The sequence below is a fragment of the Azospirillum formosense genome (assembly GCF_013340925.1).
GTDB classification, from domain to species: domain Bacteria; phylum Pseudomonadota; class Alphaproteobacteria; order Azospirillales; family Azospirillaceae; genus Azospirillum; species Azospirillum formosense.
In genome coordinates, this window is record NZ_WHOR01000004.1 from 1 (window position 1) to 56,693 (window position 56,693).

The following is a 56,693-nucleotide window of genomic DNA, read 5'->3' on the forward strand; positions in this document are numbered from 1 at the left end:
GGCGGAGGACGGCAGCGACCCGCGCCTGCAGATCAACGCGCAGAACTGCGTGCACTGCAAGACCTGCGACATCAAGGACCCCACCCAGAACATCAACTGGGTCGTCCCGGAGGGCGGCGGAGGCCCCAACTATCCGGGCGGGATGTAAAACTCAAACGGCAGCAAACCGACATCAGGGAGAGAGCGCGATGCAGATCAACGGTCAGGCCGCCATCGTCACCGGTGGCGCCTCCGGCATGGGGGCGGAAACCGCGCGCCATCTGGCGAAGCTGGGCGCCAAGGTCACCGTGCTCGACATGAACGAGGCGGCCGTCAAGCAGGTGGCCGAGGAGATCGGCGGGCTCGGCCTGCTGTGTGACGTGTCGAGTGCCGAATCGGCCGAAAAGGCCGTGGCCGAGGCTCGCGCCGCCCATGGCCCGGCCCGCATTGCGGTCAACTGCGCAGGCGTCGCTCCGGCTAAGCGCATCGTCGGGCGCGACGGTCCGATGGCGCTGGACGACTTCCGCAAGGTGATCGAAGTCAACCTGATCGGCACCTTCAACATTCTGCGCCTCGCCGCCGCGGACATGGGCACGCTCGCCCCGCTGGAGTCGGGAGAGCGGGGTGTGATCGTCAACACCGCCTCCGTCGCCGCCTATGAGGGGCAGATCGGGCAGGCCGCCTACGCCTCCTCGAAGGGCGGCATCGTCGCCCTGACCATCTGCGCTGCCCGCGATCTGGCGCGCAGCGGCGTGCGCGTGATGACCATCGCGCCGGGCCTGATCGGCACGCCGATGCTGTTGAACATGCCGCAGGAGGTGCAGGACAGCCTTGCCGCCACGGTGCCCTTCCCGAAGCGCTTCGGCCAGCCCTCCGAATACGCTCGCCTCGTGCAGCATATCCTGGAAAACGAAATGCTCAACGGCGAGGTGATCCGCCTGGACGGCGCCATCCGCATGGCGCCGCAGTAAGATCACCTTGGGCTCTTCTCCGCGCCGCGGAACGGCGCGGAGAAGAACAGGGGAGGCGAGCATCCTCCAGTCGGACCGCCCAGCTGCAAGGCGTGGCTTGCAGCTAGGCGCCCAATCAATCGTCCCAGATCGGCAGGGTGCCGAGCTGCGCGTTCGTCAGCGCGGTCGTCAGGGCCCGCCCATCGTCGCGAAGCTGGTCCAGCCCGACGATGACTTCCTTGTCGCCGATCCCCACCCCATGCTCCACGTCCACCACCACGGCGACCGGCTGACCGGAGGCGTCCATCAATACCTCCTCCACCTCGCCGATCTTCGTGCCGTCCGGCCCCATGACATCCATGTCGTCCAGCTGCCCGACCGTCCGCTTGAGGGACGGCACCATGACGTTGTCGTCCTTCACCTCCCGATAGGCGTTGGCCGGGTTGGCGATGGCGGCGCTCTGCTGGGCGAGCGACGGCCCGGCCGCGACCATGACGAGGGCGACCGCCGTTGCGGAAAGGAGCTTTCTCATCGCATTGCTCTCCTGCTGCTGACCGTGCAACAACATGGAGTTGCCGGCACGGTTCCATCCGGTGCGCCGGTGCACACCGTCCGATTGCGCAGGAACCGCCAATGCTCCGATTCGCCACGACCGTGCTGCTGGTCGTCTTGTCCGGCTTCGGCGTTCCATCCGCGCAGGCGGAAACCCTGACGGCCGAGACCGTGAAGGAGGCACGCAAGGTGGAATCTTTCGATCTGCGCGCCGACCGGACGGGCATGGAATACCGGGTCTTTCTCGTCCGCCCCGCGGAACCGCCGCCACCGGGCGGCTATCCGGTCATCTACCTGCTGGACGGCAACGCGACCGTGCCGATGATGGAGACGGTCATCGGTCCGAACCCGACGGAGCCCTACGGTTCTGCGGTGATCGTCGGAATCGGTTATCCGATCGACGGACCGTTCGACATCCTCCGCCGCTACCGCGACCTGACCCCAGCGACCCCGCCGGAGTTCATTCCACCGTCGCGGGATGGCGCCTCCGTCATCGAAACCGGCGGGCGCGACGATTTCCTGGCCTTTCTTGAGACGCAGGTGATCCCCACGGTCGAAGCGCGCCTGCCCGTCGACCGGCAGCGCCGGACCCTGTTCGGCCATTCGCTGGGCGGGCTGTTCTCCCTCTACGTTCTCTACACCCGGGGAGACCTGTTCCAGACCTATGTCGCGGCCGACCCGGCGATCTGGTGGAGCGGGCAGGCCATCCTGGGAGAGCAGGCGGCGTTCCTCGTGCGGTCGAAGGGCGAGGGCGTAGCGCGCGGCACGGCGCTGCTGATCGAGACGTCCGGCAAGCTGGTGGAACGTCCGTTGCCGCCGGCGGACGCCGAGCGGTTGAAGCGCCTCCGTTCCGGACAGACGGGGAGGGAGGTCGCGGCCACCCTTGCGACGGTTCCGGGTTTGCGCCTCGCCTTCCATGAGTTCGTCGAGGAAAGCCACGGCTCGATGCTGCCGCTGGCCGTGGCCGACGCTCTGCGCTTCGCTTTCGGACGGAATCCCGACTGACAGGGTGCGGGTGCGATCATCGGAGACACGGGGAAAACCTTTCGGAATCGCCGAGGCTCCCCACATGTGAACGGATGTCCGCAAGAAGCGGGCGGCCAGAGTGGGGGCGGATTCCTTGACCGTGCAGTCGATCTTCATGCCCGAGGTCATTTACCGGTACATGCTCGACGCTTCCCTGCGCGAGACCGCCATCCAGGCGAAGCTGCGCACCGAGACGGCCAAAATGACCGAGGCCCACTATCAGATCGCGCCGGAGGAAGGCCAGCTTCTGGCTTTCCTCGTCGAGATGATCGGCGCGCGCCGGACCTTGGATATCGGCACCTTCACCGGATACAGCGCGCTGACCGTGGCGCAGGCGCTGCCGGACGATGGGCGCGTCATCAGTTTCGACATCAACGAGCAGTGGACCTCCCAAGCCCGCGCGATCTGGTCCGAGGCCGGAGTGGCGGACAGGATCGATCTGCGCATCGGGCCGGCGCTCGACAGCCTCGACAAACTCCTCGCCGACAGTGGGAACGAGGCGTTCGACTTCGCCTTCATCGACGCCGACAAGGAGAATTACGGCGCCTATTACGAGCGGTGCCTGAACCTCGTGAGGCGCGGCGGCCTGATCGTGGTCGACAACACCTTGTGGCGCGGGCGAGTCGCCGATCCCAACGATCGCAAGCACAAGACCGAGGCTATCCGTGCCTTCAACGCGGCCCGCCTGGACGATGAGAGGGTGGCCCTGTGCATGCTGCCCGTGGGCGACGGTGTGACCCTGCTGCGGCGACGCTGATGGGGGGATTGCGCAGGTCGCCCCTCTGGCGCGGATAGCAGAAGCGGGAAGCCGGTGATGGGAGTGTCCCGATTGGCCTTCACGGTTGCGGGCGCAAAAATCCCATAAGGTACATTATGGCAAATGCGCCGAGGAAATCCGTGACAACTCTCCTTTGGCGACGATCCCTATGGAGACGTGAGGAATTTTGCTCTATCTCATAAGGGGTATCGCCCACGCCTGATCTCACTGCGGCGATGTTGATGGTCGATCGCACATGAATTCAGGTTCGGGCCTCTCCACCTCGCACATGTTCGGCCCCGCCACGGCGCGGAGGCGGCCTCGTTTCCGGTTCCTGATCGCGGGCCTGATGGCGTCCATGGTCGCCGGCACGGTCGCTTCTCCGGTCCAGGCGGCGGATTCGCCGCACCTGGCAACCGTGACAACAGTGCGCAAGGACGCGGACGGACATCCGGCCAAGATGCTGCAATTCGGCGTCTACCGGACGGAGGCCGACGCCTGGGTTGCCTGGAAGGCGGTCGTCCGGCGCCAGCCGGACATGGTTGCCGATCTCGTTCCCCGTGTCTCCCTGCAAAGGCCTGAGATTCCCGATTCCGGGTTCGTCCTGCGGGCCGCTCCCCTGCCCGATCTGGACCCCAACTTCGTCTGCCGCCGAATCGTCGGCGGTGGAGGCAGTTGCCTCGTGGTGGAGGCCGACGCAGAGAAGGCGGCCACGCCGGCGACCGCCGTTGCGGAGGACAACGACCACAACGGCGTCGTCACCTACAGCCCGGACCAGAGCCGGGAAATGCAGGAGATCGAACGGCAAGCCGCCCGCCTGTCGCGGATCGCCGCCATCGTGCCAGGCAACGAAGCCAGGGTGGACATCGGGGCGCTGAAGGCCAGCCGATGGAATCTCTGTTCCTTGACCTTCGACGATGGGCCGCACCCGGCTGTAACCCCGCGCATTCTCGACATCCTGCGCAGCGAAGGGGTGCGGGCGACCTTCTTTCCCATCGGCAACGTCGCGGTCCGCCATCCGCGAATCATCAGGCGAATCGTCCAGGAAGGGCACGAGGTCGGCAACCACAGCCTGACCCACCCGAACATGCGCACCCTGACCACCGAGGCCCAACGCGCGCAGATCGCGGAAACGAACCGCATCCTGGCCGAGGCGGGTGCCGACCCGGTGCTGTTCCGCCCGCCCGCCGGCCGCTGGAACAGCGACACGCTGAAAGCTGTGGAACAGGAGAAGATGAGTCCGGCGCTGTGGAACGTCGACACGCGCGACTGGTTCACCCGCGACCCCGGCAAGATCATGGCGCAGATCGACGCAACCGGCACCATCGGCAGCGTCGTACTGATGCACACCACTTACAACGCGACGGCGGAAGCCCTTCCCCAGGCCATCGGCCTGCTGCGCACGCGTGGCTGCCGCTTCGTCACCCTGTCGGAATGGATCACCAGCCTGAACAGCCTCGCCACGCCGCGCATCGCGCAACGCTGAGGCCGACGGACAAGGCGCTCAGCCTCACCCGCCACCCCTTTCCCAACGCGCGGGAAAGGGGCGGTTCGGAGCGGAGCCTGATCAGGCGACGTTCTTGGCGCGACCACGGCGGGCCGGCTTGACCGGCGCGGCGGCCTTCTTGCCAAGACCGATCGACTTGGCGAAGGCAGAGCGCTGCTCCGCATAGTTCGGGGCGGTCATCGGATAATCCGCGGGCAGGCCCCACTTCCGGCGGTATTCATCCGGCGTCATGCCATAAGCCGTGCGCAGATAGCGCTTCAGCATCTTCAGCTTCTTGCCGTCCTCAAGGCAAACGATGTAGTCCGGCATCACAGACTTCTTCACCGGTACGGCAGGGCGCAGTTCAACCGCTTCCGGCTCCACCGGGCGGCTCGTGCCCGACAGACTTTGATGGACGATCCGGATGAGGTTCGGAAGATCATTCACCGCGATCTGGTTCGAGCGGACATAAGACGCAACGATCTTACCCGTCATGGCAACCAGATCGGTGGCCGAATTCTCAGAACCGTCGGTGTCGCTGCTTTGCATGTCAGTTTCCTTCGAGAACGAATGATCCAAGATGGAGGATGGGCAAAGTGATGCGCAAAGCGCAAGCCTGTGCATCAGGTTTAACATGCAAATGTGTAATGTGTTTCATGCAGGACACGCGGACAGGCGGGCCAGTCGAATGGAAATAGTAGGCTTTGGTGATGAAATCGCCGCCCGTTCAGGCGGCGGAACGCGCACGCTTTATCAGGTCCGCGTACCAGCGGGCAGAGGCTTTCGGCGTGCGTTTCTGCGATTCGAAGTCGACGTGGACGATGCCGAAACGGTTGCCGTAACCGCTTCCCCACTCGAAATTATCCAGAAGCGACCAGACGAAGTAACCGCGCACGTCCGCGCCGCCGCGAATCGCCTCGTGCATTGAAGCGTTATAGAGTTGCAGATAATTGATTCGGTGCTGGTCGTCGATGGCACCCGATTCGTCCGGCGAATCGCTGCCGCCACAGCCGTTTTCCGTAATGACGATGGGCAGGCGGTAGCGGCGGGTGATCTCCAGCAGTTCGTCGCGGAAGGCGTCGGGGAAAACAGCCCATCCGACACCGTATGTCGGCGAATCGGGCGGGGCATCACCCCAGCCATAGCCCCAGGTGGTGTCCGGATTCGCGCGGGCGAAGATCGGGCCGTAATGGTTCAGCCCGAACCAGTCCATGGGGCGGGAGATCCGCGCCATGTCGCCGGCCTTCACGTAAGGCTCGATGGCGCGGGCGACGCGCGGCGGGTAGTGGCCGAGAAGCTGCGGGTCGCAGAAGGTCAGGTTCCAATGCTCGTCCAGCAGGGCGGCGGCCTCCGCATTCTCCGGCCGCCCCCCCTCCGGCAGCACCCGCTGACGGTTGTGCACCGCCCCGATCGAGGCACCGGAAACCAAGGCGCGGATCGCGTCCACCCCGGCGCCGTGGGCAAGGTTCACGTGGTGGATGGCCCGCAGATGCTGGTCCCGGTCGGTGATGCCGGGGGCCGCCCAGGGAATGGCGTAGCCGAAGAGGGTGAAAACGGAGAACTCGTTGAACGTGATCCAGCGCTTCACCCGGTCGCCGTAGCGCCGCGCCAGCAGAGCCGCGTAGTCGGCGTACCATCCGGCGCAATCCCGGTTCGCCCAGCCGCCGCGATCCTGCAGCGCCTGCGGCAGGTCCCAGTGATAGACGCACAGCCAGGGCTCGATCCCGGCCTCCAGCACCGTGTCGATCAGGCGGTCGTAAAAATCAAGACCCGGCTGGTTTACCTCCCCCCGCCCCCGCGGCAGTACTCTGGGCCACGCCACGGAGAAGCGGTAGGCATCCACCCCCAACTGGCGCATCAACGCCACATCCTCGGCGTAGCGGTGGTAATGGTCGCAGGCGACGTCGCCGGTGTCGCCGTTCACCACCCCACCCGCCGTGCGGCAGCGTGTGTCCCAGATGCTGGGGCCGCGTCCGTCCGCCGCCGCGGCCCCCTCGATCTGATAAGCGGAGGTGGAGACGCCCCAAACAAAATCCTTCGGCAGGTCCATCATCGCCGTCTCCATCCGCATCGATCGCCCACACCCATACTACCTTTGGCGGAATGGTCAAGAAACCGGCATGATGACGAGCGAACGGTTCGGCGGAGCGGTCTCCCTTGGAACCCAAAGCCGTGGAATGGCAAGCGATGCCCCTTTTAACCTCCGATTTTCCCAACAGCTTCCTGTGGGGAACGTCGACGTCGGCGTTCCAGGTCGAGGGGGGCGCGGCCGAGGACGGGCGGGCGCCCAGCATCTGGGACAGCTTCTGCCGCCTGAAGGGCCGGGTGGACAACGGCGACACCGGCGACGTCGCCTGCGACCATTACCACCGCTACGCCGAGGACGTAGCGCTGATGCGGGACATCGGGGTCGGCGCCTACCGCTTCTCCATCTCCTGGCCGCGCGTCCTGCCCCGCGGGCGCGGGGTGGTCAATGAGGCCGGGCTCGACTTCTACGACCGCCTGATCGACCGCCTTCTGGAAGCGGGCATCGAACCCTGGGCCTGCCTCTATCACTGGGACCTGCCGCAGGCGCTGCAGGATCGCGGCGGCTGGGCGAACCGGGACAGCGCCGGATGGTACGCCGATTACGCCGTCCTCTGCGCCCGCCGGTTCGGCGACCGGGTGACCCGTTGGGCGACCTTCAACGAGTTCTCCGTCTTCACCCTGTTCGGCTACGCGCTCGGCTGGGGCGCTCCCAGCGTGTCGGACCGCGGCGAGCATCTGAAGGTCATCCACCACACCAACCTTGCCCACGGCGCCGGGGTGGACGTGCTGCGCGATCTGGTGCCGCGGGCCTCGATCGGGGCGGTGCACAGCTTTCAGCCCTGCCGCCCCGCCGACCCGTCGCCCGAAAACGTCGAGGCGGCGGCCCTGTTCGACGAGCTGTGGAACCTGTGTTTCCCCGACGCGCAGATTCTGGGCCGCTACCCGCTGCGCATCGCCCGCGCCATCGAGCCTTACGTGAAGGCCGGCGACATGGCGCGGATCTGCCGGCCGGTGGATTGGTTCGGCATGAATCACTATGCGCCCCTCTTCGCCCAGGCCGAACCGGGCGCCGTCTGGGGCTGCGGCTTCGGCGCGCCGCCGGAGGGCATGCCGCGCACCGACATCGGCTGGCCGCTCCAGCCCAGCGCCTTCCACGAGGCTCTGCTGCACGCCACCGCGCGCTACCGCCTGCCGATCTACGTGACGGAGAACGGCTACGGCACCAAGACGCCGGAATCCCCGGACGCGCAGGGGATCGTGATGGACCGGGAGCGGCTGGACTATCTGCAAGCCTGCATCGGCGAGATGGCGAGGGCGGTGAAGGACGGAGCCGACGTGCGCGGCTATTTCGTGTGGTCCCTGCTCGACAACTTCGAATGGGGGGGCGGCTACAGCACGCGGTTCGGCATCGTCCATGTGGACTTCGAAACGCAGAGACGCACGCCGAAGGAATCCGCCAAATGGTATTCGGCGCTGATCGGCGGGCCGCTGGGCCGCTACACCGCCACTACGCCGGGAACGGGAATGGGCACGCTCGCCGGCCGTTCCTGAATCTCCTCGCCCGTGTAGACCGGACAATTCCGGCACACGCCGGGCAGAGCCGCCTCGTCGCCGGCGATCATGGCGAGCCTCACCGCCCGGTAGCGCTCTCCGTTCCAGATGTCCGCCAGGGAGCCCTGGCTCAGGTTACCCATCACCTCGATGCCGGAGATGTCGTAGCAGCAAAGCGTCACGTCACCGTTGGGTCGGATCACCGACTCCGTGAAAGGCGCGCCGCAGTTTCCATGACGCCGGCCCGGATTGATGTCGACCACCAGCGCCGGGTCCTCTCCCGTCTGCGTCCAGCCCGGCCATTTGTAGGCGTAGTTTGTGGCGATCGGCAGACCGGGGAAATCCTCGATCAGGAAGGCCGGCACCACCGGGGTCGGCGGGTCCCCCGGGCGGCGCAGGACGTTGTTGGAGATGATCAACTGCACGCCGGCGGGTTCAAGGTATCGGCGCATCAGGTTCAGGTTCCGGCGCACCGTCGGATAGTGGGAGCCTCGGCGGATGGCGTCGTTCTCCTCCGGCGAGCGGCCGTCGATCGACACGTAGATTTTTTCCACGCCGCAGTCCGCCAGGGCGCGGCACCGCTCTTCGGTTGCCAGCATGGCGTTGGTGACGAAATGGATTTGATCGATCGAGGTTTCGTCCCTCAAACGCCGAATCATGGATTCCAGCTGAGGATTCATCAGCGGCTCCCCTCCCAGATACATGACGCCGCTGACCAGCCCCTCAATCCCCTTGAGCTCCCGAAGGATGCGCTCGAACATCTCCGCCTTCAGCAGACGGCGTTCGGTGCTGTGGTACGCCACGCCGGTGGTGCAGTGACGGCAACGCAGGTTGCATGCACTGGAGGATTCGATGCGGACCCTCATCGGCAGCATGGCCGTTCCATCGCTCACCTGCCCGTCCCAGGTGTTCAGAACGACGGCCGCGGCTCGCCGGTAATCATTGCCATCGGTACAACGGATCACCAGCCGGTGCAGAGCCAGTTTGGCCCCCAGCCTCACGGTGGCGTTGGTGGAGCGGGCCAGCGTGTGCAGGAGGGGTCCCGCCTCCTCAATTCGACCGACCGCCGACAAAGCAAGACCGTGCTCATAGGCAAGAGACTCCTGCCGGGGGTACAATCGGAAGGCGCGACCATGTGTCCGTTCGGCGATGGCGGCGTTCCCCAGACCCGTCTCAGCACGGCCAAGCGCCGTCAGCATCGCGGGTTGCTGGGGTTCCAAGGCGACCGCAGCCCGAGCCTGGAGCGCCGCCCCGGCGGGATCTCCGATGCGGTTGAGCACCCCTGCCAGATTGAGACGGCTGTTCGCCGCCAGCGGCTGCTGGATGACCGCCATGCGGTAGGCCACCGCGGCCTCCAGCGGCCGCTCCGCCTGGATCAAGGCATTGCCGTGGTTGAAGTGGCACTCGGGGAAGACCGGCCGCAGCACCGTCGCGCGGCGATAGGATCCGAGCGCCTTTTCAAGATCGCCGGCTTGCCGGAACGCACCGCCGAGCACATGCAGCGCTTCCGCCGAACCGGGGTTGACCGCGATTGCGCGGGACAGGCGCGCGCAGGCGGCCTCGGCAGCACCCGACTGCAAGGCGACCAGCCCCCACAGCCGCAGCGTGTCCGCATGGTCCGGCATGATGTCGAGCACGGCGCGATAAGCCGCATCGGCCTCCGCCAGACGCCCTTGCTGATGCAGCGCTACCGCCTGCCGGAGGCTTATGGAAAGATCCTGCATGACCGCCGCTTCTCACTCCTGCGCCTTGCCACCAGGGCACCGCGATCTAAGGAAACCCCTTCACAACGGGAAAGGCAATCGTGAGAATTCTCTTTTCGGTGTGATCGTTGAGCCGAAGGCGACCCTGAGGTAGAAACTCCCGCCACCCCCCTCAAACCAGGGACGTTCTCCATGAATGCGCCAGTTCCATCAGAGACGCTTCTGGCGAACGCTGTGGCCCGGCACCGGATCGGCAACCTTGCCGAGGCCGAGCCGCTTTATCGCACCCTCTTGGAGCGGCAGCCCGGTCATCCCGATGTCCTGCACCTCCTCGGGGTGCTGCGAAGCCAGGCCGGCGATCCGGCGGAGGGGGTGTCGCTGATCACCGAGGCCATCGCCCGTCGCGGCAACGTCGCCGCCTATCACTCCAACCTCGCGCTCGCCTTGAAGGCGCTGGGACGCTTCGATGACGCGGAGACAGCCCTGCGGAGCGCCATCGCCCTGGCACCGGGGGCGGGGGCGCTCGTCGCGCTGGGGGGCGTCCGGCGAGCCGCCGGTCGCGCGGCGGACGCGCTGGCCGTCTATTGGGCCGCCCAGATCATTGATCCGGCCGACGGAGCCGCGCAGGAGGGGATCGCCCATGCGACCGCCGAACTCGACGCCGCCGGGTGCGCAACAGGAAAGCCCAAGCCATCGGAAGCCACCCTTGCAGCCTACCGCCGGGCCTTCCGGCTCCGCCCAGCAGCCCCTTTCGCGGCCCAGAATCTGGCCTTGACCCTTCAGAAGGCCGGCGAATCCGCGGTTGCCATTCCCACCTTCCACGTGGCGGCGGCGCTCGATCCATCGGAACCGGCGGTGCTGTGCGGCCTGGGATTGGCTTTGCTGTCGGCCCGACAGGCGGACCGGGCCACCACCTTGCTCGCACGGGTGGTCCGGCTGCGTCCCGGCGACGCGCAGGACCGCTTCCATCTGGCCGAAGCGGCGCAGGCGGCCGGCGATGCCGGCCGAGCCGCAACCGCCTACAAGGATTCGGCGGCCCTGCAGCCCGCAAGCTATACGGCTTGGGAAAATGCCGCCCTTATCGATGCACGCGGAGACAACGGCTCCGCCCTCGTCACCCATGCCCGCGGGCTGATGGCCGCGGCGCGGGCGGAGCATCTGTTCTGGAAAGCCCCGGTCTACATCGCCATGCATGTGGCGAACGATCGGATCGGGGCGGGACTCCCGGACGCCGCGAAGCGGGCGCTGGACGGCTTCCGCCAGGCGGCAGCGATCGAAAACCGGGAACTGCTGCCCTGGATCGACTTCCTGCGCGGCTCGCTGCTCCTGCGGGTGCCGGGGCAGGAGGCGGCGGGACGGGCCGTGCTGAAGGCCCAGGTCCCCGCCCTGCCCTTCCTGCGCCATGTCACCTTCGACGACGAGTTCGACACCCTCTGCCGGTCGGTTTCGTCGGAGGAACTTGCGGACTTCCGGGCCGGCTTCCAATCGGAACCAGCCGCCGAGGGCGTGGGACCTTTGCTGTTCGCGGCTTGCGACGACCGTTACCTGCGGCTGTTCGCGGCTCCCCTTCTGCTGACGGTGGACGCCTTCTGCGGCGAGGGGCAGCGGATGCACATCCACATCGCGGACCCCGGCCCCGACATCGCGGAGGTGGTTGCCGGTCTGCGGGCGTTGCTGCGGCGCGGCCGCCTCACCGTCAGCACCGAACGGACGCCGCCGGATCTCGATCCGGCGAGCCGGCGCACCCTCTACACCTGCCTGCGCCTGATGAGGGCGCCGGACGTGCTGGACCTCCATGGGCACCCGCCGCTGGTGATGATCGACATCGACGCCCTGCTGCCGATCGACCCGCGGCGCCTCGTCGACGCCATGGCGCCGGACGAGGAGGCAATGCTCATCCATCGCCCGGACAGCCTGGACCATCTCTACAACACCATCAGCAACGGGCTGATCGTGCTGCGCCCGAGCTGTTCCACGCGTGAGGTTCTGGAGCGCACGGCCACCGTCCTCCTGCACTGGTTGCGACAGCGCAACATGGCTTACTTCCTCGACCAGATCGCGCTGATCCAGGGATTCTCGGATGTGGAGCGCCGACACGGCGCGGTCGGAATACTGCCCATCGAGGAGTTGAGCCGCCGGCTCGGCGTCTCCGACGTCTTCCTCCCCTTCTTCGACGAGAAGCACCGCGCCGGCTTCGCGGACCGGCTGTCCGCGCTGACGACGCGCATCCATGAGGAAACGCTGACCGACAGCCGGCCCGAGGAGGAGCGCCGCGCCGCGCTGACCGCTCTGGTGCGCCGACTTCAAGCCGCCCCCGCTGCTGCGACGTAAAGCGGCCCCCTACTCCGCGACCGCCGCGACCCTCCGGTCCCCGCAAGTTTCCTCGCGCATGCGGACGGTGTCGTCCACCCGTTCGAGCACCAGCTTGCGGCGATGGTGCGCCTCCAGGCCGGGGTGGCTGCCGATGGTGATCAGCGTGGCGTCGGGGAACTCGCGGTCGATCAGGCGCAGCATCGCCTCCTCGGTCCGCGGGTCCAGGCTGTCGGTGGCGTCTTCCAGGAAGATCCAGTCGGGGCGGCGGATCAGCAGCCGGGCGAAGCCCAGCAACTGCTGCTCCGACACCGCCAGAACCTCGTCCCAGCTGTCGGACTCGTCCAGCCGCGCCCGCAGATGGCCGAGCCCGACGCGCTCCAACGCCTCGGCCGCGGCGGCGTCGCCCACCGTCTCCGCCCCCAGGGGGTAGCTGAGAGCGGCGCGCAAAGTGTCGTGCGGCAGATAGGGGCGTTCGGCCATGAAGAACACACGGGTGAGCGACGGCAGGACGATGCTTCCCCTGCCCCAGGGCCAGACCCGCGCGACAGCCCGGAACAGCCGCACCGCCGCCGCAGGGTCGCCGACGATCAGCACGCGCTCGCCGGGACGGATCTCCAAATCGAAGGGCTCCACCGCCCGGCGCCCGTCCGGTTCCGCAATGGACAGCCCATGGAAGCTCAGGCAGTGTTCGCCGTCGCTGCGCTCCACGGTGATGCGCTCCGTCCCCTCCCCGTCGATCTCACGGTCCAGGCGCTGGAGCGCCTCGTGCAGGCCCAGCACGCGCTCCACCGACGCCTTCCATTCCGCCGCGCGGGCGAGGTTGTCGATCGGCCAGGACAGGGCGCCGACCGTCTGCTGGAACGCCTGCGCCGTCTGCATCAGCACGCCGAGCGAGATGGCCCCGGCGATGTAGCTGGGGGACGCCACCAGGATCGGAAACACGGCGGACAGCACCGAATAGGCGGCGCTGAAGACCATCATGTTGGACAGCGCGTGCGTCTGGCCGTTCCAGCCCCGCTGCACCCCGCCGAACAGCACGCCCAACCGGTCGCGTTCGCCCGACTCCCCATGCAGGAGCGCGACGTCCTGCGCGTTCTCCCGCACGCGGGCGAGGCCGAAGCGGAAGGACGCCTCGTGCCCCTGCCGGCGATTCACCGCCTTCACCAGCGGCTTTCCCATCAGCAGGGCGATGCTCGTCCCGACGGCCGCGTAGACCAGCGCGATGTAGAGCAGATAGCCCGGCACATGGACGGTGCTGCCGGCCAGCGTCACCTCCGGCGCGCCGGACAGCCGCCACAGGATGTTGGTGAAGCTGATCAGCAGCAGCGCGCAGTAGGACAGCGACAAGGCGAGATCGATCGCCGCCTCGGTCGCGATGCGGATGTCCTCGGCGATGCGTCCGTCCGGATTGTCGTGGTCGCCGGGCAGATAGGTCACCTGATGCTGCCGGCCGCGCGTCAGCCAGTCGCCCAGCAGCTTCCGCGTCAGCCATGTGCGCCAGCCCAACTGCAGACGGCGCTTCACCCGCAGATGCAGGATGGTGTTGGCGATGTTGAACAGGATGATCCCGCCGGCCGCCGCGATCATCAGCAGGAAGCGGTCCATCGAGCGCTGCTCCAGCGCGTCGAACAGATGCTGGCTCCACAGATTCAGCAGGATGGGAACCACCACCTGCCCGACCGTCAGAAGCCCCAGCGCTCCCGCGAGAAGCCACACCGTCCAGTTCCGCCGGCCTGACGACGAGTCACCGGACCAGTAGCCTCCGGCAAGATGAAGGAAACGGCGGGTGAAGCCGGACCGGACCGGCGTCCTGGACGCGATCGACATGGCCCTTTCACCCCCTGGGTTTGAAGCAAGACCTCCTTTACCCTAACGAACAGTTTATTACCAACAGCTTGCCCCGCAGTGCACCAAAGGATTGGTGCGCTGCCACAAAGTCATAGCTTGTCACGGCATTGCCGCGATTTCCTCCGACACCGGCAGAGCGGGCGGGTGGGCCCAGGCCGTTCGGGCGTCGATCTCCAGCTCGAAATCGAAAAAGATCGTGCGTCCGTACAGGCCGTGCCCGCGATCCGGGATGTCGGTGAAGAGGTGAAGCGTCATTGGCCCCGACCACGGCGTCGCCAGCACCGCCGACAGGTCGAGCGGGCGGCGCGGCTCCTCCAGCACCATCCAGCCGCTGGAGGCGAGGACGCCCTCTTCCCGCTCCGCCTCGTCCACTGTCAGCGACGGCGGGGCGGCGACCAGCTTGCAGGCGATGGCGCTGCGGCAGCGCGGATCGTCGATCACCGCCCGCGCCCGCACGGCCACGGCGCCCGGAACCTCGTCCAGCGGGATGTGGGCCGCCGTGACGACGCCGTGGAGCGGATGCAGCAGGACGCGCCCGCCGCGCAGCAGGCCGAACCAGGGGAAGGTCGCCTCGAAGTCGCGGCCCTTGCGCAGTTGCGCCAGCACCGGCTCGGTCAGTGGCCAGACCATGCGATCGGGCACCGGACGCGGCGCCGGATGCGTCGCCGGGCCATACTCCAGCCCCGGCAGCCCACCCCACAGACGCAGCGCCAGCATGGCCGGCTGCCCGATGGCGCGCGCCGGCGGCGCGACGGTGTACTCGTCGAGCAGACCGGCCTGGGCCAGCGACAGGCGCGGCGCCTCCGTCACCACCCCGATGGCGCCGATCCGCAGGTCGAGAAGACGATCCATCCGGGTGGAGGCGGCGGACAGGCGCAGCGGCAGCCAACCGGATCGCAGATCGCCGAAGGACACCGCCCATTCCGCAAGGGTCTCGCCGGTCTCCACTCCGGTCAGGGCAACGGCGAGCACGCCGCTTCCCCTCGGCGCCCGGTCCAGATGCAGATCGAGTCCCGCCAGCCCCCGCGCGCCCGCCGGCAGGCGCTGCACGATCTCAGCCGCCCCCGCGGGATTCCGCCCATGGCGCAATGGCACCGACAGCGCTCCCACCGGGCGCGGCGAGGCGAAGACCAGCCGCGGCGGGCTGAGGCGCAGGGCGTCCAGAAGTTCCACCGCCTCCGGCGGCAGGCGGGCGGAGCGGCCCCACTCCTCCCGCAGGGTGGACAGGGTCCGCTGTAGCCCGGCGTTGCGGCGGTGCAGCCCGTCGATCTCCGCAAAGGCCTGCGCCAACAGGCCATGCAGCAGCGTGGAAGGGTCGCCCGTCACCTGCGGCGGCGCGCTGTCCGGACCGCCGGCCTCCTCCCACCAGCCGAGCAGCCGCTCGGCGTCCCGCCGCGCCGCCTCGTCGCAGGACCACAGCGCGCGGACGGCGGCGGGCGGAATGGCCAGGGGCCGCAACGCCTCGCCCTCCTCCGGCTTGGAGTCCCCCGAAAGCAGCAGATAGCCGCCGTCGTGACGGACCAGCCGCAGCAGGCGAAGGGGAACGGTGCCCGCTTCCAGGTCGGTGCCGGCGCCAACGGCGATGAGCTTCGGCGTGCCGTCGTAGAGGGAGGCGAACTGGGCCGCGGGGGTGGAGAGCTTCATGTTGATGACACCCTTCTCAGGCGGCCGCGGATGGTTCGGGAAGACAGAGGGACAGGGGCGCACAGGCGGCCCAATCGGGATCGACGTCCGGTTCCGTCGCATCCTCCCAGCGCCGCAGCTTGTCCGGTGGGAATCCCAGTCCCTGGCACAGGCGGAAGGTCTGGGCGTCGAGGGGCACGACGGTCTGATAAGCGTGCTCGAACGCGGCGCAGCCGTTGACGGCGTCGGCCAGGGACGGCGCGTCCGGAACTGCGGATGTCCCCAGGACCGCCCAGCCCGTCACGCCCAGCGCGCGCAACCGCCCCATCAGCGGGTGTGCTGCACCGTGCCGCACCGTCACGACCAGATCGAAGACGGCCAGCGTGCCGACCGCCCAATCCTCCTCCGTCCTGTCCAAGGGACGCAGCGGGGTGCCCAGATAGGCGTCGCTACGGGTCAGCGGGCGTTCGGGAAGCACCAGCGGCAGGGGGTGCGGAATGACCGACGCGAAAGCCTCCACCACCTCCGCAGCCAGCGTCAGATCCCCGCGGCCCAGCGCCACCAGATGCGCGTCATAGCCCTTCCCGGCCAGCCAGCGGGCCAGGCGGGCGGCGGTTTCCAGTCCCCTCGCGTCGGCCGGATCGGCCACCAGCGCCGCCAGTCGCCGGTTCCCCGTGGGGGGAAGCATCGGCAGCACCGACGGCAGCCGGTGCACCGTTTGATAGACATCCTCCGGCGTGGCGACCCCGGCGCGGTAACGGTCGATGGGCGCTGCCGCCCAGCCGCCGTTGGACGGCCGCGACCATGCCTCGGCCATCGCCTCGCGCAGCGCGGACAGGGCGGAATCGGCGTCGGCCCGCGGTTGCAGCGCTCCGGGCAGCGCCAGGGTGAGGCTCAGCCGGGCTTCGGCGCAGGGCTTCCAAGATTCCCGCTCCAGCAAGGGGATGCCCGCCGGCTGGCGCCGAACGAGGTCGAGCAGGACCGTGGTGGGCAGCATCGCCATGTCCGCCCCGTCATCCGGCAGCGGGAAAGGCCCGTCCGCCTGCAACCCCACAGCCGTGCCGGACCAGGACAGCGCACAACCGCTTTCCGCCGCTCGCGCCGTCGTCGCGACGCGCACCAGGGTCGCCTGCCCCGCTGTGCGTTCCAGGACCCACAAGGCGCCGCGCAGCAGGCCATAGCGCGTGAGCAATTCGTAAAGGCCGGAGTCCATGACCGCCAGCAGGCTGGGGCATTCCCCATAGCCGGGCCGCTCCGGCGCGCGCAGAACGCGGCGCACGAAGTCGGCGAGCGGCAGGTCCTCCTCCCCCACCCCGGGGTCGGTGACGCAGCGGACAACGGCAAGGTCGGGCAGATAAACGGCGTAGCGCCGACCGACCGCAGCCTCCGCCCGCAGCACGGCCCGGACCGCGAACAGCGCGGGGTGGCGCTTCTGGATGTGGGTCAGGATGGGGCGGTAGTCGCGCTCCGATTCGGTCAGCATGCTCTCGCCGCGGCGGCGGTAGCCGAAGCCGGTGCCCGGCACATGGACGCCGTGGAAGCCGCGCTCCAGCCCTTGCAGCCAGAACTCCCAATCCTCGCTGCCCTGACGCATCGCCTCGTCGAAGCGCACGCCGCTGTCCAGCAGGCGGCGCGACGCCATGCTGCCCGCCTCGCTGACGTTGCGGAACAGATGTTCCAGCGGCGAATAGGCGCCGGACATGTCGCAGAATTCGAAGAAGCCGAACTTGTCGACGTCCGGGTAGGCCCAGCCGACCCTCGGTCCCGCCGCCCGCAGCGCGTCCAGCATCCGTTGCAGCAGATGGGGCCGGATGCGGTTGTCGGAATCGAGGAAGTAGACCGCTTCCAGCGCCGGGAAGGCGTCGAGCGCGAAGGCGATCCCGCTGTTGCGCGCGGCGCTCAGCCCGGCGTTGCGCTTGTGGAGGTGATAGAGCCGCCCCGGATGGGCCGCGGCGAACTCCCGGCACACCCGTTCCGTTTCCGGAAAGGGACAGCCGTCGTTGACCACCACCACGGCGTAGGCGAAGTCCGTATCCTGGGCGAGCGCGGTGGACAATGCCTCCACAAGCAGGCCCGAATGCTTGTAGGTCGGCACGACGATGGCCGCGCGGACGTGTTCGGCGTCACCGGACCCTGAAGCGATGTGAGTTCCAACGGAATGCATGGGTGGACGCAGTTGTGACGCTGCGCTGTCGATAGCACCGCTTCCGCTTGCCCCCGATGTGACAATTCGGAGGCGGGATGGAATGGTCCGCGACCGCTCCAAAGACGGACGTTGAAACGTGAGGTCAAATCGACGACAGGAATTCTGAAAACTATTTGACTGCGGGTCCTATCGTGATCTCTCTCTTGCCTTCTTCGGACACATATTTCTGAGCAAATCCCTTGGCAAGCGTCGAGAGCACCTTGTCGAAAGAGCCGGACTGGAAACCCATATCCGCAAGTTTCTGCCCCGCTGCCTGCTCCTTGGACGTCGCAAAGAAGCGCTCATCGCCTCCCTTGAGCGTGTAGGCCGTCATTGGTTTCCCGATCCCAGCCAATTGGTCCCAGGTGTTCTGCAACGCCTTCATCTCTTCGTTCAACTGAACCGTCGCAGCCATCCGATCCTCGGCGCTCATGCCCGACGCGAACATGGCCGCGCGCCGGGTTTCCATCTCGGTCAACATGCGATCCGAGATCCCCTGCATTTTCTGCTGCCGCGCCACTCCGTCAGGGGAGCGTCCGGCGTCGGCGTCTTCCTTCGCGGACTGCCAGAACGCCTTCTTGCGCTCTGATTTCAGGGCGGACGACAGCGCGTCGTTGAGTTCGTCCGCCGACAGCGCCCCGCTGGAAACCAGCTTGCCCAGCGACGTCCGGTCATCCGCCGACAGGTTCGTGAACAGGTCGAGCGCGTCGCCCTTGAGCGCCGAAGCCAGATCGCTGAGATCGACCTTGTCGGTCTTGGAGGAGGCGGCCGGTGCCGTCCCGTCCGTGGCGCCGGCCTTCGCAGCGGCGGGTTTCGCCGGGACGGAGGCCGCGGAGGCGGCCTGGAACAAGGATGCCGAAACGTCGGAAATTCCCATGGCTTCCTCCGGTTATCCTGAACGCATGGCGTTTGATACCGGTCTGTTTACAGCAAACATCATGAATAACAAATTAATAAAAAGTACTTCCACTTCTAATGATTAGATCGTGAATAATCAATGCCTTTGAATCTTCACTTGCGGGAAGAAGAACAGGCTGACGGAACAAGCTCCCGCACAGCCTGCCCCACGTCATTCAAACGAAATCAAGCCGTCCGCTCTTCGCCACCTCACTCATGAAGCGGTAGCTGTCCTTGGGCGTGCGGACCAGCGTGTCGTAATCGACGCGGACGATGCCGAACCGCTTCGACAGGCCGAAGGCCCATTCGAAATTGTCCAGCAGGCTCCAGCACAGATAGCCCTTCACGTTGCAGCCATCGGCCAGAGCCCGCCCGACGGACGCCACATGGTCGCGCAGGAAGGCCACGCGCTCCGCATCGTGCACCTGCCCACCCGGCGTCACCACGTCGTCATAGGCCGCACCGTTCTCAGCGATGAAGACGGCGGGGTTGCCGTAGTCGCGCTTGAATTCCATCAGCAGATCGTAGAGCCCGTCGGGCTGCACGGGCCAAGCCATGGCGGTCCAGCGGTCGCAATGGGCGTCGCCCCACCACACGTCGAACGGATGCCCCGTCTCGTGCTTCATGGTCATGCGCGAATAATAGTTGATGCCCAGCAGGTCGATGGGGAAGCGGATCGCCTCCTCGTCGCCGGGCAGCACGAAATCCTTCATCCGCTCCGCCATCAAATCCGGGATTCTGCCGCGCATCACGCCGTCCAGAGCCACCCGGTTCCACACCGCATCCCAGCGGGCCGCCGCCGCAACGTCCTCCGGCCGGTCGCTCTCGGCCCGGCAGGGCTGGAGGTTGATGACGGTGCCGAGAGTCAGTCCCGCATGTTCCGCCGATAGGGCGCGGAGCGCCGCCCCTTGCGCCAGATTCTGGTGGTGCAGCGCGCGCAGGATGCCGGTCTCGCCCAGCCTGTGGCCGGGCGCGTGCTCTCCCGTGCCGTAGCCGTGGGTGGCGACCACGTTCGGCTCGTTCAGCATCATCCAGTCCTTCACCCGGTCGGCCAGTCGGGCGGCGACGATGCGGGCGTAGTCGGCGAAGGGCCCGACGATCTCCCTGCCCTGCCAACCCCCTCGGTCTTCCAAGGGCTGCGGCAGGTCCCAATGGTACAGGCAGGCCATGGGCCGGATTCCAGCCGCCAGCAGCCCGTCCACCAGCCGGTCGTAGAAGTCGAGCCCAGCCGCGTTCACCGCCCCCGTCCCGCTCGGCAGGATGCGCGGCCAGGCGATGGAGAAGCGGTAGGCATTGAAACCCGCGCCCTTGATCAGGGCGATATCCTCCGCCCAGCGGTGGTAATGATCGCAGGCGACAGCGGCGCTGCTGCCGTCCTGGATGCGCCCGGCGCCGGTGAAGGTGTCCCACACGCAGGGGCCGCGCCCATCCTCGTGAATCGCGCCCTCGATCTGATAGGCCGCGGTGGACGCCCCCCACAGGAAGTCCTTGGGAAAGGTGAAGAGTGCCATGACGGGGCCTCCTTTGAAGTGATCATGCTGCGGGCGCACTGTTGCGAGCGCGAAGCGCCATGTTGCGCAAGCGAAGAGACGACCACGCTTATTCCGACCGTCAGGTATAGTCTCTTCGTCTTAACAAGTGTATGCTTCACCAAAGGCGGCTGCTCTGACAAATCAGCACAGCATCATTCCCGCCGGCGGGAGGCATCCCATGGCCCTTACCACTCCCAAAACCACCAAGATCGTTTTCCTGGGCGCCGGCAGCGCGGCTTTCGGGCTGAGCATGTACCGCGACCTCTTCACCACGAAGGAGCTGGCGGGCAGCACCCTGACGCTGGTGGACACGAATCCGGCGGCGCTCGACCGCATGACGGCGCTCGCCCGGCTGCTGAACGCCAAGGGCGACGCCGGACTGATCATCGAACAGACCACCGACCGCCGCGCCGCCCTGCAAGGCGCGGAATTCGTCGTCAACTCCGTCGCCATCGACCGCAACCGCCTGTGGAAGCTCGATTTCGAAGTGCCGAAGAAGCACGGCATCCGCCACACGCTGGGCGAGAACGGCGGCCCCGGCGGCCTGTTCTTCACGCTGCGCACCCTGCCCCTGATCTTCGACTTCGCCCGCGACATCGAGGAACTGTGCCCGGACGCCCAGTTCATCAACCTGTCGAACCCGGAAAGCCGCGTCGTCCTCGGCCTCGGCAAATACACGAAGGTCAAGACGCTGGGGCTGTGCCACGGCATCTTCCTCGCCCGCTGGTTCATCTGCCAGATCCTCGGCATGGCCGAGAAGGACGTCGAGGTCTGGGGCGCCGGGCTGAACCACTTCCAGTGGCTGATGCACATCCGCGACAAGGCGAGCGGACGCGACCTCTATCCGCTGCTGCGCGAGAAGGAAAAGACCCACGATCCGGCCTTCACACCGCTGACCCGCCGTCTGTTCAACAGCTTCGGCCTGTGGCCGACCTGCAGCGACGACCATATGGGCGAATATCTGCCCTACGGCTGGGAAGGCGGGGAGCATGGCTTCGACTTCGCGGAGGACGAGCGCGGGCGCGGCATCCTCAATGCGCTGATGGACGGGGCCATCGCCGGGACGACCCCGGTGCCGGACGACTGGACGCAGCCATCCTGGGGCGAGCGGGCGGTGCAGGTCATCGCAGGGGTGCTGCACAACCAGAAGCGCTTCATCGAATCGGGGATCGTCTACAACCAGGGCGCCATCCCCAACCTGCCGCCCGATCTGGCGGTGGAGGTGCCGCTGCTGGCCGACGCGGCGGGCGTCCACCCGGTTTCGCTCGGCCCTCTGCCCGACCCGATCGCCAAGCTGCTGCACGTCCAGGCGAGCGTGCAGCAATTGTCCGTCGAGGCGGCGGTCCACGCCTCGAAGGACTTGGCGCTCCAGGCCCTGCTGATCGACCCGGTGGTGAACTCCACCGACGCCGCCGTGAAGATTCTGGACGAGCTGTGGGAGGCGAACCGGCCCTACATCCGTCCCTGTGTGTAGGAACGCGCAGGGCCGGTGCGGATCAATGGGCCGGTTCGGTGTCCGACGCGGCCGGCTTGCGGCGGCCGCGCGGAGCGACCGGCTTCACCGCTTCCGCCTTCACGGCTTCCGCTTTCACGGCCTTGGCGCGGGGCGGCTTCGCCACCTTCGGGGCCGCCGGGACCGGAACCGCGACCGGGGTTTCGGCTGAGGATTCGTTTGCGGCGGCCGGCTCGGCCTTGGCCTTGCGGCCGCGCGGCTTCTTGGGCGCGACGGCCTCCTCGACCACATCGACCACGGCGTTCAGGCCGACGCCCAGCAGTTCGGTCGCCGCCGTCTTGGTCCGGCGCACCGCCTTCTTGACGACGCCCGCGGCGGCGTCCTTGACGGCCGCGACCATGGCGACCGGCTCCGCCGTGGCGGCCGTCCGGTCCTCGGCTTCGATCTCGGCGCAGGCCTGCGCCCAATGCTCTTCCCCCCGTCCCTCCGGTCGCCCGTCGCGCTCCCAGATCTCATAGGCGCGGTGGCGGATGCGGTCCTCACGATCGCCTTGCATTCTTCCGTCTCCAAGTGGGCTTTGGTCCAAGTGGGCTTGGCCGCAGAAACATCGACGCTCGAGGAAAACGGCGTCCTGCGCCCGTGGGTTCCCGTTTTAGTGCCCGGTTTATGTGACGATAAACGTACGCAAAGAAAGCGTGCCTTAGTTCATAGGAAATTCATAGGCCCATTGCTTGCCCAGCCTCGACAGACAGCGGGCGGTGATAGACCATGCGTCGGCTGCGCCCAACCGGTGTCGGCGTTGCCCGGCATGCGGTCCGCATAGAACCCTTCGCCGGGTTGAAGCGGGCGGGCCGGCCCAATTAACTTTGGATGAAACGTCTTGGCAGGGGGCCGTTTGCGGCCCAGAGCCGTCACGGAAGGCAAAGAGTTCAGCGCATGTCCCTTGATCCCTTGCTTCAAGCCAACCGTATCCTGACCGAAGCCATCAGCAATTATCTCCAATCCTCCAACGAGCTTGCCGCAGCGGCCGAGCGGGCGACGGCGGCCAGCGCCGGGCGCGACGCGACCAGCCGGCGGCTGGCCTTCCAGGAGCTGTCGGAGCGCGGGAACCAAGCGCGCTTCGCCAAGAAGCACCTGACCGATACGGTGCGCCGCCTGCGCTCCACCATCCCGCCGGCCCAGATCGAAGCCGTGGCGGCAAAGCTCGACGGACGCGAGAGCGCCGAGAGCGCGCTGACGCTGGTGCGCACCATCCTGACCGAAAAGGTCTGGTCGGCGGCCTGACCGCCCCCACCTTTCGCCCGGCGGCGCTCCGGTCCGAGCGACTCCGCTTTACGACCGGTTGGACGGCACCCCGAATGCGGGACGTCGGTTCAACCGGTGTTTGCCTTTGGCCGTCATGCCCACGTAATCCGGACGACTCGTTTGACATCGTAGGATGCAAGGGCCAGTGTCTAGCTGCTCAAGGTTATCACAAGCGCGGTGTCAGCGGCGTCGTCCCGCAGAATGGCCCGCAGAATGGATCGTAAGGGTGCAAGACGTCTCCAAGGCGATGATCGCCCGCTTGGTCGGCTTCGACACGGTTTCCCGCCGTTCCAACATGGCGCTGATCGATTGGGTTCGGGACTATCTCGCCGGGTACGGCGTCGAGAGCCGGCTGGTCCCCAGCCCGGACGGCGCCAAGGCGAACCTGTTCGCGACCATCGGTCCGATGACCGAAGGCGGCGTGGTGCTGTCGGCGCACACGGACGTCGTCCCGGTGGACGGGCAACCCTGGGACACCGATCCCTTCACCCTGGTCGAACGCGACGGGCGCCTCTATGGGCGCGGCACCGCCGACATGAAGAGCTTCCCCGCGGTGGCGCTTGCCCTGCTGCCGGACATCCTGGAGGCCGGGCTGAAGCGGCCGCTGCATCTGGCGCTGTCCTACGACGAGGAGGTCGGCTGCATCGGCGCCCCGGCCATGATCGCCCGCATCGCCGATGAGTTGCCGCGCCCCAGCGCCGTCATCGTCGGCGAGCCGACCTCGATGGGAGTCGTGCTGGCCCACAAGGGATGCTACGTGCTGCGCACCACGATCACCGGGCACGAGGTCCATTCGTCCCAGATCGACCGCGGGGTCAGCGCCGTGATGACCGCGGCGCGGCTCGTCACCCTCATCGGCGACATGGCGGCGGAGAACGCCGCGGCCGCGAATCCCGCCAGCGGCTTCGACCCACCTTTCACCACGCTGCAGGTCGGCACCATCGAAGGCGGCACCGCGGCCAACATCACCGCCCGCCACTGTTCCTTCGTCTGGGACATCCGTCCGCTGCCCGGCGACGACTGGACGCGCTACCTCGACCGGTTCGAGGCGGAATGCGAGCGGCTGCGCGCCGCCATGCGGCGGATCAGCCCGGACTGCGACATCCGCACCGAGCAGCTCGCCGGCGTGCCGGGACTGGCGCCGGAGCCGAACGGGCCGGCGGCCCAGCTCTGCCACGCCCTGACCGGGCGCAACGACACCGGCATGGTCTCCTTCGCGGCGGAGGCCGGGCAGTTCCAGCAGGCCGGCCTGTCCACCGTGCTCTGCGGCCCTGGTTCAATCGATCAGGCGCATCAGCCCAACGAATACATCGACGTCGCCCAGGTCACGGCCTGCGAGGGGTTCCTCCGGGATCTCGTTTGTCGGCTGGCGGCCTGAACCGCGACAGGGGTGCGGCGGAGCGTCACGCCAGATCACAGTACAGGCCGCCCAATTCTTTGAAGTGCGATCAATGGAAGAGACCAATTGTTGGATTGACGGCACCTTGTTGCTGAATTGCCTCGGCCACTCCCAATTTCGGCCTATGCCGTTGACGGAGGAGACTTTGATGGCGTTCCTGTCGCACTGTGCCCTGGGGCGCCGATGCCACGGCGCTTCCATGGAAACGGGAGCGCCGGTGCATGGTTGATCTGAGCGACCTTGAGCGCGACGCACTGACCGAACTGGTGAACATGGGCGTGGGCCGTGCCGCGACCCACCTCAGCCGTATGGTCGCCGATCAGGTCCTGCTGTCGGTTCCCTCCATCGAGATCGTCAGCCGCCACGATGCCGCCAGCCTCCTGGCCGCGCGCGAGAAAATGAGCCTCGTCGCGGTGGAGCAGCGTTTCGATGGGTCCTTTTCCGGTCGCGCCCTGTTGATCTTTCCCGAGACCAACAGCCTGGAACTGGCCCGCGCCGTCCTCGGCAGCGACCTGAGCCTGGAGGAGATCGTCGATCTGGAGCAGGACGCGCTCGCGGAGATCGGCAACATCATCCTCAACGGTTGCCTGGTCGTGATGGCCAACACGCTGAAGGACAATCTAGACATCTCGCTGCCCAGCGTGCTGCGCGGCGACAGCGACCGCATTTTCCAAAGCAACGGGCCCAACCCCGACGAGCTGGTGATGTTCCTCTACATCGACTTCCTGATCCGCAGCCGGAGCATTCGCGGCTACATCGCGTTGCTCATGGGTCTGTCGTCTCTGGAGTCGCTGAAGGAACTGATCCATGGATTCATCGACCGCATCGCCTCCGGAACGCCCGATGGAACCGACCGAGTTTAAACGCATGCCCTGGCTGGACGGCCTTCTCGACGCGATGGACGCCGGCGTCGTCGTGCTGGACCGCCACGGGCGCGTCCAGTTCTGGAACCGGTGGATGGAAAGGGCGTCGGGCACCTCCGAACCCGACGTCCATGGGCGCGAGCTGGTGGAAGCCTTGCCATCCCTGCGCGACACGCGGCTGCACAACGCGGTGCGCGATGTGCTGGAAACCGGGGCTCCGAGCGTTCTCTCGCACACGCTGAACCCGGTGCTGTTTCCGCTGCGCTGCGCCGACGGGCGGCGGATGGTCCACAACGTGCTCATCCGGCCCTTCGTCGTCAGCAACGCGTCCTATTGCCTGATCCAGGTGACCGACGTCACCGCGGTGGTCAACCGGGAACGGGTGCTGCGCGAACAGCGCGACGCGCGATACCGCGCCATCGTGGACACCGCCCCCGACGCCATTGTCACCACCGACACGCGCGGCGTCGTGCAGTGGGCCAACGGGGCGGCCGCCCGGCAGTTCGGCTTTCCGCCCAACGAGCTGATCGGCCAGCATGTCAGCCTCTTCCTCGCCGAAGGCTCCCCCGACTGGTCCGGCCTGCTGGAGCGCGACCCGGCCGGGCGCCCCGCCCCGGTGGAACTGATCGGGCGCAAACGCGACGGCACCCGCATCGATCTGGAGGTCTCGCTGGCCCGCTGGGAGTCGGAGGGGCGGAGCTTCATCACCGGCGTCCTGCGTGACATCACCGAACGCCGCCGCACCCGCGAGGAGTTGAAGGCCAACGCGCTCGCCATGCGGCAGCTGGCCGAGCAGACCAAGGCCACTCTGGACGCGCTGCCTGCGCACATCGCCGTGCTCGACCATGGCGGACACATCATTTTCGTCAACAAGGCCTGGGTGGAAAGCGGGGCGCAGGCCGGTTTCCTCGGCGACGGATCGGCCATCGGCGACGACTATCTGGAAGCCTGCGCCGCCACCCGCGGCGGGGCGGAACATGCCGACGCGCTGATCGAAGGGTTGCGCGGCCTGCTGCGCGGCGGGTCGCCCGTGTCCATCGAATATCCGGGCCTGTCCCACACCGGCTCGCGCTGGTACCGATGTCTTGCGGCACCGATGGCCGCCGGTCCCTTCGGCGGAGCGGTCCTGATGCACATCGACGTGACCGAGATCAAGTCGATGGAAGCGACGCTGCGCAAGCTGGTCGGGCAGAAGTCCACGCTGCTGCGCGAAGTGAACCACAGGGTGAAGAACAGCCTTCAACTCGTGTCCAGCCTGCTGACGCTCCAGACGATGAGCCTGCCGGGCGCCGCCGAGCGGGTTCATTTCCAGGACGCCCGCAGCCGCATCGACGCCATCGCGCGGGTGCACAGCCGGCTCTACCAGACCGAGCAATTCCAGACCATCGAGTTCGGCAGCTATCTGAACGAGCTGTGCACCGACCTGTCCCGCGCGTCGGGCGGCGACACGCTGGGCTCCATCGAGGTGCGGGCCGAGCGCGTCGACCTGCCCATCGATCAGGCGGCACCGCTGGGGCTGATCGCCAACGAACTTATCACCAACGCCATCAAGCATCGCGGTCCCTCGCCCGCCAACGTCCTGGTGTCTCTGGACCGGGCCGGCGACCTGCTGGCGCTGACGGTGACCGACCAGGGGCCCGGCCTTCCCACCGGGTTCGACATGCGCCGGTCACGCAGCCTCGGCATGCGCTTGATCACCAGCCTGACCGGTCAGGTCGGGGCGACGGTCACCCTGATGCCGGTGGAACAGGGCACCTCCTTCCGCATCGCGCTGACCATGCCGGAAACGCGCGGACCCATCCTGGAAAACAGCGCGGCGGAGTGGAACGGATGAAGATCCTTCTCGTCGAGGACGAGGTCCTCATCGCCATGGAGCAGAGCTTCTACCTGGAAACCGCCGGGCACGAGGTGCATGGGCCGGCTTCCACCAGTGAAAAGGCGCTGGTCCTGGCGCAGGAGGTCAAACCGGATCTGGCCCTTGTGGACATCCACCTGGCGCAGGGTTCCAGCGGCATCGACGCGGCCCGCCGGATGACCGCGATGGGCATCCCCTGCCTGTTCGTCACCTCCTACCGCGAGGAGGTGGAGCCGACGCGCGAGTATGGGGTGGGCTGTCTGCCCAAACCCTTCTCGCAGACCTCGCTGGTTTCCGCCGTCGAGGCGGTCAGCGCCATCCTGGACGGGCGGACTCCCACCAAGGTTCCCGACACGATGGAGCTGTTTTCCTGAATTTCGGCGGCTAGCGGAACAGGCGCGGGTCGAACGGGACGTCCAGCACCTCGATGATCCGGAGCCGCGCGCTGTCTGGGTGCAAGGGGTTGAGCAGCACGTTGTGGACATTCGGCATGATGGCGCTCGGCACCCGCATCAAGGCCGAAGCCCGGTCCGCCAGCCACGCGTCGCCGATGGCCCGCGTGACCTCATTGCGGGTGGTCCAGTCGGACGGCAGCGGCGGACAGGGCTGCGCGGCCACGCCATCCTCTACGGCAATGCCCAGCAGCCGGTAACGGTCCGGCAGAAGGGCCGGGGACGAAACTTCGAGATGGACGAGGATTTCGATCAACGCGCCCGGCGGGGATTCGGCCAGATAGACCACCGGGCGGCCCCGGTTGTGCCATCGGGCCGGTGCGCGCAGCCCGCCGATGCCCTGAAGGTCGGCGTGGTTGCTGATGCGCCAGAGCATCACGCGAAATAACCCTCGTCGATCTGGATCAGCGCATCCTCGACCAACCGTGCGCCGACATCGGTATCGATCAGATCCACCGCAGCCTCTCCGCCGAACCGCTCCTTGGGCGTGTTCAGCCAGGACAGCGCCTTGTCGCGGTTGCCGAACACCGCCTCGGCCAGCGCCAGAATGCTTGCGGTCCGGTAGGCGCGCTCGCTTTCCTCCAGCGACAGCGCCTCACCTTTCTGTCGGCGGTGCTCCAGCGTGCGGCGGGGAATGATCCGGCTCAACGCCCTGGCATCCAGCCCCGCCGCCTGCAACGCACCGATGGCTTGGGTGCGCAGGCGGTTGCGCACGACCCGCACCACCGCCAGATCGTCGGCTGGCGGCTGATCAAGCCCCAGGAGCACGGCGGTCAAGGATCGCTGGCGATCCGCCAAAGCCACGTCATAACCGGGCATCGAAGCCTCCTTGCGCAAAACGCCAGAAAAAATGTGGCACCTTGCGCGAGAGGCGTCAAGCTGTGCGCGCCCCCCTCAGCACCGGCGTCACCCAGCCTTTCAGGAAGGCGTCTTCCGGTGGCACCGCAATCGGCCGACCCGCCGCCAGCAGCACCTGCAACAAAGCGGTGTGCAAGACGGTGCAGCCGCCGAGGTCCAGCCGGGGCTCCTCCACGGCGCACAGCCATTCGGCCAGCGGGATCGCCTCCTCCACGGTGCAGGCGCCTTCGAAACGGGCGGTGCGGTCCTCGAAACGGATGGGCATCACACCAGCTCCCGCAGGTTGAGGGCGAGCAGAAGGCGCCCGTCGCCGAGCACCGCCGTGCCGGCGTAGCCGCGCAGCCGGGCGAGCAGCCCGGTCATCGGCTTCAGAACCACATCGGCGCGCTCCAGAAACGCGTCCACCACCAACGCCATCGGTTGCCCGCCGAAATCCATCAGCAGCACCGCCTCCCCGCTCCGCTCCCGCTCGTCCTCAGGCAGGTTGAGCAGGCGGCGCAGCCGCAGCAGCGGCACCACAGCGTCCTGAACGACGACGCTCTCCGCGTGCTTCATCCGGCGGATCGCGCCATGGGGAACGCGCTGCATGCCGGTGACCAGCGTGACCGGAAAGCCGTAAAGCGCCCCCGCCGTCTCCACCGTCACCAGCCGCGTGACCATCATGGTCAGCGGCAGGACGAGGCGGAAGCGCGTCCCGGCACCGGGGGTCGAGGCGACCTCGACCCGTCCGCCCGCCTGTTCCACCGCACCGCGCACGGCATCCATTCCCACCCCGCGGCCCGACAGGTCCGATACGGTTTCCGACGTGCTGACTCCCGGCAGGAAGATCAGACGCAACGCCTCCGTGTCGGACAAGGCCGTCGCCTGCTCCGCAGTCATGGCGCCCTGGACCACCGCCTTGCGGCGCACGGCTTCCGCGTCGATGCCCGCCCCGTCGTCGGAAACCTCCACCACCACGCCGCCACTGTCCTGAAAGGCCCGCACGCGGAGCGCCGCCACCTCCGGCTTTCCGGCGGCGCGGCGGCGCTCCGGCGTCTCGACGCCATGGTCCAGGGCGTTGCGGACGAGGTGGAGCAGCGGTTCGCCCAGAATGTCGAGAATGTCCTTGTCGGCCTCTGTCTCGCCGCCGGAGAGGTGCAGTTCGACCGACTTGCCGAGCCGCCGCGCGGTGTCGCGGACCAGTCGGGGCAGCGGGTCGAAGACGCGCGACAGGGGCAGCAGCCGCAACCGCAGCACCGCGTCCTGCAGGTCGCCCACGATGGAATCGATGCGGCCGTGGGCTTCCTTGATGCCATGGACCAGCGCGTCGGCGCTCCGCCCTTCCTGCGCTTCACGAACGAGGTAGGGCAGGCTTCCCTTGGCAACGACCAACTCGCTGACCAGCGCCATCAGCCGGTCCATGCGTTCCGCGTCCACCCGCAGCGTCCGCCGCGCCGGAGGTCCCGCTGTGGCGGATGTCGCCGGCGACGTCACGGCCGGGCCGTCGGCCAGGGACGCGATGCAACGCATAAGCGTGTCCGCCGGACCTTCGGCGGCCCGCTCCAGCGTCAGCCCCTCCACGTCCCGCCCCTCGGCGATGAGGATGTTGCGCGCCGCCCGCAGCACCGCGGCCCGGCGGGCCGCCGTTTCCTCGTCGCTGCCGGGCAGGCCGAGGATGCGCACCTGTTCCCGCAACAGGGCTGTGGCAAGGCTGGGCGGCGCGGCAAGGGGCGCCGGTTCGGCCAGGGCGGGAATCGTGACCGTGGCGAGCGACACCTGATCGGGAACGCCGCGGAACAGGTGGGTCAAACGGTCCTTCGGCGCACCGCTCAAAGCGCGGAAGCGCAGGGCGCAGCGGTAGGGGTCGAGCTCCGTCAGCGGCGGCCACGCCACGGCGGACTCGATGCGCAGCAACAGGAGATCCGGGATGCGGCGGCACAGGTCCAACGGATCGTCGCCAGCGAAGAAGCATTCCTCCGCGGGATCATAGGTGATGGCGGTGACCGCGCGCCCCGCGGCCTTCGCCCGGTCGGTTTCCGGCAGGTCGTTCACCCAGGCGAAGCCGGCGGGGATGCTGGTGTCGGCGGCCTCCGCCGGTCCGCCGAGAGCGGCGCGCAGCGCCACCTCCAGCGCCTGCGCGCGGGCGTCGGCGTGGTCGGGCAGGGAGTGGCCGTGCTCCAGCTCATCGACCCAGGCCGCACCGGTGTCCAGCAACTCCAGCAGCCGGTCGGCCAGATCGCCGCTCATGGTGGCGCGTCCGTCGCGCATCGCCATCAGGGCGTCCTCTCCGGCATGGACCATGCGGGTGAAGGGTGCCATGTCGAACAGGGCGGTGGCGCCCTTCAGCGTGTGCAATGCGCGGAACAGGTCGTTGACCGCGGCCTTGTCGGCCGGATCGCGCTCCAGCCGCAGCAGCGCGGCGCCCGCCGCTTCCAGCAAGTCCCGCGATTCCAGAACGAACTGCTCGAACAGAGCGCTCATGACCGTCCCTCGCCCCCCTCTTGGCGCTCACCGGCTTGGCGCCCACCGTCCTGACGCCGGCCGGTCAGCAGGCGGGCGGCGGCGGTGAGGTCGGCGGGGCGCACCGGCTTGACGAAATACCAGTTGGCCCCCGCGAGCAGCGCTTTCTCGCGATCGCTGTCCTTGGCTTCGGTGCTGATCATGATGGCCGGCACGTCCCGCAGGGCCGGGTCCTGCCGGAGGCGGCGCAGCATGGTGTAGCCGTCCATCTTCTGCATGTTGATGTCGACGATCAGCAGGTCCGGCGTGGATGCCAGCGCATGCTCCAGACCGTCGATCCCGTTCACCGCCTCGTCGACCAGAAAGCCATCGGCCTCCAGGACCTGCCGGGTGTAGGCCCGGACGGTCACGGCGTCGTCCACCACGAGGACGCGGGGTTGCGGGTTTGGTCGGTCGGTCACCGGGCGTCCTCCCTAACTCTGGGGCTTCTGATAAAGGATGGCGTCGGGGAACCGGCGCGGCACGAAGAGGGAGGACATCCGGCTCATGCTCTCCGAATGGCCGAGGCAGATGAACCCGCAGGGCGACAGCGCATCGTAGAACATCGACGCCGCCTCGCGCCGCCCCAGATCGTCGAAATAGATCAGCAGATTTCGGCAGAAGATGACATCCATGCCACGGAAGTTCGCCATCTGTTGGGGATCGGCGATGTTCACCAGCGAGAAATCGATGGAGTCACGCAACTCCTCCATGATCTGCCAGCGTTTGTCGTCCAGCCGGGTGAAGTATTTGGCGACGAGATTCCGCGGCAGCGTCTGAAGCGACCGCTCCTCGTAAATGCCTTCCCTCGCACGGGCCAGCACCTGGCTGTCGATGTCGGAAGCGTAGAGTTCGATCTCGAAATCGTCCACCCGGCCCCACCGCTCCAGCAGCGTGATGGCGATGGAATAGGGCTCCTCTCCGGTGGCGCAACCGGCGGACCAGATGCGCACACGGCTGCCCGGCGCGCGCCCACGCACCACCTCGTCCAGCGCGGCGTTCACCAGACAGTCGAGCTGGTACATCTCGCGGAAGAAATAGGTCTCGTTCACCGTCATGCGGTTGACGAGAAGCTGCAACTCCTCCCCCGACGCCTGGAAGCGCAGCAGGTTCAGATACTGGCGGACATGCTCCACGCCGACCGCCGCCATCCGCTCCGACACGCGGCGGTCGACGAAGTAGCGCTTGGCTTCGGTGAAGGACAGGCCGGTTCGTTCCCGCAGAAACTGGCAGAAGGCGTCGTAATCCGCAGCGCTCAGGCCGGCGGCGCCCTCCTTGTCCGAAGACTGGCTCATTCAGGCTCCGGAAAACAGGCGGCGCGCCGCATCGACGGAAAAGGCGACGAAAGGATCGTCCGGGAAACGCGCGCCAAGCCGCTCCACGACCGGCAGGGCGGCGGGATCGCCGCACTCCATCAGCGCCTCCACCGCGGAGAGGCAGACATTCACATGCGGGTCGCGGTCGATCACCCCGGCCAACAGGCCCAGACGGTCCGGATGGGGAAGCTTCCCGACGAGTTGGACCGCGAAGATGCGCAAATCCGAATCCGTGACCGTCAGCAGCGGAGCGACCTCCGGCAGCGCCACGGCGGCGGGCATCTGCTGCAGGCTTTCGATCACTCCGTTGCGCAGCCCCACGTCCTCGCTCGCGAGCAGGGGCACCAGCGCCTCCGCCGCGGCGGTCGTGCCGATACGGACCAGAGCGGTGAGGAGGGTTTCACGAACGCTCGGATCGTCCTCGCGCGTCAGCCTTGCGGACAGGGCGGGAACGGCGTCGGGACGCTCGCCGAGCGCGTGGGCGGCCCGGCGGCGCCGCGCCGGGTCGGCGTCCTCCAACCAAGCCGGCGCATCGTCGCCTTCCGCCGCCACGGGTTTCGCTCCGTCGATCTTCCGGGCCTTTACCAGGGCCATGCCATCGCCTCCATCGCGCCCGTCACGTTCATTCCATCACCCACCGGGTCACCTGTTGGGCCACCCGGTCGGACGGCAGCACCATCGTGGCACCGCCGCGGCGGATCAGTTCCTGCGGCATGCCGAACACGACGGCGCTGGTCTCCGACTCCGCAATGGTCCGCCCACCTTGGCCGCGCAGTTCCGTCATCGAGATCGCGCCGTCCGATCCCATCCCCGTCAGGAGAACGCCGATCAGCCGCGACGGTGCCACGGCGCGCAGAGCGCTCTCGACCAGCCGGTCCACGTTGGGATGCCAGCTTCGCCGCTCATCCATCGGAACAGGCTGGACGGTGAGCCGTCCACCGCGGCGGACGATCTGAAGATCGGCGCCGCCACGCGCGATGCAAACCAGCCCCGGCTGGAGCGCGGTGGCGGTCGCGGCCTCCACCACCGTCACCGCGGAAATGGTGTCGAGGCGGCGGGCCAGCGGTCCGGTGAAGCTGGCGGGCATGTGCTGGACCACCACCACCGGCCAGGGGAAATCCCCCGGCAGAAGCGGCAGGATGTCCTCCAGCGTGCGCGGCCCGCCGGTGGAAACGCCGATCAGCACCAGCCCTTCGCCCGGATCGCCGTCGCTGTCGGCCACCGTCTGCGGTTCGGCAAGCGGAGCATCGGCCAGGAAATCCGCCCCGGCGATGCGCTCGCGCGCCCGGCGCAGCCGTTCGCGCAGCCCCAGCACCCGCCGCGGGCGGGACCCGGCCGCGGCGCGCACGGTGTCGACCAACTCTTCGGCGATGCCGGCAATGGCGCCGACTCCCATCGGCTTGCGCACCGCCTCCACCGCCCCCAACCGCAGAGCCTCCAGCGTCACCTCGGCCCCCTCGGCGGTCAGGGCGGACACCATCACCACCGGCTTCGGATGCTCGACCATGATGCGCTTCAGGCAGGCGAGGCCATCCATGCCGGGCATCGTGACGTCCAGCGTCACCACATCCGGATCGAATCCGGGCAGCCGTTTCAACGCCTCCGCACCGTCGGCGGCGGTCTCCACCTCGAAACCGGCGGACGAGAGGATGTCGCCGATGCGCCGCCGCATCAGCGCCGAATCGTCGACGACCAGGACCTTCACCATGACGGGGCCGCCTTCCGATCAGACGGTGGCCAGCAGATCGGCGAGCTGGTCCATATCCAGCAATTCCGCCGGGTCCATCAGCAGGATCATCCGCCGCTCCCCCGCACTCTCCAGCGCGCCGATGCGGCGGATCAGCCGATGCTGGGCCTGCGACACGACGGGGGCCGGCGCGATGGCGTCGCCCGGAATGCGGACGATCCCGGCCATGGCGTCGACCAGCAGACCGGCGCGCGCCGTCCCCGCGGCGATCACCACCACGCGGCCCCGTTCAGCGGCACTTCCGCGCCCCTCCGGCAGACGCAGCAGACGGCGCAGCGCGACCAGCGGCAGGACGGCGCCGCGCAGGGTCGTCACGCCACTGACGAATTCCGGCGCGTTGGGCAACGGGGTCACGGCGTCGGGACGGCGCAGCACCTCCTGCACCGCCGCGACCGGCAGGCCGTATTCCGCCCCGGCCAGCCGGAACACCACGAAGGCCTCCGCCCGCTCCGCCTCCGTCACCACAGCCGCCTCTCCTTCACGCATACGGGCGTCGCCGCCCATCCCGGCGCCATCTCCCACGCCATGACGGAACAGCCGTTCCGCCGACAGGACCGGGATCAGCCGCGCACCGCCGTCCAGCCGCGCGATGCCGTCCATGTCCTCGAACTCGGCCTCCCGCGCCATCAGCGGCGGCACCGCATCGATGCGCTCGCGGGGAACGCGCAGGATCTCACGCACATCCTCCACCACCACGCCGACCAGCCCCTCCGCCGTGCGCAGGACCGCCACCTTTCCACGCCCCCGATCCGCCGTGGAATCGACCTCGGCGTCGAGCCCGAAAAGCTCCCGCAGCCCGATCAGGGGAAGCAGCGCGTCGCGCAGCGTCATCATGCCCAAGAGATGGGCGCGGGCGCGGGGAACGCGGGTCACCGTCTCCGGGACCGGAACCACTTCCCGCACCGCCGCCACCGGCAACGAAAAGTCCTGCTCCGCAACGGTGAGGACGACGAGTTGTTCCTCATCGAGACGCGGTTCTGCGGCGGTTTTCGGCTGAGGGGAAGCGCCGAAATCCGCGATCCCCGCCGGACTCCGCCCAAAGTCGCTGAACTGGCGTTCGATCAACGGGGCGGGGTCGAGAATCAAGGCACCGTCCCGCCCGTCCCTGGCCAGGATCGCGCCGGCCAGAAGATCCGCGTCTATGGAAGGATCGGGCACGGCTCCAGCGTCGGCGATGCGGTCCTCGTCCACAGCGGACAGGCCTGACACGCGATCCACCAGCAGACCGACCGGCTGGCCGTTGTGGCGGACGATCAGCAGCCGCGCGGCCGTCGTCTCCCCGTCATCCGCTTCACCTTCCTCGGCCCCGGCAAGTTCCAGGACGCGGCGCAGCCCGATGACCGGCAGCACGGCGCCGTGCCGCCGGGCCAGCCCTTCCAGGCTGGGCGGCCCCAGCGGGATGGGCACCAGCACCGGCGGGCGCAGGATCTCCAGAACACCGTCCAGCGGCAGGGCCAACCCCATGCCACCGACGGTGAAAAGAACGAAGGAACGCACGCCGTCGCGTCGGATGATCGCGGCCATGGGTCGTCTCCCCGCCGGCCGGTCAGCCGGCCCCTTGCAGTTCGTCGGCCATGGCGGCGATCTCCTCGATGGCGGCGGCCAGTTCCTCGGCGCCCTTGGCCTGCTCCCGCGCGGCCTTGGCCGCTTCGTTGGCGGAGCGGTTGGCCTGGTTGGCCGCGGTGGCGACCTGCTCGACGCCCTTCTGCGCCTCCGCCACGGCGCGCTGCACCTCACCGGCGTTCTCGACGATCTCGCGGCTGCCGGAGGTCACGGTGCGCAGGTCGGCGATGGCGGCGGCAAGGCTGCCGGCGAACTCCTGATGGCGCAGGGACTGGCGCGCCGTCTCGCTCCCGATGTCCTCGATGTCGCGGCGGACGCGCCCGATCTGGTCCTGGATGGCGTGGACGATGTCCTTCACCCGCTCGACATTCTCCGAGCTGTCGCGGGCGAGGTTGCGGATGTCGTTGCTGACGACGGTGAAGCCCCGCCCGAACTCCCCGGCCCGCGCCGCCTCGATGGAGCCGCTGACCGCCAGCATGCCGGTTTGGATGGCGATGATGGAGATGGCGTCGACCACCTTGTCGATGCGCCGCCCGATCTGCTCCATGGCGCCGATGCGCTCCACGGTACGGCGGCTGGCGGCCACGGCCTCGCCCACCCCGGCGGTCAGGGCGCCCACCATGTCCTGCGTCTCGGACAGCAACGCCTCCAGCCCGACGCAACGCTGAAGCGCCTCCTCGGCGCGGCTGTGGCCGAGCTTGGCGCTGGCCTCGATCTCGGCGATGGCGCTGCTGGACTGGTGGGTCGCCGCCCCCTGGGCTTGGGCGCCACGGGAAATCTGGGTGATCGCCGCCATGATCTGGGCGGCGGCGCGGTTGATCTCCTCGATGGCGGCGGAGAGCTGTTCGGCGGCCGACGCCAGATCGGCGGCGGCGCGGTGGACGTCGGTGGTGCCGGTCAACTCGTCGGCCAGATCGGACAGCTGGCCGGCGGCCTGTTCGCTCTGGGCCAGCGCCTTGGCCTGCTCCCCGACGGTCTTCAACGCCTCCTCGCTGGCCGCCGCCTGCTCCTCCGCGGCGGAGGCGACGCTTTCGGCGCCGCGCTGCGCCTCCCGTCCGGCGGAATCGGCTTCCAGCGCGGCCTTGATGGTCTCCTGCGCACCGCGGGCGATGTCGCCCATGCCGTCGCGCACCCGGTCGAGCTGGCTGGCGATCTGGCGGCCCCGCTCCACCTCGGCCGTGGAGGCGTCGGCGCCGGCCACGATGCTTTCCGCGATGGCGCTGACCGCCTCCTGGATTTGGGCGACCATGCGGTTGATCTCGTTGGCGGAGCGTTCGGAACGTTCGGCCAGTGCCTGCACCTCGTCGGCCACCACGGCGAAGCCACGCCCGGCGTCGCCGGCACGGGCGGCCTCGATGGCGGCGTTCAGGGCCAGGAGGTTGGTCTGGTCGGCCATGACCGCCACCCCCGCGACGATGGTGCCGATCTCCGCCGCCTGCCGCTCCAGGTCGCGGACCAGCCCAACCGCGGCCTCCTGCCGCGTGGCGGCGCGGACCAGCCCATCGACGGAGCTGAGAATCTGGCCGCTGACGTCCTTCATCAGCGCCTGCAGCGCCTCGATCCGCGACAGCGAGGATTCGGCGTTGCTGCGCGCCCGCCCGATCAGGCTGGCGCTGCGGTCGATCATCCGTTGCGACTGCTGGGTGGCGCTGGCCGCCTCCTCCGCGCCGGCGGCCACCTGCTCCATCGCCTTGCGCAATTCCTCCGCGGCGGCGGCGGCCTGGGTCACGCCGCTGGCAAGCTCGTTCGACGCGGCGGCGATGCCCTCCGCCGCCTTGCGCCGCCGGTTCCCGGCGCGGGCGCGCCGCCGCACCTCCGCCGCGCGGCGGGTCGACAGGGCGTTGTCGGGCTGGCTGGACAGCGCGGCCTCATCGGCAAGTGGAATCGCGTCCTCGCCGAGGTCCGCACCGCGGGAGGCGCTTGCCGTGTCGATCCGCTTCTTCTTGACCAATGCCATGATCCAAACCCCTTGCCCCTTTGAGACCGTGCTTCTCTGTCGGTGGCTCTTGTTGATTGCGTGCGGCGCCCGCCCTCAGGCCAGCACCCGGCCGATGTAGCGCCCGATGGCTGCCTTCAGCTCCGCCGCGGACCCGGCGTCGAGCGCCAGAACGACGGTGCCCTCGACATCATGAGGCGGCGTCCGGAAGGTGACGTGGAACAGGATCGCCTGCGCCTCCGCCGTCAGGCCGACGCCGCAGCGTTCCAGAAGGTCGTCCCCCTCGCCGCGCAAGACCTGCGGCAGGGTGGTCCCGATCGCGACGCCCAGCAGATTCCCCATGGAGGACAGGCAGCTGTTCAGCACGATGTTGCCGACCTCGGCCAGCGCCTCCTCCTCCAGTTCCGCCGCGTCCTCCTTGGGCACGCCGGGCGGCAGGGCGGCGGTGGCCAGCGGGAGGCCGCTCCGCTCCGGCAACAGCAGGATGGCCGAACCGAGAAAGGTGCCGGACAGGCACTCCGTCACCGCGATCAGCGCGCCCGGCATCGCCGACCGAAGCAGGCCGGACACCCGGTCGCCGGGGACGAGGCTGACCATCGGCACGGAGAGCTCCACCGGCCCGCCGATCATCCGGCTGAGCGCCGTGGACGCCCGGCCGACGCCGATGTTTCCCAGCTCCGTCAGCGCGTCGCGTTCCAGATCGTCCAGCTCAAGCCTCATGGGGATCGGGTCCATCGGCGCGCACCGGCCGGACCGTTCCGGTCAACCGGCGCCTCCACCGGCGCCATCGGCGGGTGACGGACGGCGCGGCAGGCTGGCGGCAGCCAGGAAGCGGGCCATCTGCTCCTCCTCCAGCGGCTTGGGCATGAAGGCGGCGCCCAGCGCGCGGATGCCGGACACCACCGAATCCTGGGCGTTGGCCGTGATGATGGCGACGCGGATGTCCGGCTTCGCCTGCAGCAGGCGGGCGGCGGCCTCCAGGCCGTTGTCTCCCGGCATGTTGAAGTCGATTATGGCGATATGGATATCACTTTCGTCGAGCTTTCCATAAAGCTCAGCGCTGTTCGCCGCCTCGATGACCGTCCAATCCGGCTTGTTCCGAAGTATTATGCCGCGGACATGCATGCGGGACAGCTTGCTGTCATCCACGACGATTACGGTCTTGCTCAACGCCTGCGCTCCAGGAGGAGGGAAAATTTGAATTGTGAAACGATTATAACCGCCGCCACGCCGCGCGCCAGCATGGATTGCACCCCGCAATCACCGTTTTGCGACGCGGCTCCCCTTGGCCGCCCGCGGTGGCTTTGGTAACAGAACATCCGCCAACAGGGTCATGCACTCCGGGGTTCCGTCCGTGGAAGATTTCATCAGCGCGCTCGTGGTGTTTCTCGTCGTGGTCGATCCGATCGGGCTGGTTCCGATCTATCTCGGCCTGACCCGTGGCTTCGACAGCCGGCGCAAGCGCACCATCGCCCTGCGCGGCCCGCTGATCAGCTTCGCCATCATCGTCTTCTTCGCCTATCTGGGCGAGCTGGTGCTGAACGCCCTGTCGATCGGCATGCCGGCCTTCCGCATCGCCGGCGGCGCACTGCTGTTCTGGATCGCCTTCGAGATGCTGTTCCAGCGCCGGGCCGAGCGCAAGGAGCGCACCGCCGACGACGCCCGGACGGAGGAGGAGGCCCACGACCTCGCCGTCTTCCCGCTGGCGATCCCGCTGATCGCCGGGCCGGGCGCCATCACCTCGACGCTGCTGCTGATGGACCGCTACGGCGCGACGCTGGGCGGCCAGGGCATGGTGCTGGGCGCCGCCGCGGTCGCCGTGGGCAGCGTCATGGCGCTGCTGGTCGTCGCCGACCTGGTGAACAAGCTGCTCGGCCGCACGGTGATCCACACGGTCAGCCGCGTGCTGGGCATCGTCCTGGCGGCGCTGGCCGCCCAGACGATCATCGAAGGCATCACCGCCGTCTATCCGCCCCACTGAACGCCACAAAGGACATCGTCTCATGGACCGGCACACGCTCAGCAACGGACGCCTCGGCGCCGCGATCAAGGCCGACGGGGCGGAGTTGTGCTCCCTGACCCTCGACGGGCGGGAACTGCTCTGGCAGGCCGGTCCGGAGTGGCCGCGCCACGCACCCGTGCTGTTCCCCATCGTCGGACGGCTGAAGGACGATACGCTGCGCCACCGGGGACAGACCTACCGCATGACGCAGCACGGCTTCGCCCGTGACCGCCGCTTCGCCTGGGAGGAGCGCACCGCCACCCTCTGCCGCCTGTCGCTGTCCGACGACGCGCAGACCCGCGCGCTGTATCCCTTCGCCTTCCGTTTGGAGCTGATCTTCGAGCTGGACGCGGAAGGGCTGACCATCCGGCACCGCATCACCAACCCGGGCGCGGAGGCACTGCCCGCCTCGCTCGGGGTGCACCCGGCCTTTCTCTGGCCGTTGCAGGAGGGCATTCCGAAGGAAGCGCACGAACTGCTGTTCGAAACCGACGAACCCGCGCCGATCCGCCGCGTCGATGGCGGCCTGCTGGCGCCGCAGCCGGAGCCGACCCCCGTCGAGGGCCGCCGCCTGCCGCTGAACGAGCGGCTGTTCACGCGGGACGCGGTGATCCTCGACCGGCCAGCCAGCCACGCCGTCCGCTACGGCGCCCCCGGCACCCCGGCCATCACCGTCTCATGGGAAGGCTTTCGCGAGTTGGGCATCTGGTCGAAGCCGACCGGAGCGCCCTTCCTGTGCATCGAGCCCTGGCACGGCCACGCCTCCCCGGCGGACTTCGACGGGGAGTTCGCGGACAAGCCGGGGCTGCTGCATCTCGAACCCGGAGCGATGCGGGAGCTGAGCTACCGCATCGCCGTGGCGTAAAGGGCTGGCGTTCCGTCAGCCGCGCTTGTTCAGCGGAACGAAGGCGCGGCCCGGATTGCCGGTGTAGAGCTGACGGGGGCGTCCGATCTTCTGCTGCGGATCCTCGATCATCTCCTGCCACTGGGAAATCCAGCCGACGGTGCGGGCCAGCGCGAACAGCACGGTGAACATGCTGGTCGGGAAGCCCATCGCCTTGAGAATGATGCCGGAGTAGAAGTCGACGTTCGGATACAGCTTCTTCTCGACGAAGTAGGGATCCTCCAGCGCGATCTTCTCCAGTTCCATGGCGATGGCGAGGTGCGGCTCGTTCTTGATGCCCATCACGTCCAGGACCTCGTAACAGGTCTGGCGCATGATCTTGGCGCGCGGGTCGTAGTTCTTGTAGACCCGATGACCGAAGCCCATCAGGCGGAAGGGATCGTTCTTGTCCTTGGCGCGCTTGATGAATTCGGGGATTCGCTCGACCGAGCCGATCTCCTCAAGCATCAGCAGCACGGCCTCGTTGGCGCCGCCGTGGGCCGGACCCCACAGCGCCGCGATGCCCGAGGCGATGCAGGCGAAGGGGTTGGCGTGCGACGAGCCGGCCAGCCGCACCGTGGAGGTCGAGGCGTTCTGCTCGTGGTCGGCGTGCAGGATGAAGATCTTGTCCATGGCGCGGGCCAGGACCGGATCGACCTTCCAGGTCTCGCAGGGCGTCCCGAAGGTCATGTAGAGGAAGTTCTCCGCGTAGCTGAGGTCGTTGCGCGGATACATGAAGGGCTGGCCGACCGAGTATTTGTAAGCCATGGCGGCCATGGTCGGCATCTTGGCGATCAGCCGGTGCGCGGCGATCATCCGCTGGCGCGGGTCCAGGATGTCGGTCGAGTCGTGGTAGAAGGCCGACAGCGCGCCGGTCACGCCGCACATCACCGCCATTGGATGGGCGTCGCGGCGGAAGCCGCTGTAGAAGCGGCTCAACTGCTCGTGCACCATGGTGTGGTAGGTGATGGTGCGCTCGAAATCCTCCTTCTGCTGCGGATTCGGCAACTCGCCGCGCAGCAGCAGGTGGCAGACCTCCAGATAGTCGCAATTCTCCGCCAGATCCTGGATGGCGTAGCCGCGGTGCAGGAGGACGCCTTCGTCACCGTCGATGAAGGTGATCGCCGACTCGCAGCTCGCCGTGGAGGTGAAGCCGGGGTCGAACGTGAAGTAGCCGGTTTCGGCATAGAGCTTGCGCACGTCGATGGCGCGCGGGCCGGTTTCGCCTTCCAGCAGCGGCAGCTTGACGGTATTCCCGGTCGTGTCGTCGGTGACCGTGATGGTCCCGACCTGTTTGACCTCGCCGCGCCAGACCGGCCGGCCCTTGCTGCTCTCCATCGGCCCCTCCTTATGCACGCGTCATCGGGCGTGACGCTGTTTCGTTGCACGTAGGAGACTGTATAAATGGGGGGTGTCGTCAATAGCACTCCCGATAGATGCCACTCCGCCGGGCATAGGCCATCAGAAAATCCCCGCCTCAAGACCGGCGGCCATCAGCAGCCCCAACTCCTCGCAGGAGGCGGCGAAATCGTCGCGGTAGGGGCCGCGACAGACCAGCGGTTCCTGAACCGGACGCCAGCGCAGCCCCGTCGCGATGGAGGCGATGGCGCGGCAGGTCCCCGTCCCGTCATGGCCCGCCCGGACGAACAGCGCGTAGGGCATCCCCTGCGTGCGCTCCAGGCAGGGATAGTAGCTGCGGTCGAAGAAATCCTTGAGCGCCCCGCTCATATAGCCCAGATTCTCGGTCGTCCCGAGGATCACGCCCTGCGACTCCAGCACATCCTCCGGCCCGGCCTCCAGCGGCGGTTTCGCCACCACCTCCACCCCCTGCACCTCCGGCGACCGCGCTCCGCGCAGCACGGCGTCCAGCAACGCCCGCGTGTTGGGCGACGGGCAGTGGGCGACGACGAGGAGGCGTTTGGGCGGCATGATTCGTCCTTTCCACGGCGACTGTACCAACAACACAGGATGACGTCCCATGAACGAAGACGCGCACCGCTTCGTCGTCGTCACGGGTGGCCCCGGCTCCGGGAAAAGCACCCTGATCGACGCGCTGGCCCGCGAAGGTTATGCCCACAGCGTGGAAGCGGGCCGCGCGATCATCCAGGACCAGCGGCCCACCGGCGGGCCGGCGCTGCCCTGGATCGACCCGCCGGCCTTCGCGGAGCTGATGCTGTGTTGGGAACTGCGCTCCCTCCGCCTCGCGCGGCAGGAGGCGGGGACGGTCTTCTTCGACCGCGGCATTCCGGACGTCATCGGCTATCTGCGCCTGATGAAGCGCCCAGTGCCGACCCATCTGGAGCGGGCCGCCCGCCGCTTCCGCTATCACCGGACCGTCTTCATAGCGCCGCCCTGGCCGGAGATTTTCGCACCGGACGCCGAGCGGCGGCAGACCCTGGCCGAAGCCGCGGCGACTCACGACGCCATGGTCGCGACCTACGGCGGGCAGGGTTACGAACTGGTCGAACTGCCGAAGGCGCCGGTGGCGGAGCGGCTGCGTTTCGTCCTGGACCGGCTTGCCGAGCCGGGGCCGCCCACGCCCGCCCCGCTCACGCCATGAGCTGGCCGCCGTTCACCTCGATCACCTGCCCGGTGATGTAGCCGCTGAGCGCCTCGGACGCCAGGAACAGATAGGCGCCGACGCAGTCCTCCGCCGTGCCCAGCCGGCCCAGCGGGATGCGCGCCGCCGTCGCCGCCAGCTTCTCCGGCGAGGAGTAGCGCTGGTGGAAGTCGGTGTCGATGGTGCCGGGCGAGACGGCGTTGACGCGGATGCGGTCCGGCGCCAGCTCCGCCGCCAGGGAGCGGGTGAAGGTCGAGACGAAGGCCTTAGACGCGCTGTAGATCGAGGAACCGGGACTGCCGCCGGTGCGGGCGGAGATGGAGACGGTGTTGACGATGGCCCCGCCCCCGGAGGCGCGCAGGGCCGGCAGGGCGCGCCGGCAGGCCACGACGACGGAGCGCAGGTTGAGGTCGATCACCTCGTCCAGGAACTCGTCACCGATCCGCTCCAGCGGCACCCGCCCGACCATGGTGCCGGCGTTGTTGACGAGGATGTCCAGCCCGCCCAGCGCCTGCACCGCCGCGTCCACCGCCGACTCAACGGCGCGCGGGTCGCGGAAGTCCCCGGTGACGGCGTAGACCTCCGTCCCCCCCGCGGTGAGGGCGAGCGCCAGCCGGGCCGCGGCATCGTTGCCACCAGAACCGTGGAGCGCCACCCGCGCGCCCAGGCTGGCGAAGGCGGTGCCCACCGCCGCCCCGATGCCCCGGCTGCTGCCGGTCACCAGCACGCGCTTGCCGCGCAGGTCCTCGCCCAACAGAGTCATGGTTCCCGTCCCTCAGCGTTCGCGGCGCACGCGGCGCACGGCGTCCAGCCAGCCGTCGTACAGGCGGACGCGCTTGGCCGCGTCCATCCGCGGCTCGAACCGGCGGTCGCAGCGCCAGGCGCCGGCCAGCGCCGCCTGATCACGGTAGACCCCCGCCTTCAGCCCGGCCAGCCCAGCGGCGCCCAGCGCGGTCGTCTCGATCACCGCCGGACGTTCCACCGGCAGGTCCAGCACGTCGGCCAGGAACTGGCACAGCCAGTCGTTCGCCGCCATGCCGCCGTCCACCCGCAGCGCATCGGAGGTCGCCATGTGCGAGGCTGACCAGTCGGAGACCATGGCGTCGCGCAGGTCGCGCGTCTGGAAGGCCACCGCCTCCAGCGCGGCGCGGGCGATGTGGGCCGGGCCGGCGTCCAGCGTCAGGCCGAAGATGGCGGCGCGGGCCTCGGGGTCCCAATGGGGAGCGCCCAGGCCCACGAAGGCCGGCACCAGATAGACGCCGTGGCTGTCCGGAACGCGGGTCGCCATGTCGTCGGTCTGGGAGGCGTGGGTGATGATCCCCAGCCCGTCGCGCAGCCACTTGATCGCCGCCCCGGCGATGAAGATGGAGCCCTCCAGCGCGTAGGTCGTCCGCCCGTCCAGCCGGTAGGCCACCGTGGTCAGCATGTTGGAGCGCGACTCCACCGGCGCGTCCCCGGTGTTCAGCAGCGCAAAGCAGCCGGTGCCGTAGGTGGACTTCACCATGCCCGGCTCGAAGCAGGCCTGCCCGAAGGTCGCCGCCTGCTGGTCGCCGGCGATGCCGGTGATCGGGATGGCGCGGCCCAGCAGGTCCGGCTCCGTCGCGCCGAACTCGGCGCTGCTGTCCAGCACCTCCGGCATCATGGCGCGGGGAATGCGGAACAGGGCGAGAAGCTCGTCGTCCCACTCCTGGCGGTGGATGTCGAAGACCATGCTGCGCGAGGCGTTGGTCGCGTCGGTGGCGTGCACGCGTCCGCCGGTCAGCCGGTGCAGCAGGAAGCTGTCGATGGTGCCGAAGCACAGCTCGCCCCGCTCCGCCCGCTCCCGCGCGCCGGGGACATGATCGAGAATCCAGGCGATCTTGGTGGCGGAAAAGTAGGAATCGATCAGCAGGCCGGTCTTGCGCCGCACCAGCGGCCCGCAGCCCTCCTCCACCAGCTTGCGGCAGAGGTCGGACGTGCGGCGGTCCTGCCAGACGATGGCGCGGTGCACCGGCTCACCCGTGCGGCGGTCCCAGACAACGGTGGTTTCGCGCTGGTTGGTGATGCCGATGGCGGCGATGTCCGACGCCGTCAGCCCGGCCTCGTCCACGGCGCCCCGCATCACCGCCACGGTGTCGCGCCAGATGTCCTCCGGATCGTGCTCCACCCATCCGTCGGCCGGATAATGCTGCGCGAATTCGCGCCGGGCCACCCCGGCGGGAACGCCCCGCCGGTCGAAGACGATGGCGCGGGTGGAGGTGGTGCCCTGATCGATGGCGAGGACGTGGCCGGCTTCAGACATGATCTTTCCTATGGTCTTTCTTCTTTCCCCTCTCCCGTCCCGGGAGAGGGAGGGACCCACGCGTCAGCGTGGGAGGGTGAGGGTACTGGCAAGGATCAGCACCTTGATCCTCGAACGACCCTCACCCGGCCCTTCGGGCCACCCTCTCCCGGGACGGGAGAGGGATTCAAGTCATCGCATCACTGCGCCATCGCGGCCTTCTTCGGCGGCGAGGCCGGCCAGGACTTGATGAGCTGGTCGTAGTCCACCGTCTCGCCCTTGGGCTTCTCGTTGGACAGCTTGCGCTGCGGCGCGGTGGTGCCGTCCTTCTCGGCCTTGGCGAACCAGAACTCCGCCGACTCCTTCTTGTTCAGCTTCGGCCCGCATTCGCCCTGCACGCCCGACCGCTCCAGACGCTCCATCACCGAGTCCTGGGCCGCGGCCAGCGCGTCCATGGCCGCCTGCGGCGTCTTGGCGCCGGAAGAGGCGTCGCCGATGTTCTGCCACCAGAGCTGCGCCAGCTTCGGGTAATCCGGCACGTTCACGCCGGTCGGCGTCCACTGCACGCGCGCCGGGGAGCGGTAGAACTCGACCAGCCCGCCCAGCTTCGGCGCGCGCTCGGTGAAGCTCTTGTCCCAGATGTCGCTTTCCCGGATGAAGGTCAGGCCGACATGGCTCTTCTTCAGGCTGACCGACTTCGCCATGGTGAACTGGGCGTAGAGCCACGCCGCCTTGCGACGGTCCACCGGGGTGGATTTCAGCAGAGTCCAGGACCCGGCGTCCTGATAGCCCAGCTTCATGCCGTCCTTCCAGTAGGCGCCCTTTGGCGACGGGGCCATGCGCCATTTCGGCGTGCCGTCGGCGTTCACCACCGGCAAACCGTCCTTCACCATGTCGGCGGTGAAGGCGGTGTACCAGAACATCTGCTGCGCGACGTTGCCCTGGGCCGGCACCGGGCCGGATTCGGAGAAGGTCATGCCGGCGGCCTGCGGCGGCGCGTATTTCTTCAGCCACTCCACGTACTTGGTGACCGAGTAGACCGCGGCCGGGCCGTTGGTGTCGCCGCCCCGCTCGATGGAGGAGCCGACCGGGCTGCAGCCCTCCATGCGGATGCCCCACTCGTCGACCGGCTTGCCGTTGGGCAGGCCCTTGTCGCCGTTGCCGGCCATCGACAGCCACGCGTCGGTGAAGCGCCAGCCCAGCGACGGGTCCTTTTTGCCGTAGTCCATGTGGCCGTAGACCTTGACGCCGTCAATCTCCTTCACGTCGTTGGTGAAGAACTCGGCGATGTCCTCATAGGCCGACCAGTTGACCGGGACGCCCAGATCATAGCCGTACTTGGCCTTGAACTTCGCCTTGATGTCCGGGTTGGTGAACCAGTCGTAACGGAACCAGTAAAGGTTGGCGAACTGCTGGTCGGGAAGCTGGTAGAGCTTGCCGTCCGGCGCCGTGGTGAAGGACTTGCCGATGAAGTCGTTCACGTCCAGCGTCGGCAGGGTGACGTCCTTGCCCTCCCCCTCCATCCAGTCGGTGAGGGGAACCACCTGCTTGTAGCGGAAATGGGTGCCGATCAGGTCGCTGTCGTTGATCCAGGCGTCGTAGATGTTCTTGCCGGACTGCATCTGCGTCTGGATTTTTTCCACCACGTCGCCTTCCTGGATCAGGTCGTGGCGCAGCTTGATGCCGGTGATCTCGCTGAAGGCCTTGGCGAGCGTCCGGGCCTCGTACTCATGGGTGGTGATGGTCTCGGAGACGACGTTGATCTCCATGCCGGCGAAGGGCTTGGCGGCGTCGATGAACCACTGCATTTCCTTCAGCTGCTCCTCCTTCGACAGGGTCGAAGGCTGGAACTCGCTGTCGATCCAGCGCTTGGCCGCCTCGATGTCGGCGAAGGCCGGGGCCGATGACAGAAGAAGCGCCGCCGCGGATGCGGAGGCGAGATACAGGGCACGCATCGTTTATTCCTCCCGTTTCCTTGTTGTAGGCCCGTTCCGGCCGGCACAGGCCGGCCGTCACACCCAGCGGAAGACCGCCGCGGCGTAGAGAAGCGAAAGTGCTGTCGCGTAGTGCACCTCCCCGCCCACCAGCCCCAGCCAGGCGAGGTGGATGAAGGCGCTGCCGAGCAGCGTGATGAACAGCCGGTCGCCGCGCGTGGTGGTGATGCCAAGCACGCCGGGGCGCGCCACCTCCGGCCGGTTGAGCGCCAGGACGGTCAGCAGGGTCAGCAGCCCGGCGATGACGGCGAAGAAGGCGCCGGTCTGCCAGGTCCAGGCCATCCAGGCGAGATGTTCGGTGATGGTGTCCATGGCGGCGTCCTCCCTCCCGTCAGACGCGGCCCAGGGCGAAGCCCTTGGCGATGTAGTTGCGCACGAACCAGATCACCAGCGCGCCGGGCAGGATGGTCAGCACCCCCGCCGCCGCCAGCAGCCCCCAATCCATGCCGGAGGCCGAGACGGTGCGCGTCATCGTCGCCGCGATGGGCTTGGCGTCCACCGAGGTCAGCGTGCGCGCCAGCAGCAGCTCGACCCAGCTGAACATGAAGCAGAAGAAGGCGGTGACGCCGATCCCGCTGGCCACCAGCGGCATGAAGATCTTCACGAAGAAACGCGGAAAGCTGTAGCCGTCGAGATAGGCGGTCTCGTCGATCTCCCGCGGTACCCCGGACATGAAGCCCTCCAGGATCCACACCGCCAGCGGCACATTGAAAAGGCAGTGGGCCAGCGCCACGGCCAGCGGCGTGTCGAACAGACCGATGGCGGAATAGAGGTTGAAGAAGGGCAGCGCGAAGACCGCCGCCGGGGCCATGCGGTTGGACAGCAGCCAGAAGAACAGATGCTTGTCGCCGACGAAGCGGTAGCGCGAGAAGGCATAGGCCGCCGGCAGGGCCAGCGCGATCGACAGCACCGTGTTCAGCGCCACATATTGCAGCGAGTTCAGATAGCCCGAATACCAGGACGAATCGGTGAAGATCCGCCGGTAGTTCTCGAAGGTCAGGGTGTGGGGCCACAGCGTCAGGCCGCTGACAATCTCGGTGTTCGTCTTCAGGCTCATGTTCACGAGCCAGTAGATCGGCAGCATCAGGAACAGGATGTAGAGCGTGAGGACGATCCGTGCGCGCAGCATGGCCCGTTTCCTTTGCTAATTCCGTTGCGCGTCCATGCGGGTCATGACCGTGTAGAAGACCCAGCAGACGGCCAGGATGATCAGGTTGTAGACGATGGACAGCGCCGCCGCCTTGCCCAGGTCGAACTGCCCCAGCGCCAGCTTGACGAGGTCGATCGACACGAAGGTGGTGGAGTTGCCGGGGCCGCCGCCGGTCACCACGAAAGGCTCGGTGTAGATCATGAAGCTGTCCATGAAGCGCAGCAGAACGGCGATCAGCAGAACCCGGTGCATCTTCGGCAATTGGATGTTGCGGAACACCGCCCAGCGCGAAGCGCCGTCGATGCGGGCCGCTTGGTAGAAGGCGTCGGGGATGGAGCGCAGGCCGGCGTAGCAGAGCAGCGCCACCAGCGAGGTCCAGTGCCAGACGTCCATCGTCACGATGGTCACCCAGGCCGACAGCGGGTCCGCCGTGTAGTTGTAGGGGATGCCCAGCCGGTTGACCGCCCAGCCCAGCAGGCCGATGTCCTCACGGGCGAAGATCTGCCAGATGGTGCCGACGACGTTCCACGGGATCAGCAGCGGCAGCGCCAGCACCACCAGGGTCGCCGCCACCCGCCAGCCGTGGCGCGGCATGCTCAGCGCCACGGCGATGCCCAGCGGCACCTCGATCAGCAGGATCAGCAGCGAGAACAGCAGGTTGCGCCACAGCGCGTCGAAGAAGCGCCCGCCGAGGTCGGTGGAGGGGTCGAGAAGCTCCTGGTACCAGCCGATGCCGTTCCAGAAGAACTGGTTGTTCCCGAAGGTGTCCTGCACCGAGTAGTTGACCACCGTCATCAGCGGCAGGATGGCCGAGAAGGCGACGATCAGCAGGACCGGCAGGACGAGCAGCCATGCCCCCTGGTTGACGGGCTTGTCCATCACGCCGCCTCCCCTTCCACGAGCGTTCCGTCCGCGTAGACATGCACCATGGCGGGGTCGAGCAGCAGCGACGCCTCGTCCCCCGCCAGCGTCAGATCCTCCGGCACCGTCGCCGCCATCGGCAGGCCCGACAGTTCCACCCGCGCGATGCGCGTGCGCCCCAGATCGTCCAGCCGCCGCACCCGCACCGGCACGCCGCCGGCCCCGGCGGGCGCCAGCGTGGCGAATTCCGGCCGCACGCCGATCTCGATCTTTGCCTTGCCATCGAGGGCCGGGTAGCCGCGGCGCAGCGCGATGACGTGCCCGCCGACCCGCGCGGCGCGGCCCGACACCTCGGCCGGCAGGACGTTCATGCCCGGCGAGCCGATGAAATGGCCGACGAAGACGTGGGCGGGCCGCTCGAACAGCTCCTGCGGACGGCCCACCTGGACGACGCGCCCGTCATGCATCACCACCACCTTGTCGGCGAAGGTGAGCGCCTCCGTCTGGTCGTGGGTCACGTAGATCATCGTCAGGTCGAGCGCGCGGTGCAGCGCCTTCAGCTTCGACCGCAGCTCCCATTTCAGGTGGGGGTCGATGACGGTCAACGGCTCGTCGAACAGGATGGCCGCCACGTCCGGGCGGACCAGACCGCGCCCCAGCGAAATCTTCTGCTTGGCGTCGGCGGTGAGGTTCCGCCCGCGCCGGTTCAGGTCCGCCGTCAGGTCGAGCAGCCCGGCGATCTCCCGCACCCGCGCGTCGAGCGGCGCCCCGCGCAGGCCGCGGTTGCGCAGCGGGAAGGCGAGATTCTCGTAGACCGTCATGGTGTCGTAGACGACGGGAAACTGGAAGACCTGGGCGATGTTGCGCGCCTCGGTCGGCGGGGCCGGGACGTCCTTGCCGTCGAACAGCACCCGCCCCTCGCTGGGGGTCAGCAGGCCGGAGATGATGTTCAGCAGCGTGGTCTTCCCGCAGCCCGACGGCCCGAGCAGCGCGTAGGCGCCGCCCTGCTCCCACACATGGGTCATCGGCTTCAGCGCGTAGTCGTCGTCGCTTGTCGGGTTGGGGGTGTAGCTGTGGCCAAGGGATTGAAGGTCGATGCGCGCCATGCCGTCCGCCCTCCCGTCACGCCGCCATGACCAGCGGCGGCGCCGCGGCCAGCCGCCCGTCATGACCGAACACGAACAGCCGCCGCGGGTCGATGAAGCACTCGATCCGCTCGCCCGGCTCGACCTCCAGCACGCCGCGCGTGACGGCGACCCAGCGGTCCGCCCCGCCATCGGTGCGCGGCAGGTCGATGTGGACGAAGCTCTCCGAACCGGTGATCTCGCTGACCGCCACCAGACCGCGCAGAGGCACGGCGTCGGCGTGGAGCCGCTCCAGATGCAGGTGGTCGGCGCGGAAGCCGATGGTGTAGTCGTCGTCCGGCAGCTCCGCCAGCACGCCGCGCGCCGGCCCGTGTTCGCCCGTCGCCAGAACGATCTGCGGGCCGCGCTTGTGCACCCGCATGGTGTTCAGCGGCGGGTCGGAGAAGACCCGCGCGCTGGTCAGGTTGGCCGGGCGGCGGTAGACGTCCGGCGTCCGCCCGAACTGCGCCAGCCGCCCTTCCCACAAAGTCGCCGTGTTGCCGCGGAGCAGCAGCGCCTCCGCCGGCTCCGTCGTCGCGTAGACGAAAACCGCGCCGGTCGCGGCGAAGATCTTCGGCAACTCCTCCCGCAGTTCCTCGCGCAGCTTGTAGTCCAGGTTGGCCAACGGCTCGTCGAGCAGTACGAGCTGCGCCTCCTTGACCAGGGCGCGGGCGATGGCGGTGCGCTGCTGCTGGCCGCCGGAGAGCTGCTGCGGCGTGCGCTGCAAATAGGGCTCCAGCTTCAGCAGGCGGGCGGCCTCCCGCACCTTGCGGTCGATCTCGTCCTTGGGCCGGCGGGCCACCCTCAGGGGGGAGGCGATGTTCTCGTAGACGGTCAGGGAGGGGTAGTTGATGAACTGCTGGTAGACCATGGCGACGGAGCGTTCGCGGACGTGCCGCCCCGTCACGTCCACCCCATCCACCAGCACGCGCCCGGCGCTGGGCACGTCCAGCCCGGCCATCAGCCGCATCAGCGACGTCTTGCCCGACAGGGTCGGCCCCAGCAGAACGTTCAGCGACCCGCGCTCCAGGCTCAGCGACACGTTCTCGAGGTGAACGTGGCCGCCGACATGCCTGCTGACCTTGTCCAGAACCAAGCCCACCGGCCTTCCTCCCCAATATTCATTTTTTCTTTATTGAGATGGTTCTTGTCGCCGTGTTTCCAGCCTGTTTTCCACGCCCGCTACTCCGCGGCGTCGGATGCCCTCTCCCTCCGGCTGCGCTCCTCGGTCATGAAGGCGTCGAGCGCCTGCGCCTGGGCGGCGTCCAGCCGCAGCCCCAGCTTGGTCCGGCGCCACAGCACGTCCTCGGCGGTCTCCGCCCACTCCTCCGTCATCAGATAGCGGACCTCGGCCTCGGTCAGGGTCCCGCCGAAGTCGCGGCCCAGATCCTCCGGCCGCGCGGCGCTGTCGAGAATCCGGCGGGCGCGGGTGCCGTAGGTGCGCACCAGCCGCTCCAGATGCGGCTGCGTCAGGAAAGGCGCCCGCCCGCGCAGCTCAGCGACCAGCGCCGCCACGCCGTCCACCGGGAAATCGCCGCCCGGCAGGGTGCCGGCGCTGCTCCAGTCCGACGCACCGGGTGCGAGCTTCGGCAGGAAGGGCGCCAGCTTGGCGATGGCCGCATCGGCCAGACGGCGGTAGGTAGTGATCTTGCCGCCGAAGATGTTGAGCAGCGCCGCCTTGCCGTCGCCCGGCGCGTCGAGCGCCAGCACATAGTCGCGGGTCGCCGCCTGCGCCGTCGAGGCGCCGTCGTCGTAGAGCGGGCGGACGCCGGAGTAGGTCCACACCACGTCGGCGGGCGTCACCGGCTTGGCGAAATACTCACCGGCGGCGGTGCAGAGATAGGCGATCTCCGCCTCCGACGCGCGGACGTCCGCCGGATCGCCCTGGTAGTCGTTGTCGGTGGTGCCGATCAGGGTGAAGTCGCGCTCGTAGGGGATGGCGAAGACGATGCGCTTGTCGGCGTTCTGGAAGATGTAGCAGCGGTCGTGGTCGAACAGCTTCGGCACCACGATGTGCGAGCCCTGGACCAGACGGATGCGCGCATCCACCGTGGAGCGCGCCCCCTGCCGCATCACCTCCGACACCCAGGGGCCGGCGGCGTTGACCAGCGCGCGGGCGCGGATGCTGCTGCGCCGGCCGCTGCGCGTGTCCTCCACCGTCACCGTCCACAGCCCGTCCTCGCGGACGGCGCTCAGGAAACGGGTGCGGGTGCGGATCGCAGCACCCATGCGGGCGGCGTCCTGCGCGTTCAGAACCACCAGACGCGCGTCGTCGACCCAGCAATCCGAATATTCGAAAGCGCGTGCGAAACCCGGTTTCAGCGGCTTCCCAGTCGGATCGCTGCGCAGATCGAGCCCGCGCGTGCCCGGCAGCTTCTCCCGCCCGCCGAGATGGTCGTAGAGGAACAGGCCCAGCCGCAGGAACCAGGATGGCCGCAGGCCGGGCAGATGGGGCAGGACGAAGCGCAGCGGCCAGATGATGTGCGGCGCCATGCGCCACAGCACCTCGCGCTCGCGCAACGCCTCGCGGACCAGCCGGAACTCGTAATATTCCAGGTAGCGCAGGCCGCCGTGGATCAGCTTGGTCGAGGCCGAGGACGTGCCCGACGCCAGATCCTTCTGTTCGCACAGATAGACGGAGCAGCCGCGCCCCGCGGCATCGCGCGCGATGCCACAGCCGTTGATGCCGCCGCCGACGATGGCAAGGTCGTAGACCCCGGCCATCCATCCCTCCTCTCCGCTGTGCGCCCGCCCCTTGCGGTCTGCGCTTTTGTTTTCGTTTCAAACGGTAGCCGAGGGTTCAGCGGGCCGCAATACGAAAAAAGTGAAAGCGATACGAAAGGCCATGATGCCTTCCTCCCCTCCCTCGTTGGGAGAGGCGATGAACTCCGGCGGCGCTGGCGGGTTATCCAGGCAACCGGAACCGGAGGACCGCGTGTTCGAGTGGATCACAACCCTGGTGGAAGGCGGCGGCTACGCCGGCATCGCGCTTCTGATGCTGCTGGAGAACGTCTTTCCGCCCATCCCATCGGAACTCATCATGCCGCTGGCCGGATTCGTCGCGGCCCGCGGGGATCTCAGCCTGCCACTGGTGGTGCTGGCGGGCAGCGCTGGGTCGGTGGCCGGGGCGCTGTTCTGGTACTACGCCGGGCGGTGGCTGGGCAGCGAGCGGCTGAAGCGGCTCGCCGCCCGGCATGGCCGCTGGCTGACCGTGGCGCCCGCGCAGGTTGACGAGGCGACCGGCTGGTTCCGCCGGCACAGCGGGACGTCGGTGCTGATCGGGCGTCTGATCCCGGCGGTGCGCACGCTGATCTCCGTTCCCGCCGGGATCGCCGGAATGGGGCTGGCCCGCTTCCTCGTCTATTCGACCGTCGGAACGACGTTGTGGTCGCTGGTCCTCGCCGGGGCGGGCTATCTGCTGGAGGGCCAGTACGACAAGGTGTCGGGCTGGATGGACCCGGTGGCCAAGCTGGTCATCGCCGCCATCGCCGCCTGGTACGCCTATCGCGTCGCCACCTTCCGCCCGCAAGAGCAGAACTGACGGGGGGGCTCCCCGCCAGTTTCCCCTGAACAGCCCGGCATCACTCCTTGGCGTCGTCCTTTGAACTGCGGGTCGGCAGATCCTTCCGCTTTGCGGATGCCATCTCCCGCAGTTCCTTTTCGCTCATCGACTTCGCCATCTCCTTCGAGGCGCCGCGCAGATCGGACTCCGGCTGCTCCCCGCGCTTGGCGGCCAGCGCTGCGCCCGCGGCCATCTGCTGCTTCTTGGACTCCGCCTTGCTCATCCGATCCCTCCAACGGTGACGTGAACGCTCGTTCCATCAACAGGGCGAGGGGGATTCCGTTCTTGCACAACGGCTTTGCAACTTTTGATGCCCGGCCGCAACCGCTTCATTCCAGGCGGCGCCGGGACGACGCCCATCGGCGTGACATAACCACACGTTTGTATGTCTTGGTCATTCCATATCCGTAATGCAGCTTTCGTTTTCGTTATAATCTCTTTTGGTTGCATCATTGATTGACAATCGTCTTTTAGTACGTATTCTCGGCGATCTAATCCCCTTTTGGGACGCATATGACGTTTTTGTAAAAATTCGCCGCGAATTTTCCCGTCGGATCATTGCAACGCCGAAGGAATTGTGGGGATTTCGATGCCCGACACCACGCCGCACCTCCCCAACGACCGAATTCATCTGTCCGGCAGTTTCGGACCGCTCCGAATCTGGCCCGATCTTCGTCTGCACGAGGGATTCGAACGGCTTGCGGAACGGCATCCCACCGCCCCGGCGGTGGTGACGGAGGCCGGCATTCTCGATTACGCCGGGCTGGACGCGGCGGCCAACGCCTTGGCCCATGCGCTGCTGGCGTTCGGACTGGACAGGGAGGAGCCGGTCGGCGTCCTGGCGGAGCGGTCGGGCGATCTGCCGCAGGCGTTCCTCGGCATCCTCAAGGCGGGCGGCGTCTATGTGCCGATGGTCGCCGACCTGCCGCCGGAACGGCTGGCGAACATGGCGCGGCAAGCGGGGATGCGGCTGCTGGTCGCGCTGGACGGGCTGTCCCCGCCGGACGCGCTGGCCGATGCCCTGTCCGCCAATGGCAAGGCGGAGCGGCCGCAAGCCGTCCTGCGCCCCGAATCCCTGGACGGCGAGAGCCTTGCCAAGTCAGCGGAGCGCCCGGACCGGACCGGTCCGGCGAATGGCTTGGCGGTCATCCTCTTCACCTCCGGCTCCACCGGCCAGCCGAAGGGCGTGCTGATCCAGCACGACGCCTGCGTGAATCTCGCGCTCGGCCACACCGAGGCGCAGGGCGTCGGGCCGGGCGACCGGGTGCTGCTGTCCACCTCCCCCGGCTTCATCCTGGGTTTCCGCGAGCTGTGCCTGCCGTTGCTCTCCGGGGCCGCCTATGTCCCGGCCTCGCGGGCGCTGATCGACGATCCGGCGCGGCTGCTCGACCATATGGCCCGGCTGGGCGTGACCATCGCGCTGTTCACGCCGTCCTACCTGCGGCTTCTGCGCGGGGCGGTGCCGACGGGGCTGCGCATGATCCTGACCGCCGGGGAGCGGCCCAACCCCGACGACGCGCGGCACTACGCCCGCCACCTCGACTATTGGAACATGCACGGCGCCACCGAGGTCTGCGGCACCATCTGCATGCACAAGGTGAATCCGGACGGCGACGGCCCGCTGCCCAGCGGGCGCCCCTTCACCAACAACGCCGTCCATCTGCTGGACCGCCACGGCAACGAGGTTCCCGATGGCGCGGTCGGGGAAATCCACGTCGTCGGGCGGGGCGTTTCGCGCGGCTACCTGAACCAGCCCGACCTCACGGCGGAGAATTTTGTCGAGACGCGCTTCGGGCGCGCCTATCGCACGCATGACCTCGGGCGCTGGAACGAAAACGGCGACCTGGAGACGCTGGGCCGCGCCGACGACATGGTGAAGGTGTCCGGCCAGTCGGTGTCGCTGGGCGAGATCGAGCGGACGCTGCTGCGCCACCCGCTGGTCAGCCGCGCCGCCGCCCTCCAGCACCAGGGCCGCCTCGCCGCCATCGTCGAGAGCGCCGATCCGCAGGCCGCTGCGGCCGAGGACTGGCGCGCCTTCCTCGGCCGCAGCCTGCCCGCCTACATGGTGCCGGCACGGGTGAAGGCGGTGGCGCGGATGCCGATCAGCTCCGCCGGGAAGACCGACCGCCGCGCCCTGCTGGCCCTTGCCGAAGAGGCATTGACCGCCGCGCGCGGCACGGGCGGAACGCCGCCGCAAGGCGAGCTGGAGCGGGCCATCGCCACGGTCTGGGAGGAGGTTCTGGACACCCGCCCGGTGATGCGGGACGACCCGTTCTTCGCCATCGGCGGCACCAGCCTGCTCGCCATCGCGGTGGGGCAGCGCCTCCATGCGCTCGGCCATCCGGTGACGGTGCCGGTGATCCTGGCCTCCCAGACGGTGCAGGCGCTGGCCCACTGGATCGCGGACCAGACGGACGAGGACACCGCACCCCCGGACCTGAGCGAAGGCCCCGCGACCGCCGGGCAGGAGGATTTCTGGGTCGCCGCCAAGCTGGGCCTCGCCCCCGCCGGGTCGCACGTCGTGCGCGTCCTGTCGGTGCGCGGCCCGGTTCCGGAGGTGGAGCGCTGGCGCGCCGCCTGGGCCGCCCTGCTGGCGCGTCACCCCGCCCTGCGCACCGCCTTCCACGCCGACGCCGACGGGC

The 56,693-nt window shown here is 68.2% G+C and carries 52 protein-coding genes (1 of these 52 running past the window's edge); 18 read left to right on the plus strand and 34 right to left on the minus strand.

The features are described from left to right. Together GBZ26_RS01145 and GBZ26_RS01150 are read left to right on the plus strand one after the other, a co-directional pair. A partial coding sequence (locus tag GBZ26_RS01145) for a 4Fe-4S dicluster domain-containing protein (RefSeq protein WP_174437221.1) occupies positions 1-148 on the plus strand: 148 nt, incomplete at its 5' end. A gap of 40 nt (positions 149-188) precedes the next feature. Further along, positions 189-950 carry an SDR family NAD(P)-dependent oxidoreductase gene (locus GBZ26_RS01150; protein WP_174437222.1) on the plus strand — a complete coding sequence of 254 codons (762 nt, stop codon included), beginning with the start codon at positions 189-191 and terminating at the stop codon, positions 948-950. A 115-nt stretch (positions 951-1,065) separates the two neighbouring features. Here the strand turns inward: GBZ26_RS01150 and GBZ26_RS01155 are convergent, their stop codons facing one another. Continuing rightward, positions 1,066-1,461, minus strand: coding sequence for a PRC-barrel domain-containing protein (locus GBZ26_RS01155; RefSeq protein ID WP_174437223.1), 396 nt, complete (start codon positions 1,459-1,461; stop codon positions 1,066-1,068). Positions 1,462-1,562: 101 nt separating this feature from the next. On the opposite strand from GBZ26_RS01155, the gene GBZ26_RS01160 reads away from it, so the two are divergent. The 3 genes from GBZ26_RS01160 (at position 1,563) to GBZ26_RS01170 (ending at position 4,750) form a co-directional block, all read left to right on the plus strand. Then, positions 1,563-2,486, plus strand: a complete 924-nt coding sequence (locus tag GBZ26_RS01160) for an alpha/beta hydrolase (protein WP_174437224.1) — start codon at positions 1,563-1,565, stop codon at positions 2,484-2,486. A 121-nt stretch (positions 2,487-2,607) separates the two neighbouring features. Continuing rightward, positions 2,608-3,264: a class I SAM-dependent methyltransferase gene (locus GBZ26_RS01165; protein ID WP_343207292.1), complete on the plus strand. Its 657-nt coding sequence runs from the start codon at positions 2,608-2,610 to the stop codon at positions 3,262-3,264. Between the two features lie 256 nt (positions 3,265-3,520). Beyond that, a complete protein-coding gene (locus tag GBZ26_RS01170; RefSeq protein WP_247884744.1) occupies positions 3,521-4,750 on the plus strand; it encodes a polysaccharide deacetylase family protein in 1,230 nt (409 codons plus the stop codon). A gap of 81 nt (positions 4,751-4,831) precedes the next feature. Here GBZ26_RS01170 and GBZ26_RS01175 read toward each other — a convergent pair whose 3' ends face one another. Both GBZ26_RS01175 and GBZ26_RS01180 read right to left on the minus strand, forming a co-directional pair. Next, positions 4,832-5,299, minus strand: a complete 468-nt coding sequence (locus GBZ26_RS01175) for a Ros/MucR family transcriptional regulator (RefSeq protein ID WP_149163765.1) — start codon at positions 5,297-5,299, stop codon at positions 4,832-4,834. 178 nt (positions 5,300-5,477) lie between these two features. Then, entirely contained in the window at positions 5,478-6,803 is a 1,326-nt protein-coding gene (locus tag GBZ26_RS01180; protein WP_174437226.1) for a GH1 family beta-glucosidase, read from the minus strand. Positions 6,804-6,937: 134 nt separating this feature from the next. Between GBZ26_RS01180 and GBZ26_RS01185 the strand changes: the two genes are divergently transcribed. Next, a complete protein-coding gene (locus GBZ26_RS01185; protein ID WP_174437227.1) occupies positions 6,938-8,329 on the plus strand; it encodes a GH1 family beta-glucosidase in 1,392 nt (463 codons plus the stop codon). On the opposite strand, the gene GBZ26_RS01190 is transcribed toward GBZ26_RS01185, so the two are convergent. Next, positions 8,275-10,053, minus strand: a complete 1,779-nt coding sequence (locus GBZ26_RS01190) for a radical SAM protein (protein ID WP_174437228.1) — start codon at positions 10,051-10,053, stop codon at positions 8,275-8,277. The two genes, GBZ26_RS01185 and GBZ26_RS01190, sit on opposite strands and share 55 nt — an antisense overlap. 171 nt (positions 10,054-10,224) lie before the next feature. Between GBZ26_RS01190 and GBZ26_RS01195 the strand changes: the two genes are divergently transcribed. After that, entirely contained in the window at positions 10,225-12,363 is a 2,139-nt protein-coding gene (locus GBZ26_RS01195) for a tetratricopeptide repeat protein (RefSeq protein ID WP_174437229.1), read from the plus strand. 9 nt (positions 12,364-12,372) lie between these two features. Here GBZ26_RS01195 and GBZ26_RS30570 read toward each other — a convergent pair whose 3' ends face one another. The 5 genes from GBZ26_RS30570 to GBZ26_RS01220 form a co-directional block, all read right to left on the minus strand. After that, positions 12,373-14,172: an ABC transporter ATP-binding protein/permease gene (locus tag GBZ26_RS30570; protein ID WP_174437230.1), complete on the minus strand. Its 1,800-nt coding sequence runs from the start codon at positions 14,170-14,172 to the stop codon at positions 12,373-12,375. A gap of 120 nt (positions 14,173-14,292) precedes the next feature. After that, entirely contained in the window at positions 14,293-15,837 is a 1,545-nt protein-coding gene (locus GBZ26_RS01205) for a DUF6212 domain-containing protein (RefSeq protein ID WP_174437231.1), read from the minus strand. 16 nt (positions 15,838-15,853) lie between these two features. Further along, positions 15,854-17,911: a glycosyltransferase gene (locus GBZ26_RS01210; RefSeq protein WP_174437232.1), complete on the minus strand. Its 2,058-nt coding sequence runs from the start codon at positions 17,909-17,911 to the stop codon at positions 15,854-15,856. A gap of 220 nt (positions 17,912-18,131) precedes the next feature. After that, positions 18,132-18,878: a hypothetical protein gene (locus tag GBZ26_RS01215; RefSeq protein WP_174437233.1), complete on the minus strand. Its 747-nt coding sequence runs from the start codon at positions 18,876-18,878 to the stop codon at positions 18,132-18,134. 196 nt (positions 18,879-19,074) lie between these two features. Next, a complete protein-coding gene (locus tag GBZ26_RS01220; RefSeq protein ID WP_174437234.1) occupies positions 19,075-20,409 on the minus strand; it encodes a GH1 family beta-glucosidase in 1,335 nt (444 codons plus the stop codon). A 199-nt stretch (positions 20,410-20,608) separates the two neighbouring features. On the opposite strand from GBZ26_RS01220, the gene GBZ26_RS01225 reads away from it, so the two are divergent. Beyond that, positions 20,609-21,904, plus strand: coding sequence for a family 4 glycosyl hydrolase (locus GBZ26_RS01225; protein WP_174437235.1), 1,296 nt, complete (start codon positions 20,609-20,611; stop codon positions 21,902-21,904). A 22-nt stretch (positions 21,905-21,926) separates the two neighbouring features. Here the strand turns inward: GBZ26_RS01225 and GBZ26_RS01230 are convergent, their stop codons facing one another. After that, on the minus strand, positions 21,927-22,439 hold the full coding sequence (locus GBZ26_RS01230; RefSeq protein WP_174437236.1) for a DUF2934 domain-containing protein: 513 nt from the start codon (positions 22,437-22,439) through the stop codon (positions 21,927-21,929). A 380-nt stretch (positions 22,440-22,819) separates the two neighbouring features. Here GBZ26_RS01230 and GBZ26_RS01235 point away from each other — a divergent pair, with 380 nt between their 5' ends. The 5 genes from GBZ26_RS01235 (at position 22,820) to GBZ26_RS01255 (ending at position 27,679) form a co-directional block, all read left to right on the plus strand. Continuing rightward, entirely contained in the window at positions 22,820-23,167 is a 348-nt protein-coding gene (locus GBZ26_RS01235; RefSeq protein WP_174437237.1) for a hypothetical protein, read from the plus strand. A gap of 247 nt (positions 23,168-23,414) precedes the next feature. Beyond that, positions 23,415-24,566: an acetylornithine deacetylase gene (gene argE / locus GBZ26_RS01240; RefSeq protein WP_222070416.1), complete on the plus strand. Its 1,152-nt coding sequence runs from the start codon at positions 23,415-23,417 to the stop codon at positions 24,564-24,566. A 242-nt stretch (positions 24,567-24,808) separates the two neighbouring features. Further along, a complete protein-coding gene (locus GBZ26_RS01245) occupies positions 24,809-25,450 on the plus strand; it encodes a chemotaxis protein CheC (RefSeq protein WP_174437238.1) in 642 nt (213 codons plus the stop codon). After that, entirely contained in the window at positions 25,395-27,284 is a 1,890-nt protein-coding gene (locus GBZ26_RS01250; protein ID WP_246654065.1) for a sensor histidine kinase, read from the plus strand. Before GBZ26_RS01245 ends, GBZ26_RS01250 begins: the two co-directional genes overlap by 56 nt. Beyond that, positions 27,281-27,679, plus strand: a complete 399-nt coding sequence (locus GBZ26_RS01255; RefSeq protein WP_174437239.1) for a response regulator — start codon at positions 27,281-27,283, stop codon at positions 27,677-27,679. The genes GBZ26_RS01250 and GBZ26_RS01255 overlap by 4 nt, the downstream gene beginning before the upstream one ends. A 10-nt stretch (positions 27,680-27,689) precedes the next feature. Here GBZ26_RS01255 and GBZ26_RS01260 read toward each other — a convergent pair whose 3' ends face one another. The 12 genes from GBZ26_RS01260 to GBZ26_RS01315 all read right to left on the minus strand — a co-directional run bounded on the left by GBZ26_RS01260 (position 27,690) and on the right by GBZ26_RS01315 (position 38,825). After that, positions 27,690-28,133 (minus strand): RES family NAD+ phosphorylase, encoded by a 444-nt coding sequence (locus GBZ26_RS01260; protein WP_174437240.1) that lies wholly within the window; start codon positions 28,131-28,133, stop codon positions 27,690-27,692. Further along, positions 28,133-28,576, minus strand: coding sequence for a type II RES/Xre toxin-antitoxin system antitoxin (parS, locus tag GBZ26_RS01265; RefSeq protein WP_174437241.1), 444 nt, complete (start codon positions 28,574-28,576; stop codon positions 28,133-28,135). Before parS ends, GBZ26_RS01260 begins: the two co-directional genes overlap by 1 nt. 55 nt (positions 28,577-28,631) lie before the next feature. Beyond that, positions 28,632-28,880 carry a hypothetical protein gene (locus tag GBZ26_RS01270; RefSeq protein WP_174437242.1) on the minus strand — a complete coding sequence of 83 codons (249 nt, stop codon included), beginning with the start codon at positions 28,878-28,880 and terminating at the stop codon, positions 28,632-28,634. Then, positions 28,880-31,075 carry a chemotaxis protein CheA gene (locus GBZ26_RS01275; RefSeq protein WP_174437243.1) on the minus strand — a complete coding sequence of 732 codons (2,196 nt, stop codon included), beginning with the start codon at positions 31,073-31,075 and terminating at the stop codon, positions 28,880-28,882. Before GBZ26_RS01275 ends, GBZ26_RS01270 begins: the two co-directional genes overlap by 1 nt. Then, a complete protein-coding gene (locus GBZ26_RS01280; protein ID WP_174437244.1) occupies positions 31,072-31,515 on the minus strand; it encodes a response regulator in 444 nt (147 codons plus the stop codon). Before GBZ26_RS01280 ends, GBZ26_RS01275 begins: the two co-directional genes overlap by 4 nt. Positions 31,516-31,527: 12 nt before the next feature. Next, on the minus strand, positions 31,528-32,388 hold the full coding sequence (locus GBZ26_RS01285; RefSeq protein ID WP_174437245.1) for a CheR family methyltransferase: 861 nt from the start codon (positions 32,386-32,388) through the stop codon (positions 31,528-31,530). After that, positions 32,389-33,003: a HEAT repeat domain-containing protein gene (locus GBZ26_RS01290; protein ID WP_174437246.1), complete on the minus strand. Its 615-nt coding sequence runs from the start codon at positions 33,001-33,003 to the stop codon at positions 32,389-32,391. A 28-nt stretch (positions 33,004-33,031) separates the two neighbouring features. Then, on the minus strand, positions 33,032-34,117 hold the full coding sequence (cheB, locus tag GBZ26_RS01295; RefSeq protein ID WP_174437247.1) for a chemotaxis-specific protein-glutamate methyltransferase CheB: 1,086 nt from the start codon (positions 34,115-34,117) through the stop codon (positions 33,032-33,034). Positions 34,118-34,135: 18 nt separating this feature from the next. Then, complete coding sequence (locus GBZ26_RS01300) at positions 34,136-35,680, minus strand: chemotaxis protein CheW (protein WP_174437248.1); 1,545 nt, start codon at positions 35,678-35,680, stop codon at positions 34,136-34,138. 22 nt (positions 35,681-35,702) lie between these two features. After that, positions 35,703-37,676 carry a methyl-accepting chemotaxis protein gene (locus tag GBZ26_RS01305; protein ID WP_174437249.1) on the minus strand — a complete coding sequence of 658 codons (1,974 nt, stop codon included), beginning with the start codon at positions 37,674-37,676 and terminating at the stop codon, positions 35,703-35,705. 75 nt (positions 37,677-37,751) lie between these two features. After that, a complete protein-coding gene (locus GBZ26_RS01310; protein ID WP_246654064.1) occupies positions 37,752-38,375 on the minus strand; it encodes a chemotaxis protein CheC in 624 nt (207 codons plus the stop codon). Positions 38,376-38,417: 42 nt separating this feature from the next. Further along, complete coding sequence (locus tag GBZ26_RS01315; RefSeq protein WP_174437251.1) at positions 38,418-38,825, minus strand: response regulator transcription factor; 408 nt, start codon at positions 38,823-38,825, stop codon at positions 38,418-38,420. Positions 38,826-39,009: 184 nt separating this feature from the next. On the opposite strand from GBZ26_RS01315, the gene GBZ26_RS01320 reads away from it, so the two are divergent. Together GBZ26_RS01320 and GBZ26_RS01325 are read left to right on the plus strand one after the other, a co-directional pair. Then, positions 39,010-39,636 carry a MarC family protein gene (locus GBZ26_RS01320; protein WP_247889784.1) on the plus strand — a complete coding sequence of 209 codons (627 nt, stop codon included), beginning with the start codon at positions 39,010-39,012 and terminating at the stop codon, positions 39,634-39,636. A 22-nt stretch (positions 39,637-39,658) separates the two neighbouring features. Further along, positions 39,659-40,522, plus strand: a complete 864-nt coding sequence (locus GBZ26_RS01325; protein WP_174437253.1) for an aldose 1-epimerase family protein — start codon at positions 39,659-39,661, stop codon at positions 40,520-40,522. 15 nt (positions 40,523-40,537) lie between these two features. On the opposite strand, the gene gltA is transcribed toward GBZ26_RS01325, so the two are convergent. Both gltA and GBZ26_RS01335 read right to left on the minus strand, forming a co-directional pair. Continuing rightward, complete coding sequence (gene gltA, locus GBZ26_RS01330) at positions 40,538-41,878, minus strand: citrate synthase (protein WP_174437254.1); 1,341 nt, start codon at positions 41,876-41,878, stop codon at positions 40,538-40,540. A gap of 123 nt (positions 41,879-42,001) precedes the next feature. Next, positions 42,002-42,469 (minus strand): flavodoxin family protein, encoded by a 468-nt coding sequence (locus tag GBZ26_RS01335; protein ID WP_174437255.1) that lies wholly within the window; start codon positions 42,467-42,469, stop codon positions 42,002-42,004. 49 nt (positions 42,470-42,518) lie between these two features. Here GBZ26_RS01335 and GBZ26_RS01340 point away from each other — a divergent pair, with 49 nt between their 5' ends. After that, on the plus strand, positions 42,519-43,100 hold the full coding sequence (locus GBZ26_RS01340) for an AAA family ATPase (RefSeq protein WP_174437256.1): 582 nt from the start codon (positions 42,519-42,521) through the stop codon (positions 43,098-43,100). Here the strand turns inward: GBZ26_RS01340 and GBZ26_RS01345 are convergent. The 9 genes from GBZ26_RS01345 to glpD all read right to left on the minus strand — a co-directional run bounded on the left by GBZ26_RS01345 (position 43,090) and on the right by glpD (position 53,213). After that, positions 43,090-43,863 (minus strand): SDR family NAD(P)-dependent oxidoreductase, encoded by a 774-nt coding sequence (locus GBZ26_RS01345; protein WP_174437257.1) that lies wholly within the window; start codon positions 43,861-43,863, stop codon positions 43,090-43,092. The genes GBZ26_RS01340 and GBZ26_RS01345 overlap by 11 nt on opposite strands. 12 nt (positions 43,864-43,875) lie before the next feature. Continuing rightward, a complete protein-coding gene (gene glpK / locus GBZ26_RS01350; RefSeq protein WP_174437258.1) occupies positions 43,876-45,381 on the minus strand; it encodes a glycerol kinase GlpK in 1,506 nt (501 codons plus the stop codon). A gap of 179 nt (positions 45,382-45,560) precedes the next feature. Further along, on the minus strand, positions 45,561-47,315 hold the full coding sequence (locus GBZ26_RS01355) for an ABC transporter substrate-binding protein (RefSeq protein WP_174437259.1): 1,755 nt from the start codon (positions 47,313-47,315) through the stop codon (positions 45,561-45,563). 57 nt (positions 47,316-47,372) lie between these two features. Beyond that, positions 47,373-47,666, minus strand: coding sequence for a DUF2160 domain-containing protein (locus GBZ26_RS01360; protein ID WP_035680779.1), 294 nt, complete (start codon positions 47,664-47,666; stop codon positions 47,373-47,375). Positions 47,667-47,685: 19 nt separating this feature from the next. Beyond that, positions 47,686-48,483: a carbohydrate ABC transporter permease gene (locus GBZ26_RS01365; RefSeq protein ID WP_014242527.1), complete on the minus strand. Its 798-nt coding sequence runs from the start codon at positions 48,481-48,483 to the stop codon at positions 47,686-47,688. A 15-nt stretch (positions 48,484-48,498) separates the two neighbouring features. Beyond that, on the minus strand, positions 48,499-49,383 hold the full coding sequence (locus GBZ26_RS01370; protein ID WP_059399526.1) for a carbohydrate ABC transporter permease: 885 nt from the start codon (positions 49,381-49,383) through the stop codon (positions 48,499-48,501). Beyond that, positions 49,383-50,471 carry an ABC transporter ATP-binding protein gene (locus tag GBZ26_RS01375; protein WP_174437260.1) on the minus strand — a complete coding sequence of 363 codons (1,089 nt, stop codon included), beginning with the start codon at positions 50,469-50,471 and terminating at the stop codon, positions 49,383-49,385. Before GBZ26_RS01375 ends, GBZ26_RS01370 begins: the two co-directional genes overlap by 1 nt. A gap of 16 nt (positions 50,472-50,487) precedes the next feature. Next, entirely contained in the window at positions 50,488-51,591 is a 1,104-nt protein-coding gene (locus tag GBZ26_RS01380; protein ID WP_174437261.1) for an ATP-binding cassette domain-containing protein, read from the minus strand. 80 nt (positions 51,592-51,671) lie between these two features. Next, positions 51,672-53,213 (minus strand): glycerol-3-phosphate dehydrogenase, encoded by a 1,542-nt coding sequence (glpD, locus tag GBZ26_RS01385; protein ID WP_174437262.1) that lies wholly within the window; start codon positions 53,211-53,213, stop codon positions 51,672-51,674. A gap of 211 nt (positions 53,214-53,424) precedes the next feature. Between glpD and GBZ26_RS01390 the strand changes: the two genes are divergently transcribed. Then, the gene (locus GBZ26_RS01390; RefSeq protein ID WP_174437263.1) at positions 53,425-54,030 is read left to right on the plus strand and encodes a VTT domain-containing protein; all 606 of its coding nucleotides are present in this window, start codon (positions 53,425-53,427) and stop codon (positions 54,028-54,030) included. A gap of 40 nt (positions 54,031-54,070) precedes the next feature. On the opposite strand, the gene GBZ26_RS01395 is transcribed toward GBZ26_RS01390, so the two are convergent. Continuing rightward, entirely contained in the window at positions 54,071-54,274 is a 204-nt protein-coding gene (locus tag GBZ26_RS01395) for a DUF3008 family protein (RefSeq protein WP_174437264.1), read from the minus strand. 366 nt (positions 54,275-54,640) lie between these two features. On the opposite strand from GBZ26_RS01395, the gene GBZ26_RS01400 reads away from it, so the two are divergent. After that, positions 54,641-56,693 carry part of the coding region annotated (locus tag GBZ26_RS01400; RefSeq protein ID WP_174437265.1) for a non-ribosomal peptide synthetase on the plus strand (this coding region is incomplete at its 3' end). The annotated region continues 1,215 nt past the right edge of the window, so 2,053 of the 3,268 annotated nt are shown.

Excerpts from the sequence above, each read along its gene's own strand:
- GBZ26_RS01150 (WP_174437222.1), top strand. The coding sequence starts at position 189 with ATGCAGATCAACGGTCAGGCCGCCATCGTCACCGGTGGCGCCTCCGGC.
- GBZ26_RS01155 (WP_174437223.1), bottom strand. The coding sequence starts at position 1,461 with ATGAGAAAGCTCCTTTCCGCAACGGCGGTCGCCCTCGTCATGGTCGCG.
- GBZ26_RS01160 (WP_174437224.1), top strand. The coding sequence starts at position 1,563 with ATGCTCCGATTCGCCACGACCGTGCTGCTGGTCGTCTTGTCCGGCTTC.
- GBZ26_RS01170 (WP_247884744.1), top strand. The coding sequence starts at position 3,521 with ATGAATTCAGGTTCGGGCCTCTCCACCTCGCACATGTTCGGCCCCGCC.
- GBZ26_RS01175 (WP_149163765.1), bottom strand. The coding sequence starts at position 5,299 with ATGCAAAGCAGCGACACCGACGGTTCTGAGAATTCGGCCACCGATCTG.
- GBZ26_RS01180 (WP_174437226.1), bottom strand. The coding sequence starts at position 6,803 with ATGATGGACCTGCCGAAGGATTTTGTTTGGGGCGTCTCCACCTCCGCT.
- GBZ26_RS01185 (WP_174437227.1), top strand. The coding sequence starts at position 6,938 with ATGCCCCTTTTAACCTCCGATTTTCCCAACAGCTTCCTGTGGGGAACG.
- GBZ26_RS01190 (WP_174437228.1), bottom strand. The coding sequence starts at position 10,053 with ATGCAGGATCTTTCCATAAGCCTCCGGCAGGCGGTAGCGCTGCATCAG.
- GBZ26_RS01195 (WP_174437229.1), top strand. The coding sequence starts at position 10,225 with ATGAATGCGCCAGTTCCATCAGAGACGCTTCTGGCGAACGCTGTGGCC.
- GBZ26_RS30570 (WP_174437230.1), bottom strand. The coding sequence starts at position 14,172 with ATGTCGATCGCGTCCAGGACGCCGGTCCGGTCCGGCTTCACCCGCCGT.
- GBZ26_RS01205 (WP_174437231.1), bottom strand. The coding sequence starts at position 15,837 with ATGAAGCTCTCCACCCCCGCGGCCCAGTTCGCCTCCCTCTACGACGGC.
- GBZ26_RS01215 (WP_174437233.1), bottom strand. The coding sequence starts at position 18,878 with ATGGGAATTTCCGACGTTTCGGCATCCTTGTTCCAGGCCGCCTCCGCG.
- GBZ26_RS01220 (WP_174437234.1), bottom strand. The coding sequence starts at position 20,409 with ATGGCACTCTTCACCTTTCCCAAGGACTTCCTGTGGGGGGCGTCCACC.
- GBZ26_RS01225 (WP_174437235.1), top strand. The coding sequence starts at position 20,609 with ATGGCCCTTACCACTCCCAAAACCACCAAGATCGTTTTCCTGGGCGCC.
- GBZ26_RS01230 (WP_174437236.1), bottom strand. The coding sequence starts at position 22,439 with ATGCAAGGCGATCGTGAGGACCGCATCCGCCACCGCGCCTATGAGATC.
- GBZ26_RS01235 (WP_174437237.1), top strand. The coding sequence starts at position 22,820 with ATGTCCCTTGATCCCTTGCTTCAAGCCAACCGTATCCTGACCGAAGCC.
- GBZ26_RS01245 (WP_174437238.1), top strand. The coding sequence starts at position 24,809 with ATGGTTGATCTGAGCGACCTTGAGCGCGACGCACTGACCGAACTGGTG.
- GBZ26_RS01250 (WP_246654065.1), top strand. The coding sequence starts at position 25,395 with ATGGATTCATCGACCGCATCGCCTCCGGAACGCCCGATGGAACCGACC.
- GBZ26_RS01255 (WP_174437239.1), top strand. The coding sequence starts at position 27,281 with ATGAAGATCCTTCTCGTCGAGGACGAGGTCCTCATCGCCATGGAGCAG.
- GBZ26_RS01260 (WP_174437240.1), bottom strand. The coding sequence starts at position 28,133 with ATGCTCTGGCGCATCAGCAACCACGCCGACCTTCAGGGCATCGGCGGG.
- parS (WP_174437241.1), bottom strand. The coding sequence starts at position 28,576 with ATGCCCGGTTATGACGTGGCTTTGGCGGATCGCCAGCGATCCTTGACC.
- GBZ26_RS01270 (WP_174437242.1), bottom strand. The coding sequence starts at position 28,880 with ATGCCCATCCGTTTCGAGGACCGCACCGCCCGTTTCGAAGGCGCCTGC.
- GBZ26_RS01275 (WP_174437243.1), bottom strand. The coding sequence starts at position 31,075 with ATGAGCGCTCTGTTCGAGCAGTTCGTTCTGGAATCGCGGGACTTGCTG.
- GBZ26_RS01285 (WP_174437245.1), bottom strand. The coding sequence starts at position 32,388 with ATGAGCCAGTCTTCGGACAAGGAGGGCGCCGCCGGCCTGAGCGCTGCG.
- GBZ26_RS01290 (WP_174437246.1), bottom strand. The coding sequence starts at position 33,003 with ATGGCCCTGGTAAAGGCCCGGAAGATCGACGGAGCGAAACCCGTGGCG.
- cheB (WP_174437247.1), bottom strand. The coding sequence starts at position 34,117 with ATGGTGAAGGTCCTGGTCGTCGACGATTCGGCGCTGATGCGGCGGCGC.
- GBZ26_RS01300 (WP_174437248.1), bottom strand. The coding sequence starts at position 35,680 with ATGGCCGCGATCATCCGACGCGACGGCGTGCGTTCCTTCGTTCTTTTC.
- GBZ26_RS01305 (WP_174437249.1), bottom strand. The coding sequence starts at position 37,676 with ATGGCATTGGTCAAGAAGAAGCGGATCGACACGGCAAGCGCCTCCCGC.
- GBZ26_RS01310 (WP_246654064.1), bottom strand. The coding sequence starts at position 38,375 with ATGAGGCTTGAGCTGGACGATCTGGAACGCGACGCGCTGACGGAGCTG.
- GBZ26_RS01325 (WP_174437253.1), top strand. The coding sequence starts at position 39,659 with ATGGACCGGCACACGCTCAGCAACGGACGCCTCGGCGCCGCGATCAAG.
- gltA (WP_174437254.1), bottom strand. The coding sequence starts at position 41,878 with ATGGAGAGCAGCAAGGGCCGGCCGGTCTGGCGCGGCGAGGTCAAACAG.
- GBZ26_RS01335 (WP_174437255.1), bottom strand. The coding sequence starts at position 42,469 with ATGCCGCCCAAACGCCTCCTCGTCGTCGCCCACTGCCCGTCGCCCAAC.
- GBZ26_RS01340 (WP_174437256.1), top strand. The coding sequence starts at position 42,519 with ATGAACGAAGACGCGCACCGCTTCGTCGTCGTCACGGGTGGCCCCGGC.
- GBZ26_RS01345 (WP_174437257.1), bottom strand. The coding sequence starts at position 43,863 with ATGACTCTGTTGGGCGAGGACCTGCGCGGCAAGCGCGTGCTGGTGACC.
- glpK (WP_174437258.1), bottom strand. The coding sequence starts at position 45,381 with ATGTCTGAAGCCGGCCACGTCCTCGCCATCGATCAGGGCACCACCTCC.
- GBZ26_RS01355 (WP_174437259.1), bottom strand. The coding sequence starts at position 47,315 with ATGCGTGCCCTGTATCTCGCCTCCGCATCCGCGGCGGCGCTTCTTCTG.
- GBZ26_RS01360 (WP_035680779.1), bottom strand. The coding sequence starts at position 47,666 with ATGGACACCATCACCGAACATCTCGCCTGGATGGCCTGGACCTGGCAG.
- GBZ26_RS01365 (WP_014242527.1), bottom strand. The coding sequence starts at position 48,483 with ATGCTGCGCGCACGGATCGTCCTCACGCTCTACATCCTGTTCCTGATG.
- GBZ26_RS01370 (WP_059399526.1), bottom strand. The coding sequence starts at position 49,383 with ATGGACAAGCCCGTCAACCAGGGGGCATGGCTGCTCGTCCTGCCGGTC.
- GBZ26_RS01375 (WP_174437260.1), bottom strand. The coding sequence starts at position 50,471 with ATGGCGCGCATCGACCTTCAATCCCTTGGCCACAGCTACACCCCCAAC.
- glpD (WP_174437262.1), bottom strand. The coding sequence starts at position 53,213 with ATGGCCGGGGTCTACGACCTTGCCATCGTCGGCGGCGGCATCAACGGC.
- GBZ26_RS01395 (WP_174437264.1), bottom strand. The coding sequence starts at position 54,274 with ATGAGCAAGGCGGAGTCCAAGAAGCAGCAGATGGCCGCGGGCGCAGCG.